The sequence below is a fragment of the Streptomyces sp. NPDC008163 genome, from assembly GCF_042956885.1.
GTDB lineage: Bacteria > Actinomycetota > Actinomycetes > Streptomycetales > Streptomycetaceae > Streptomyces > Streptomyces drozdowiczii_A.
In genome coordinates this window covers 54626-112296 of sequence record NZ_JBIBHG010000007.1, presented here as the reverse complement: position 1 = coordinate 112296, position 57671 = coordinate 54626, and the positions used below count along the sequence as shown (strand labels likewise).

Genomic DNA, 57671 nt, shown 5'->3' with positions numbered 1-57671 from the left:
GGGGACGGCGTCCCGCCGCTGGTCACCCGGGCCCGCAGGATCACCGCGATCGTCCTGGTGGGCGGGGGGATCGGGCTGTACGACGGGCTGTTCGGACCCGGTACGGGCACCTTCCTGGTGCTCGCCCTGACCGCCGTGCTCCACCTCGACCTGGTGACCGCGTCGGCCACCGCGAAGATCGTCAACGTCTGCACCAACGCCGGGGCGCTCGCGATGTTCGCCTACCAGGGCAATGTGCTGTGGCAGCTGGCGGCGGTGATGGCGGTGTTCAACCTGGCGGGCGGGCTGCTGGGCGCGCGGATGGCGCTGCGCAAGGGCAGCGAGTTCGTCCGCGGGGTGCTGCTGGTGGTGGTGTTCTCGCTGGTGGCGAAGCTGGGGTTCGACCAGTGGCAGAGCTGATGTCCCGTCCGGCGGGACTCAGCGCACGTCCGTGAGGTGGGCGTACGCCACCACGTTCCCCCGGTAGCCGGTCGCCTCGGAGTATCCGCCGCCGCAGGTGATCAGCCGCAGCGAGGCGTGTTCGGAGGCGCCGTAGACCCGCTGGTCCGGGAAGTCGTCGTTCTCGTACACCTCGATCGCGTCGAGCGTGAAGACGGCGGTGCGCCCGTCCTGCCGGTCCACCTCGACGGCGCTGCCCTTCTTCAGTGAGCCCAGGTCGTAGAAGACCGACGGGCCCTCCGCGTTGTCGACGTGGCCGGCGACGATCGCGGTGCCCTTGGCGCCGGGCGGCGTGCCGTCCTTGTACCAGCCGACGATGTCCGTGTTCCCGGCCGGCGGAACGTCCAGGCTGCCGTCCGCCCCGAGCCCGAGCCGCATCATCGGCGCGTCGACCCGGATGGCGGGAATCCGGATGCGTACGGGTGCGGAGGGGCGCAGCGGTTCGGCGACCGGGGAACCGGGCAGCAGGGCGGGCCCGGCGGCGAACGCCTGGGCCGCGGCCGGGCCCGGCGGGGTCAGCCGGGTGCCCGCGCCGTTCTGGATCAGCCAGACACCGGCGAGCGCCACGACGACGAGCAGCCAGCCCTTGGCCTTCTGGGACACGGTGGTCCTCCGGGGTACGGAAGCGGGAAACGGTCCCGTCCCGGTGGCTCGGGGGCCACCGGGACGGACACCGGGCGGTACGGAGGGGTGGATGCCTCCGTCAGCCGGCGTCCCGCGTGCCGCTCGCCCGGCGACGCAGGAGCCAGGCTCCGCCGACGGCGGCAGCGGCGAGTACGCCGGCTCCCGCCGCGATCTGGGTGGTGTCCGGGCCGACGCTGCCGCCGACTCCGGTCTTCACGTGCCCCGAGGGGGCGGTGGGCGCGGCCGAGGTCCGGTGCCCGGAGGGCGTCTCACGCCCCGACCCGGTCTCGTCCCAGTCGGACGACCCGGTCGGGCGGCCGGTGGGGGCGGGGCGCTCGGTGGGCGTGGAGCGGCCGGCCTCGGCGGGGGCGTCCGGGACGAGGCCGGAGCCGGCGGCCTCGGCATCGAGACCGTCGAGCCCGGCCGGGTCCTCCGTGTCCTCGTCGCCGCCGAGCCCCTCGATGCCGGAGAAGTCGTACGTGGGCGAGTCGGTGGCGCCCGCGGTGTCCCCGGCGTTCTCGTCGCGCGAGGAGCCCGCGGCCTTCACCTCGATCTCACCGGTCGCCTTCTTGCCGTTCGCGCAGTCCACGCCGATGCCGTACGACCCGGGCGCGACGCCGCCCGGCACCCGGAAGGAGCCGGCCAGGGCCTCTTCGAGGGAGACGGGCGCCAGCGGGAACTGCGGGGCGTCCAGCGCGCTCGCGTCGCCGGTGGCGGCGCTGTCTCCGCCGCAGGCGGTGGTGTCCACGGTGACTGTGGCCCCCGGTGCGGCGCTGGCGGGGGTGACCCTCAGTGGCGCCGCCTCGTCCCCGTACGCGGACGGGGCGGCGGCGCTGAGGCCGAGCGCGGCGGCGGCCAGGGCCGCGGCGGCGGTGCCGGTCACGAGTCGGGCAGGACGGCGCATGGGGGGTTCCTCCGAGCAAGGGGCGCTGGCGGGTGTGTCCTGGCTCCGAGCCAACAGCCGGACCGGCCCCCATGCCTGCTGACACCGAGTCAGCTCTCACCCGTACGGCCCGGCGCGCCCTCCTTGCCAACAGGTGTCGTCGCAGGTCACGACCGTGGTGGCGGGCAGGGGGTACGGTCCGTGTCGCCACGGTGCCGTTCGGGTGACGGGCCGGTCGGGCAATGTGGCGCACATCACATGCGTGAGGTGCGGCTGAGCGGGAAGACGCCTCACAACCCCCCACGGGACGGCACGCACCGCCGCCCCCGGCCTACGCCCCCTCCAGACCTCCCCCCCTGGGTCCGGAGGGGGCGGACTGCGTCAGGGGCGCCCGGGCGCGGAGGCCGACCACGCGACCACCGGCGGCCGGACGCGCGCGCAGAGCGGGCGTGCCCCGGAGTCCGAGAGCGGCAGCCGGGCGGTGAGATGCCCGGAGCGCACGGCCGCCGCCAGGACGGCCGGGTCGACGTCGGCGAACATCAGCTTGGCCCGCCGGAACATCGTGAACAGGCCGTCCGCGTCGACCGTTCCCCAGGACAGGTAGACGAAGCGCCCGCCCAGCCGGTTCTGCACGTACGGCCCCCGGACCGCGACCCCGTCCGCGTCCTCGGCCGCCGTGCACTCCAGCGTCCAGTGGGCGCCCGGTGCGTCCGCCGGGGTCGGGCCGAGGAGTTCGCCGGGGCGGTCCTTGCGCTGGACGCCCACGTGGATGTTCTCGTAGCCGGGGAAGCCGGGCCCGGCCGGGCAGGACCGCCCGGGCAGACGTGATCCCTCGATGTGGACCAGCAGGGGAGCCTCCATGGTCAGACCTTCTCGCCCGGTGCCGCCTCGTGCGCCGCCGCCAGCCGCCGCATCAGCTCCGCGTCGACCGTGAACGCGGTGTCGTCGATCCGGGCGACCGGGGCCATGCCCAGCGAGTTGGTGAGGAACGCCGAGCGGAACGCCCCGAGGCCGTCCAGGGTCACCGGGCGGCGCAGCGACTTCAGGCCCGCGCCCGGGAGTTCGCGTTCCAGGACGCCCATGGCCACGCCGGACAGGGCCGGGGCCTGCGGCCAGGTGACCGCCGTGCCGTCCCAGAAGCCGATGTTGGTGAACGCCCCCTCGGTCACCGAGCCGTCGGGCAGGGTCAGCAGCGCGTCGTCGTAACCGGCGCGGCGGGCCAGGTTCGCGTAGTACGTCTGGCCGAACTCGCCGGGCCGTTTGAGGTGCGGGGCGGTCCGGGCGAACGGGACGGACTTGAGGCTCTTCGGCCCGGGGTCCATCCCGCCCGGTTCCCGCACCGTCACCATCACGGTCGTCGCGGTGTTCCCCGGCGGCAGATACGCGTGCACCCGCACCGAGGCGTCCGCCGTGCCCGCGCTCTCCAGGGCGTGCCGGACCAGCCGGCGCACCAGTTCCCCGTCCAGGGGCAGTTCGAACAGCTCGCGGTTGGCCGCGTCCAGCCGGGCCAGGTGCAGATCCAGACCCCGCACCCGGCCCCCGCGTACCTGCATCGCCGTGAAGTGGCCGTAGTTGAAGAACAGCGCCCGGCCCAGATCGTCCTCGGTGGCGGGCCGGCCGTCGAACTCGGCGTGCGGGAGGGCCGCCGCTGCTGGAGTCGTCATGCGGCCACGGTATGCGGCCGCCGGCACCCGGCGGGAGGCCCGTTCCCGATCGCGCTTGACCTCAACCATGGTTGATGGTCGAACGTCTTCGCCATGGACCTCATCACCGCGGAATCCACCGCCACCGCCCTGCCCGAGACCGCCCCGCTGAAGGTGGCCGTCATCCTCTCCAGCAACCGCGAGGGACGGTTCGCCCCCGTCATCGCCGACTGGTTCCTCGCCCACGCCGACGCCCATCCCGCGATCACGACGGACGTGGTCGACGTCGCCGCCCTCGATCTGCCCACCGCCCTCTCCTACCGCCTGGAGGGCGACGCCCGGGAGGTGCTGGCCGGGGTCGCGGCCCGGCTGGCCGAGGCGGACGCCTTCGTCGTCGTCACCCCCGAGTACAACCACTCCTACCCGGCGCCCCTGAAGAACCTCATCGACTGGCACCGCGACGAGTGGCAGGCCAAGCCCGTCGCGTTCGTCTCCTACGGCGGGGTCTCCGGCGGACTGCGCGCGGTCGAGCACCTGCGCCAGGTCTTCGCCGAACTGCACTCCGTCTCGATCCGCGACACCGTCTCCTTCCACAACGCCGGCGCCCAGTTCGACGACGCGGGCCGGCACCGCGATCCGGCGGGCCCGGACGCCGCCGTGAAGACGCTGCTCGACCAGCTCGTCTGGTGGGGCCGCGCACTGCGGGACGCGAAGAGGGCCCACCCGTACGGCGGCTGATGGCGCGGCGGGAGGCGGGACCCCACAATCGGTGGGGAACCGCCCACCACCGCGAGGAGAGGCAGACGTGACGACGACACCCGCATGGCTGACCGTGCTGACCACGACGGACAGCGAGGAGAAGGCCAGGACGCTCGCACGGGGAGTGGTCGAGGCGCGGCTCGCCGCGTGCGTGCAGATCTCCGCGCCCGTCACCTCCGTCTACCGCTGGCAGAACGCCATCGAGGCCGCCGAGGAGTGGCAGCTGTTCATCAAGACGACGGCCGAGCGCTACGAGGAGCTGGAGGCCCACCTCCAGGAGGCGCACGACTACGAGACCCCGGAGGTCATCGCCCTGCCAATCCTCCGGGGCAGCGCCCGCTACCTCGGCTGGGTCTCCGCCGAGACGGCCCCGGTCACCTCCCTCTGAGGCCGGGCCCCGGTCGGCGGGAGGCCGCCGCCAGCGCGTCGTCCACGCCCCGTTCCCGGGGGCCCAGGAAGTGCGGGTCCGGCTCGAACAGGGCGTCGAGCGCCGCCTTCCCCGCCGCGAACACCTCCCGCGTCCCGCCGTAGTACCAGGTGACGTCGTGCTTGGCGTCCACCCCGACCCCGTAGGCGTCGATCCCCGCCGCCCGGCACAGCGCGACGGCCCGGCGGATGTGGAAGCCCTGGCTCACCAGCACCGCCCGGTCCACGCCGAAGATCTTCTTCGCCCGCACGCACGAGTCCCAGGTGTCGAAGCCCGCGAAGTCGCTGACGATCCGGTCGTCCGGCACGCCCTTGCCGACCAGGAACGCCCGCATCGCGTCCGGCTCGTCGTACTCCACGCGGCTGTTGTCCCCGGTCACCAGGACGACCTTCACCTTGCCCTCGCGGTAGAGCGCGGCCGCCGTCCGCAGCCGGTTCGCCAGGTACGGGGACGGCTTCCCGTCCCACAGCCCCGCCCCGAACACCACCGCGACCTGCCGCGCGGGCACGTCCTCGACGGTCCTGATCCGGGCATCGGCCACCACATGCAGCCAGGCCGCCGGTGCGAGGGCCAGCACGCACGCGGCCATCACCCCCTGCACCGCCCGCCGCCGCCCCCGCCGGGTCTTCGGCAGCCGGGGCCGCAGGGCTCTCAGCAGCCGGGCGCCCCGCCCCCGCTCGGCCCCCGGCGTCCGCCGCATCCGTACCCTCACTCGTCCGCCCCCTGTTTCCGGGGCCCAGCCGCCCCTGTCCTACTGGACGTTCCGGCGGCCGAAAGGGTTCTCGGACCGGCCCGGCGGTCCGCGTACCATCGGGCGATGTCGCTTCCACGGTTGATCGCCTCCGATCTCGACGGCACCCTTCTGCGCGGTGACGGCTCGCTCTCGCCCCGCACCCTGCGCGCCCTGCGCTCCGCCGAGGAGGCCGGGGCGGAGATCGTCATCGTGACCGCCCGGCCGCCCCGCTTCGTCGACCGGCTGGCCGAGGCGACCGGGCTCGCGGGCACCGCGGTGTGCAGCAACGGCGCCCTCGTCTACGACATGGCGAGCCGCAGCGTCGTCTCCTCGCAGATGCTGTCCCTGTCCGTCGCCCGGCAGGTCGCCACCGCGCTCGCCGCCGCCGTCCCCGGCGTCGGCTTCGCCCTGGAGACCGGCAACCAGGTCTTCTACGAACCCGCCTACCGGCTGCGCCTGTCCGAGGACGAGGGCGCCGAGCTCCCCGTGGCGTCCCTCGCCGAGCTGTGGCTCACCGAGGCCCCCGTCACCAAGCTCCTCGCCTGGACGGAACAGCTCGACGCGGACACCCTGCTCGCCGCCGCCCGCCAGGGGGCCGGCGACACCGTCCAGCTGACCCATTCCGGCGGGCGCGGGCTGCTGGAGATCAGCGCGCCCGGCGTCACCAAGGCCGGCGCGCTCGCGGTGCTCTGCGCGGAACGGGGCATCGAGGCGGCCGACGTCATCGCGTTCGGCGACATGCCCAACGACCTCACCGTCCTCGCCTGGGCCGGTACGGGGTACGCCATGGCCAACGCCCACCCGTCGGTGCTGGCCGCCGTGGAGACGCACGCCCGGTCCAACGAGGAGGACGGGGTGGCCCAGGTCATCGAGCACCTGTTCGCGGTACGGGGGAGGGGCTGAGAGCCCTCCCGGCCGTGGCGCTTCCCCCGTGAGGCGGCGGAAAACCCGCGTGACCGACATGCAACGCCCCGGCAACGTGCGTCCGTCACCATCGACCCCATGCACCGCATCCGGCACCTCCCCGCGCACCCCCCGGCGTCCGACGCCCCCGCCCTGGTCGCCGTCGCCCACGGCAGCCGGGACCCGCGCACCCCGCACGCCGTGGCCGCGCTCCTGGACCGGGTCCGCGAACTGCGCCCCGGGCTCGACGTGCGCCTCGGCCACATAGAGCTCAACGCGCCGCTCCTGCCGGACGCCCTGCACGCCCTCGGCGCCGGTGAGGCCGTCCTCGTACCGCTGCTGCTCGGGCGCGGGCACCACGTCAAGCACGACATCCCCGCGTCCGTCGCCGCCGCCCCCGCCCTGCGGGCCCGGGTCGCCGCGCCGCTCGGGCCGCACCCGCTGCTCGTGGAGGCGCTGCACGGCCGGCTCACCGAGGCCGGCTGGGACGGCTCGGGCCGGGGGGACCGCGGCACCGCCGTCGTCCTCGCCGCCGCCGGGTCGCGCGACCCCGAATCGGCCGCCGACGCCCGGCACACCGCACGGCTCCTCGGGGAACGGCTCGGCGGCGTGCCCGTCGTGCCCGCGTACGCGTCCGCCGCCTCGCCCACCGTGCCCGCCGCCGTGCGCGCGCTCGCCGCCCGGGGCCACCGCCGGATCGCCGTCGCCTCGTACTTCACCGCCCCCGGCCGCTTCGCCTCGGCCGCCGCCGCCCACGCGCCGTGGATCGCCGCGGCCCCGCTCGGCGCCCACCCCGCAATGGCCCGGCTGCTCCTGCACCGGTACGACGAGGCGCGCGCAGCCGGAGCGGGCCTGTGCGACATACCGATGAACACACGCTTCGCGGCCTCCGCCTGACCGGTCCTGTCGGTACGGCCGATTAATCTCGGACGTATGAACGGCACGGACGGCACACAGCACCCCGGCACGGCGCCCTACGGCGCGTTCGACGCCGAGCGCTGGGACCCCGAGCCGGACAAACGGCCCGGCCGCACCGCCTTCCAGCGCGACCGCGCCCGCGTGCTGCACTCCGCGGCGCTGCGCCGGCTCGCCGGGAAGACCCAGGTCGTCACGCCCGGCACCCGGGGCCCCGCCTGGGACGCCAGCCCGCGCACCCGGCTCACCCACTCCCTGGAGTGCGCCCAGGTCGGCCGAGAGCTCGGCGCCGCCCTCGGCTGCGACCCCGACCTGGTGGAGGCTGCCTGCCTCTCCCACGACATGGGACACCCTCCTTTCGGCCACAACGGCGAACAGGCCCTCAACGACTTCGCGTCCGACTGCGGCGGCTTCGAGGGCAACGCCCAGTCGCTGCGGCTGCTCACCCGCCTGGAACCCAAGCGCTTCGTCCCCGACCCCCGCACCGGCGACCTGGTCAGCGTCGGCCTCAACCTCACCCGCGCCGCCCTCGACGCCGCCACCAAGTACCCCTGGCCCCGGGGCGCCCACCCCACCGAACCCGGCTCGCCCAAATTCGGGGTCTACGAGGACGACCTGCCGGTCTTCCAGTGGTTCCGCGAGGGCGCGCCCCGCGACCGCAAGTGCTTCGAGGCCCAGGTCATGGACTGGTCCGACGACGTGGCGTACTCCGTGCACGACTTCGAGGACGGGCTGCACGCGGGCCACATCGACCCCGACTGCCTGGAGGCGGAGCCGGAGCGCCGCGGCATCTGGGACGTCGCCATCGGCCGCTACGTGCCCGCCGACACCGATCCGCAGGAGCTGGCCGACGCGCTCGACCGGCTCATCGCCCAGGAGTGGTGGCCGCACGGCTACGACGGGTCCGCCGTCGCCCAGGCCCGTCTGAAGGACGCCACCAGCCAGCTCATCGGCCGCTTCTGCCTCGCCGCCGAGACCGCCACCCGCCAGGGCTACGGCACCGGACGCCTCACCCGTTACGCCGCCGAGCTGGTCGTCCCGCGCGCCACCCGCAACGAGTGCGCGGTGCTCAAGGCCATCGCCGACCGTTACGTGATGCAGCGCGCCGAGCAGGAGGAGATCCGCGCCGGCCAGCGCATCGTCATCGCCGAACTGGCCGCCGCGCTCACCGCCCGCGCCCCCGAAGGGCTCGAACCGCAGCTGCGCGCGCTGTACGAGACGGCGCCCGACGACCGCGCCCGCAAGCGGGTCCTCGTGGACCAGATCGCCGCCCTCACCGACGCCTCCGCCCGCGCCCTCCACACCCACCTCACCCAGAGGGGCGCCCACCACCGGGAGTGACCTGATCGGGCCACACCCCCTTCCCCCACTACGCTGCGTGCGGGACGCTCGCAGTTGGCGCCGCGCAGCAAGCACCGAGGAGGCATCACGTGGTCGACGCACATCGGACGTTCGTCATCGTCGGCGGAGGGCTGGCCGGGGCGAAGGCAGCCCAGACGCTCCGGTCGGAGGGATTCAGCGGCCGGGTCATCCTGATCGGCGACGAGCGCGACCATCCGTACGAACGCCCGCCGCTGTCCAAGGGGTACCTGACCGGGAAGGAGGACCGCGACGGCGTCTTCGTCCACGAGACCGCCTGGTACGCGGGCGCCGAGATCGAGCTCCACCTCGGCCAGTCCGTCACCGGCCTGAACCGCGAGGCGCGCACCGTGGAGACGGGCGACGGCACCGTCATCCACTACGACAAGCTCCTCCTCGCCACCGGCGCCGAGCCCCGCCGGCTCGACGTCCCCGGCACCGGCCTGGCCGGCGTCCACCATCTGCGCCGCCTCGCCCACGCCGAACGGCTGCGCAACGTCCTCGCCGCCCTCGGCCGCGACAACGGCCACCTGGTCGTCGCCGGGGCGGGCTGGATCGGCCTGGAGGTCGCGGCGGCCGCCCGCGGCTACGGCGCGGAGGTCACCGTGGTCGAACCGGAGGCGACCCCGCTGCACCGGGTCATCGGCCCCGAGCTCGGGCAGATCTTCACCGAGCTCCACAGCGACCACGGCGTCCGCTTCCACTTCGGCGGCCGGCTCACCGAGATCGTCGGCCAGGACGGCATGGTCCTCGCGGTGCGCACCGACGACGGCGAGGAGCACCCCGCCCACGACGTCCTCGCCGCCATCGGCGCCGCCCCCCGCACCGCGCTCGCCGAGGCGGCCGGACTGGAGATCGCCCCGCGCGAGGAGGGCGGCGGCATCGCCGTCGACGCCTCCCTGCGCACCAGCGACCCGCACATCTACGCCGCCGGTGACGTGGCGAGCGCCGCCCATCCGCTGCTCGGGACCCGGCTGCGCGTCGAGCACTGGGCCAACGCGCTGAACGGCGGCCCGGCCGCGGCCCGCGCCATGCTCGGCCAGGACGTGGCCTACGACCGGGTGCCCTACTTCTTCTCCGACCAGTACGACCTGGGCCTGGAGTACTCCGGCTGGGCCCCGCCCGGCAGCTACGACCAGGTGGTCATCCGGGGTGACGCGGGCAAGCGCCAGTTCATCGCGTTCTGGCTGAAGGAGGGCACCGTGCTCGCCGGGATGAACGTCAACGTGTGGGACGTCACGGAGCACATCCAGAAGCTGATCCGGGCCGGCCGGCCCGTCGACCCGGACGCCCTGGCCGACCCCTCGGTGCCCCTGGAATCCCTGGTCTGAGCGGCCCCGGGCCGGTGCGCGGACATAGCCGTCGGTATCCCGCGCCGGCCCGGCACCGACCCCGCCCGCGCCGTCCTTGTCCGAGCTCCCCCGTAGACTTCGACGCGTGGCAGGCAGGATCAATGACGACGATGTGAAGGCGGTACGGGACGCGGTCCCGATCGACGCCGTCGTTTCCGAGTACCTCCAGCTGCGCAACGCGGGCGGGGGCAATCTCAAGGGCCTCTGCCCCTTCCACGACGAGAAGTCCCCCTCCTTCCAGGTCAGTCCGAGCAAGGGCCTCTTCCACTGCTTCGGCTGCCAGGAGGGCGGCGACACGATCGCCTTCGTGCAGAAGATCGACCACCTGACCTTCGCGGAGGTGGTCGAGCGGCTCGCCGCCAAGGCCGGCATCACCCTGCGCTACGAGGAGGGCGGCTACAACCCCTCCCACCAGCGCGGCGAGCGGATCAGGCTGGTCGAGGCGCACAAGGTGGCCGCCCAGTTCTACGTGGACCAGCTGAACGGCCCCGAGGCCGAGATCGGCCGCAAGTTCCTCGCGGACCGGGGCTTCGACCAGGCCGCCGCCGCCCACTTCGGCGTCGGATACAGCCCGGCCGGCTGGGACCACCTCACCCGCTTCCTGCGCGGCAAGGGCTTCAGCGACAAGGAGCTGATCACCTCCGGCCTCTCCCAGGACGGCCGGCGCGGCCCCATCGACCGCTTCCGGGGCCGCCTGATGTGGCCCATCCGCGACACCGCCGGGGACGTCGTCGGCTTCGGCGCCCGCAAGCTCCGCGACGACGACAACGGCCCGAAGTACCTCAACACCCCCGAGACCCCGATCTACAAGAAGTCCCAGGTGCTGTACGGCATCGACCTGGCGAAGAAGGACATCGCCAAGTCCAGCCGGGCCGTCGTGGTCGAGGGCTACACCGACGTGATGGCCTGCCACCTCGCCGGGGTCACCACCGCCATCGCCACCTGCGGCACCGCTTTCGGCGGCGACCACATCAAGATCCTCCGCCGCCTCCTCATGGACAACGGCAGCGCCCGCGTGATCTTCACCTTCGACGGCGACGCCGCCGGCCAGAAGGCCGCCCTGCGGGCCTTCGAGGACGACCAGAAGTTCGCCGCCGAGACGTACATCGCCATCGCCCCGGACAACATGGACCCGTGCGACCTGCGCCTGGTCAAGGGCGACGACGCCGTCCGCGACCTGGTCGAACCGCGCACCCCGCTCTTCGAGTTCGCGCTGCGCCAGATCGTCGGGCGGTACGACCTGGAGACCCCGGCAGGCCGCGCCGCCGCGCTGGACGAGGCCGCCCCCGTCGTCGCCAAGATCAAGACGGGCAGCGTCCAGCGCGAGGTCGCCGTCCAGCTGGCCGGCTTCATCGGCATCCTGGACCAGGAGTACGTCGTCCACCGGATCAACCAGCTCGCCCAGTGGGCCCGGGGCCGGGGCGGCGACCGGCGCGGACCGGCCCCCGCCGCCCGCGGTGGCGCCCGTCACCAGCAGGTCCAGGCACCGCCCGTCCCCTCGGGCCCCGCGCTCAACCTTCGCAGCCCCGCCCACCGCACCGAACGCGAACTGCTCAAGCTCGCCCTCCAGCGCCCCGAGCTCGTGGCGCCCGCCTTCGACGCCTACGGGTCCGACGAATTCACCGCGCCGCCCTACGCCGCCGTGCGCCAGTGCGTCGAGGAGGCGGGCGGCGCCGAGCAGGGTCTCGCCGACAGCCGCGAATACCTGGTCCGGGTGCTCGACGCCACGCCCAACGAGTCCGTCCGCAAGCTGATCACCGAGCTCGCGGTCGAGGTCTTCCACGGCAAGTCCATCGACGAGACCTACGCCGGGGAACACCTGGTCAAGGTCCGCCTGCGCGCCGTCGACCGCCGGATCAACGACGTCCAGAGCAGCCTGGCCCGCCTCGGCAGCAATGTGGCCCCCGACCACCTCGCCGCCGCGCAGAACGAGGTCTGGGTCCTCCAGCAGTACGCCCAGACCCTGCGCAACCACGGAGCCGACGCGCTCTGACGGGGCCTGTCGTCCGGGTCAGGCCCTCACCTCCGCGTCACGGAACGGATTCAGAAAGTCACCGCACGCCCCTCGTGGGAGCTGTGTGTCGTACCCCACACTGAGGGCGGTGCCCTGAGTCATCGGAGCGCGGCCCCACCCCCGCGGTCCGGCAGCGATCACCTGGAGGTCGCCCCCGTGCAGACCCGGACCGTCACCGAAGCCGAGCGCGCCCCCGCCGTCCCCGTACAGGCCATGGCGGCCGACCACCCCTACGGGGTCATGGAGGAGCCGGACGAGCCCCCGGAGCCGCGTGGCAGACCGGAGGCCGGGCCCACCTCGGACCTGTTCCGCCAGTACCTCCGCGAGATCGGGCGCATCCCGCTGCTCACCGCCGCCGACGAGGTGGAGCTCGCCCGGCGCATCGAGGCCGGGCTGTTCGCCGAGGAACGCCTCGCCCGCACCCCGGACCCCGACACCCGCCTCGCCGGCGACCTGGACCGGCTCGTCGTCATGGGCCGCATGGCCAAGCGCCGCCTCATCGAGGCCAATCTGCGCCTCGTCGTCTCCGTCGCCAAGCGCTATGTGGGCCGCGGCCTGACCATGCTCGACCTCGTCCAGGAGGGGAACCTCGGGCTGATCCGGGCCGTCGAGAAGTTCGACTACGCCCGCGGCTACAAGTTCTCCACGTACGCGACCTGGTGGATCCGGCAGGCCATGTCCCGCGCCCTCGCCGACCAGGCGCGCACCATAAGGGTCCCGGTCCACGTCGTGGAGCTGATCAACCGCGTCGTCCGGGTCCAGCGCCGCATGCTCCAGGAACGCGGCTACGAACCCACGCCCGAAGAGGTCGCCGGCCACCTCGACCTGACGCCCGAACGGGTCGGCGAGATCCTGCGCCTCGCCCAGGAGCCCATCTCGCTGCACGCCCCGGTCGGCGAGGAGGAGGACGTCTCGCTCGGCGACCTCATCGAGGACGGCGACGCCGCGTCCCCCGTGGAGTCCGCGGCCTTCCTGCTGCTGCGCCAGCACCTGGAGGCCGTGCTCTCCACCCTGGGCGAGCGCGAACGCAAGGTGGTCCAGCTGCGCTACGGGCTGGTCGACGGGCGGCCCCGCACCCTGGAGGAGATCGGCCGCATCTTCGGCGTGACCCGCGAACGCATACGCCAGATCGAGTCCAGGACCCTCACCCGGCTCCGCGACCACGCCTCCGCCGACCAGCTCCGCGGCTACCTCGACTGACGCGCGGACGCGTGCACCCGGGGCAGCCGCGAAGCGGCCGTACCGCTCAGTCGACCTCGGCGACCGCCTGGGCGAACTGCGCCGCGTACAGCCGGGCGTAGGCGCCCTTCGCGTCCAGCAGTTCGTCGTGCGTGCCCTGCTCCACGATCGAGCCGTTCTCCATGACCAGGATGATGTCGGCGTCCCGGATGGTGGAGAGCCGGTGCGCGATCACGAAGCTGGTACGGCCGTGCGCCAGGCCCGCCATCGCCTTCTGGATCAGCACCTCGGTCCGGGTGTCGACGGAGCTGGTCGCCTCGTCCAGCACGAGTATCACCGGGTCGGACAGGAACGCCCGCGCGATGGTGATCAGCTGCTTCTCGCCCGCGCTGACCCCGGAGCCCTCGTCGTCGATCACCGTGTCGTAACCGTCCGGCAGGGTCCGGATGAAGCGGTCGGCGTGGGCCGCCCTCGCCGCCTCCTCGATCCGCTCCCGGCCGACGTCGCCGGAGGCCCCGTAGGCGATGTTCTCCGCGATGGTCCCGCCGAACAGCCAGGTGTCCTGGAGGACCATGCCGATGCCCGTGCGCAGGTCCGCCCGGGACATCTTCGCGATGTCCACGCCGTCCAGCGTGATCCGGCCGCCCGTCACCTCGTAGAACCGCATCAGCAGGTTGACCAGCGTCGTCTTGCCGGCGCCCGTCGGGCCGACGATCGCGACCGTGTGGCCCGGCTCGACGTTCAGCGACAGGTCCTCGATGAGCGGCTTCTCCGGGTCGTAGCGGAACGACACGTGCTCCAGCGCGACGCTGCCGCGCAGGATGCCGGGGTGCTCGCCCTCGCCCTTCGCCGGGTCGGCCTCCTGCTCCTCGGCGTCCAGCAGTTCGAAGATGCGCTCCGCCGAGGCGACCCCGGACTGCACCAGGTTGGCCATCGAGGCGACCTGGGTCAGCGGCATCGAGAACTGCCGCGAGTACTGGATGAACGCCTGCACATCGCCGATCGACAGGGAGCCGGACGCGACCCGGAGCCCGCCGACCACGGCGATCAGCACGTAGTTCAGGTTCGACACGAACATCATCAGCGGCTGCATGATCCCGCTGTTGAACTGCGCCTTGAACCCGGCCTCGTACAGCGCCTCGTTCTGCTCGGCGAAGTCCTTCGCGGACTCCGCCTGCCGGCCGAAGACCTTGACCAGGGTGTGGCCGGTGTACATCTCCTCGATGTGGGCGTTGAGCTTGCCCGTCACCTTCCACTGCTGCACGAACTGCGGCTGCGAGCGCTTGCCGACCTTCGTCGCCACGACCACCGACAGCGGCACGGTCACCAGCGCGACCAGCGCCAGCAGCGGCGAGATCCAGAACATCATCACCAGCACGCCGATAATCGTCAGCAGGGAGTTGATGAGCTGGCCCATCGTCTGCTGCATCGTCTGCGAGATGTTGTCGATGTCGTTGGTCGCCCGGCTCAGCACCTCGCCGCGCTTGGCACGGTCGAAGTACGAGAGCGGCAGCCGCGACAGCTTGGTCTGGATGTCCTCGCGCAGCTGGAACACGACCCGGTTGATGATCCGGATCGACAGCCGCGTCGACACCAGCATCAGCAGCCCCGCGCCGACGTACACCGCGAGCGCCATCAGCAGGACGTCGCCCACCGCGCCGAAGTCGATGCCCTGCCCCGGCGTGAAGTCCACCCCGGACAGCATGTCGGCCAGGCCGCTGTTGCTCCTGCGCAGGCCCTCGACGGCCTGCTCCTTGGTCGTCCCCGCGTCCATGGACCGGCCGATGACCCCGGCGAAGACCAGGTCGGTCGCCTTGCCGAGGATCTTCGGGCCGACCACGGAGAGCCCGACGCTGCACGCGACCGCGACGAGCATCACGTACAGCGTGTTCTTCTCGACGGCGAAGCGCTTCAGCAGCCGCTTCGAGGACCCCTTGAAGTCCATGGACCGCTCGGTCGGCGCCCCGCCCGCCATCATGCGTCCGCCAGGCCCGGCCATTACGCGGCCTCCGCTTCCGTCAGCTGGGAGAGCACGATCTCCCGGTACGTGTCATTGCCGTCCATCAGCTCGTGATGGGTGCCGGTCCCGACGACCCGCCCCTCGTCCAGCACGATGATCCGGTCGGCCTCCCGGATGGTGGAGACCCGCTGGGCCACGATCACCACGGTCGCCTCGGCGGTCTCCCTCCCGAGCGCCGCCCGCAGCGCCGCGTCGGTCGCGTAGTCCAGTGCCGAGAACGAGTCGTCGAAGAGGTAGATCTCCGGGCGCTGCACCAGCGTCCGGGCGATCGAGAGCCGCTGGCGCTGACCGCCGGAGACATTGGTGCCGCCCTGCGCGATCGGCGCGTCGAGCCCGTGCTCCAGCGCCTCGACGAACTCCTTCGCCTGGGCCACCTCCAGCGCGTGCCACAGCTCCTCGTCGGTCGCGTCCGGATTCCCGTACCGCAGGTTCGTCGCGACCGTCCCCGAGAAGAGGTACGGCTTCTGCGGGACCAGACTCACCGTCTTCGCCAGCAGCACCGGGTCCAGCGTCCGCACATCGGTCCCGTCGACCAGCACCTGGCCGTCCGTCACGTCGAACAGCCGGGGTACGAGCCCGAGCAGCGTCGACTTCCCGCTGCCCGTCGACCCGATGATCGCGGTCGTCTCGCCCGGCCGCGCCACCAGGTCCACCGACCGCAGCACCGGCTCCTCGGCGCCCGGGTAACGGAAGTCCGCGCCGCGCACCTCCAGATGCCCGTGGGCGCGCAGCTCGCGCACCGGCTCGACGGGCGGGACGACGCTCGACTCCGTCTCCAGGACCTCCTGGATGCGCTCGGCGCACACCTCGGCGCGCGGCACCATCATGAACATGAAGGTCGCCATCATCACCGACATCACGATCTGCATCAGATAGGCGAGGAACGCGGTCAGCGCGCCGATCTCCATTCCGCCGCTGTCGATGCGGTGCGCCCCGAACCAGACCACGGCGATGGACGACACGTTCACGACGGTCATCACCGTCGGGAACATCAGCGCCATCAGCCGGCCCGTGGACAGCGCCACGTCCGTCAGCTCGGTGTTGGCACCCCGGAAGCGCCCCTCCTCGTAGCCGTCGCGCACGAACGCGCGGATGACGCGGTTGCCGGTGATCTGCTCGCGCAGCACCCGGTTCACCGTGTCGAGCCGCTTCTGCATCTGCCGGAACAGCGGGCGCATCTTCCGCACGATCAGGCTGACCGAGATGCCCAGGACCGGCACCACCGCGAGCAGTACCGCAGAGAGCGGCACGTCCTGGCCCAGCGCCATGATGATGCCGCCGACACACATGATCGGCGCCGACACCATCAGCGTGAACGTCATCAGGACCAGCATCTGTATCTGCTGGACGTCATTGGTCGTACGGGTGATCAGCGAGGGTGCGCCGAACCGCCCGACCTCGCGCGAGGAGAAGGACTGCACCCGGTCGAAGACCGACGCCCGCACGTCCCGCCCGAGCGCGGAGGCGGTGCGCGCGCCGATGTAGACGGCCCCGATGTTGCAGACCACCTGGGCGATGCTGACGACGATCATCACGCCGCCGTACTGGAGGATGTAGCCCGTGTCCCCCCCCACGACACCGTTGTCGATGATGTCGGCGTTGAGGGTCGGCAGGTAGAGCGTGGCGCAGGTCTGCAACAGCTGGAAGACGACCAGCACCGCGATCGGTTTCTTGTACGGACCGAGATAGGCCCGCAGGAGTTTTATGAGCACGCGTGTCTCTCGGAGTCGGCGTAGATCGGGGGAGCCGACCCATCTTCCGGCACCGCTCGCCGGGACCGCGAACGTTTTTATTCAAGTCCAGGTCAAAAAACAGACCCGGTCCATAATTTTGCGGTCCCTCCGCACTCACCGTGGCGGGTCGAACGCTCCCGGGTGAATCTGATCCCGCGTCGCGATGTACTGCTGGCGCACCGCCTGCCCCACGGCCAGCTCCTCGCCGGGCTCCAGCACCTGCGCCGCCGCACCCTGCCAGGCCGGGGGAGTGCGCCCGTCGAGCGCCCCCTGCGAGACCCCGAGCGCCCACGCCGCCTGCCGGGCCGCGCCCAGCGCCGCGTACTGGGCGGGCTGCGGTACGACCACCTGCGTCCCGAGCAGCGCGGGCGCCAGCTGCTGCACCGCGGGCAGCTCGGCCGCCGCGCCCAGCAGGAACACCCGCCGCACCTCCACGCCCCGGCCGCGCAGCACGTCGAGCGCGTCCGCGAGCGAGCAGAGCATCCCCTCGAAGGCGGCCCGCGCCAGGTGCTCCGGCTTCATCGACTCGCGCCGCAGCCCGCACAGCGTTCCGGCGGTGTGCGGCAGTTGCGGGGTGCGCTCGCCCTCCAGATACGGCAGGAGTACGAGCCCCGAGGAGCCGGGCGTCGACTTCAGGGCCAGCGCGGACAGCGCCTCAAGGCCCTCCGCGTCCAGCATCTCGGCGGTCCCGCGCAGCGCGCGTACGGCATTCGACGTGTGCACCACCGGCAGATGCATGCCCGTCGCGTCGGCGAACGACGTGATCATCCCGGTCGGATCGGCCAGCGCCTCGTGGTGCACGGCCATCACGGAGCCCGAGGCCCCCAGCGACACGACCGCGTCCCCGACCCCGACGCCCAGCCCGAAGGCCGCCGCCATGGTCTCGCCGGTCCCCGCGGAGATCAGCAGCCCCTCCGGCGTCATCCCGGCGGCATCGGACGGACCGAGCACCTCCGGCAGCGCGGCCTGGTGCCCGAGCGCCAGCTCCACCAGATCCGGCCGGTAGGACTCCGTCCCCGCCGACCAGTACCCGGTCCCGGAGGCGGCGCCCCGGTCGGTGGTCCGCCGGGCCGGCCGCCCCAGCAGCTGCCACACCAGCCAGTCGTGCGGCTGGAGCACCGCCGCCACCCGCTGCGCCTGCTCCGGCTCGGTCCGGGCCAGCCAGCGCAACTTCGCCACCGGCTGAGCGGACTGCGGCACCGCGCCGACCGCCTCGGCCCACGCCTGCCGCCCGCCCAGCCCGTCGATCAGATCGGCCGCGGCGGCCTGCGCGCGCTTGTCGTTGCCGAGCAGCGCGGGGCGGACGAGGTTGCCCTGGTGGTCCAGGGGGACGAGTCCGTGCTGCTGTGCGGAGACGCCGATGGCCTGCACCCCTTCGAGCAGCCCGCCCGTGGCGGCCTCACCGAGGGAGAGCAGCCACGCCTGCGGGTCCGCCTCGGTGGCCTTGGCCTCGACGGGGTGCGGGGCGTACCCCTCGCGCAGTACGGCGCCCGTGTCCGTATCGCAGACCACGATGTGTGTGAACGCGGAAGAACTGTCCAAGCCGGCGACTATGCCCATACACAGATTCTGCCGCACCCCCGGAGGTTTCCCGTACCGGTGGTGCGGCAGAAGCGACGGCGAGGCCGGCTAGGTGTTGGTGGTCCCCCAGTCGTCCTCGACGCCGTTGCCGTTCCCGCGTCCCCGGAAGGACCGCACCCGGTCCGTCACGGACGCCGGCACCTTGTCGCCGACCTTCTCGCCCACGGCGTGGTACGCCTTCCCGGCGAACTCCCGGCCGCTCTGGGCCGCGGTCTCGCAGGTGTTGCGCACGGCCGGGTTCTGGGCGAACTGGCGCGCGGACTTCTTCAGCTGCTCGTAACGCTCGCGCCCGGCCCGCGTGCCGAGCACGTATCCGAGGGCCACTCCGGCGATGAACGTGAGCCGGTACCGCATGGCTGCCACCCTTCCTTCGCTCCGTGCGACGTGTGCTGCCCGCCTACCCGCAGACGCCCGAGATCACCCCGGCCGATACCGATTGGCAAAGCACCCCCCTGCTTGCGCTAATGTATGTGTCGCAGCGAGCGCGCGCCGCCCGGCATCCGCCAGGCAGGTACGTTCGAGGCACCGCAGCAATCCCCTGTAGCTCAATTGGCAGAGCAGCCGGCTGTTAACCGGCAGGTTACTGGTTCGAGTCCAGTCGGGGGAGCGCGATCCCCTGTAGCTCAATTGGCAGAGCATTCGGCTGTTAACCGGAGGGTTACTGGTTCGAGTCCAGTCGGGGGAGCGATCGGAAGAGGACCCCCTTCGGGGTCCTTTTTCGTGTGCCCGGAACCGGTCGGCGAGCAGCGCCGTCTTCATGGTCATCAGGAGCCGGGCAGCCGCAGCGGGAGATCGTATGACCGGCTATGCTGCGGCAGACGGTGCGCACACTTGTACGCGCCACGCCGAGACGGGGCGGTAGCTCAGCCGGTTAGAGCAGCGGACTCATAATCCGTCGGCCGTGGGTTCGAGTCCCACCCGCCCCACCATCCGCAGGTCAGAGAAACGTTCTGACCTGCGGAAACGTATTTTTTTGGGTGCGTTTCGCGTGTGGCGGTCGCCTCACGGCGGGCAGCAGTGAGTAACGAAAGCCGCCGGATGCGGGCCGAGGACTCCGACAGCGCGTCCGATCCGGCATCCGCGTCCGTCTCACCCTCGGCCTCGAAGAGACCGGCGAAGCCGGATGAGTCGGAGAAGCGGAAGCCGAAGGCGAGCCCGAGTGGTGCCTCCTCCGCCTTCGCTTCGCATTCCGAATCGAGGGCGCCCTCCGACGGCAATCCGGCCAAGTCTGCCGCCACTGGGCCGGCATCTTCCTTCACGTCAACGGCTCGGGTGCGATCGGCTGACGGCCCGAGGTCGGAGACCCGGGCGCCCGGCCCCTTCCCCTTCCTCCGCGCAGCGTCCAGCCAGACGCACAGCTCCCTCAAAGGTTGTACGGCCTTCGTCAATTGGTCGTGTGAGAAGCGACATGTGCGTGACGTGTGATGCTGACGTGGCGTCGTGCGCTGGGCCACGCGGGGAGCCGCGCAGGCCGCTCCTCGTACCGGATGAGGGGCGGATGTTATGGGACCTGGTCACAAACCTGAGGCGAGCGCAGTGGACATGCGGCGGTACGCCGCGGGATTCGTCGCGTACGCCACCGCGCGCAACCGGCTCCCTCTCGACTACACCGTCGCCAGCCTCCGTGTCGCGGATTTCCTCATCGACGGCCTGCGCAAGGGGACTTCGGACCGTGCTTCGGTCGCGGGTATCCTGTTCGGCGTCGGCGCTTACGTGGGAGAGGTGCTCGTGCGGCGGGCCGGCGCCGTGTGGGTCGACTTCGACGACGCCCAACGGGCCTACTTCGGCCGGCCCGTCGGCGTCCGGATGCCCGACGGGCGTACGTGGAACCCCCTCGGCAAAGTGGACAACCGCTTCGCACTCGGCGGTGAGGAATCACTCCTGACCTTTTACCTGACCCTCCCCGGACGGGGCGGCGATCGGGGAAGGGACACGACCTGTGCGACTCGGTGACGTGTGTGCCCCGGGACTTATGCGGCGAGCGGCCTTTCAGCGGGCAGGGACGCCGGCGACCGTAAGGACATGGACTCGATGATCCGCGCCGCGACGGATCCGTGCGCGGACGTGCGAAGGGGCCACCTGCGGGGCCAGGGCGGGGAGACGCGTTCCACGCCCGCGCGCGACGAAGAGCTGAGCAGGGCTGTGGCGCGGGCGCAGGAGGGGGACGAGTCCTCCTTCGCGATCGTCTACCGGCTCGTGCAGCCCGGCCTCCTCGGATACCTGCGCGGCCTCGTCGGGGACGAGGCCGAGGACGTGGCTTCCGACGCCTGGCTGGAGATAGCCCGCGACCTCGGGCGTTTCCGCGGCGATGGTGACGGGTTCCGCGGCTGGACTGCCACCATCGCCCGGCACCGCGCCATCGACCTGCTGCGCCGCCAGAAGGCGCGGCCACGCTCTTCCGGATTTGAGTACGACATGCTCGAACTCCCCAGTGCCCACAACACGTCCGCCCAGGCCTTGGAGACGATCTCCACGGAAGAGGCGCTGAGCCTGGTCATCGGCCTCCCGCGGGACCAGGCCGAGGCAGTGCTTCTGCGGGTCTTCGTCGGGCTCGACGGACCGTCCGCCGCTCGTGTCCTCGGCAAGCGTCCCGGCGCCGTGCGGACCGCCGCGTACCGGGGCCTCAGGAAGCTCGCGGCGCAACTGGGCGCGCGAGGTGCGACGGATGAAGGCACCGCGACGCTGGGGGAGTCGAGATGACTGGCAACCCACTCAAGGACGAAGGGCCGGCCGGAACGGAAGGAGCCGGAGACTTCAGGAGACTGCCTGCCGCCACCCCACGCGCGGCGGAACAGCGGGACCGTGCCGAGGAACGAGCTGTCGCAGCGTTCCGCGAGGCCCGTGACCGGGGCGCCCACTCGGCCAGGACGCGGCGCCGCGACGACTGGCGTCCGCGCTCCCGCGGCTTCGCCCGGTGGTCGCTGGGGGCCGGCGTGGGCACGCTGGTCGCAGCTGTCACGCTGGGCGGCGTCGCGATGGCCGGGATCGGCACGGTCAGGGACGCCCCGGGCCACGACACCGAGCGACAGCCGATGCCAGAGCTCAGTGCCTCCAGCCCGCCCGCGCTGCCCACGCCGGAGCGGGTCCGGCCGTCCGCCGGGTCGTCCACCCCGTCCCGCGCGCCCGGCCGCCCCGCGGATCACCCGGACCAAGCAGGCGACACCCTCGCCAAGTGCCATGCGTTCGCATCCGTACGCAGCCGGGGCAAAGCGCTGGACTCGCCCGCCTGGCAGCGTTTCCTCGCGCAGGCGGGCGGAGAGTCGTCCGTGGACGCGTACTGCGCGGCGGAACGGGCCCGCCACGAGGGCGGCGACGGCAAGGGCAGTAGCGGCAGCCAGGGCGGCGCCTCCGACGGCACCGCGACGCACGGGAGATCCGACGCACACCGCAAAGGGGCCCCGAGCCCGAAGCCGGGCAAAGGCAAGCACCCCCAATAGGGACGAGAGTTCCTTACTGCCTCCTCCGCACCGTCACCGCCGCACGACAGCCGTCGGCCACTTGGTCAGTTCACCGCCGATACCGGCACTGGCGGTTGCTCCGAGGGCGGTCGGCCCGTACGAGGCGCCCTTCGCGCCGCTCAGGGTCATGACGGTCCCGTCGCCCTCGTTCTCGCCCTCGGCCCCGATCGCGAGGTCGGAGACGCCGTCCCCGGTGAGATCGGCGACGGTGACGGAGGAACCGAACCGGTCACCGGCCTCGGCCGTGCCCGGCACCGGGCCCGTCCCCTGCGTATACGTGACGGCGCCCGCCACACCCATACCGTCCGCGCCACCGTGCAGGAGAAACACGCGGCCCGCTCCGGAGGCGTCCCCGGGCGCACCGGCGAGCACGTCGGCGTATCCGTCGCCGTCCGTGTCGCTCACGGCCGCGGAGGCGCCCAGCTCACTGCCGGTCTCCGCTCCCTCCAGCTCACTTCGCGCCACGACAGCGGCCCCGGCCGTCGTGAGCCCGTCCGCCGAGCCGTGGTACGTGGCGATGTCGCCGCCGACCGCCGCGGAGGGCCGCCCCACGGCCAGGTCGCTGAAGCCGTCACCGTTCAGGTCGCCGGAGGCCAGGGACCGACCGCCCGCCTTGGCGAGAACGGTGGGCTCGGATGTGCGCAGTCCACTCGACGAACCGCGCACCACGACAAGGGCGCTGTCGCCGCCTGTTGTGGCAAACGTGATTGCCACGTCGTCGAATCCGTCGTGGTCGAAGTCCCCGGTGGCCACGGAGGCGTCCCGCACCGGGCCTTCGGACAGGGTGATGACGGGGGAGAAGGCCCGGTCGGCTCCGTCGACAGCCCAGGCGCGCCCGGCGCCGGGCGCCACGGCGAGGATGTCGTCGCCGCCGTCCCCGTCGAAGTCCCCGGCGGCGAGCGCGGCCCCGAACTCCGCGCCACTCGCGCGCACCGACGCCGGTTCGTTGATCATTCCGGCCTGACCGGTGAGCCCGTTCGGTCCGCCGCTGAGTATGCTCACGCCGCCCTCGTCGCTCGCCCCCGCGGTGACCTCCTCGCCGGGTGCGGCGACCACCAGGTCCGTGTATCCGTCGTGGTCGAGGTCGCCGTACGCCGTTGCGGCTCCGAAGCCGTCACCGGCCTCGGAGCCGCCGGGCACGCCCTCGGACTCCTGCGTGACGACGGTCCTGTTCGCCGCGTAGGGAGAGGTGGGGGCGCCGGGCACGACGCTGACCTGGCCGGCTCCGGCCCGGGTGTTCGCGGTGGCTTCGGGGATGCCGGCGGCCAGGTCGGCGCGGCCGTCCCCGTTGACGTCGGCACCCATGGCGGAGGTGTTCTTCGACGTGGCGAGCGTGCGGATGGCGGGCAGGTCATCGTAGAGGCGGGTGCCAGGGCACTCGGTCGGGTAGCCGTCGCGGTGCCCGGAGATCCGGTTCATCGTCACCAACTGGCCCAGCGTGAACTTCCCGTTGTCCGCTCCGGCCGCCATGACCACCGTGCCCGCCGGATTGATCCCGTACAGGCCGAGCTTCCAGGCGGCGAGAGCGGCGATCGAATCCCGTACCGCGGGAGTGGACGTCGCGGTGTTGAAGTCGCCGAGGACGGCGACACCGCTCGTGTCGGTGTTGAAGCCGTAGGTGTGAGCGCCGTACACGGGTTTGTCGACCCCGCCCGCGCGGCCCTCGAAGATCGTGCCGCACTTGTCGACGAGGAAGTTGTAGCCGATGTCGTTCCAGCCGTTGGACTTCACGTGGTACGTGAGGATGCCGCGGATGACCGAGGCGGACTCGGCGCACGTGTAGTCGTTCGTCCCGGCCGTATGGTGCACGAACACGGCCTTCGTATCGGTCGTGTACGTCGGAGGGTCGTCGACGATCGACTCGTCGGCGCCCCAGTCGGCGCGGGAAGCGATCGGCGGCTGTCCGGCGACGGACGCCGTCGGCTCCTCTGCCGTACGGGCGGTGGCGGGGGTTCCGGCGTCGGGGTCGACCAGGTCGACGCGGAGCCCGGCGGGCAGCCCCTTTCCGCTCGCCCGCATCTGCACGCCGTCGGACGGGCCGACCCACAGCGGCTGGGTGCCGCAGCGGACGCCGGATGTCCGATGGTCGGCGCCCGACTCCGGTGCGTGGACGTCGAGTTCGAGCGCCTGCCAGCCGGTCCAGGCGCCGGTCACGCGGTCCCGGGTCCGGACCCGGACGGTGCCGTCGAGCACCGCTTCCGGGTCGGACCAGGTGACGCCGAGCATCCGGAACGGCCGTGTGGAGTGGGCGCCGAGTGTGCGATGGTCCGGGTCGGTGCCCACAGGCACGGGGACGGTGTGCACGACCCCGGTCGGCCGGGTCGTCGTGGCGGCGGGGGAGGGAGCCGGGGCGGAGGGACGCGACAGCGCGACGCTGCTGAGCACAACCGCTGTGGCCAGCGCCGTGCGCGCCGCTTGGCGACGGAAGGGGCTGGAAATCATTCGGCACTCTCCGCCGCTGACTCGGTCGGCTCGGGCGAGGGCAGTTCGCCCTGGCACGTGGCGCGGCCGTACGTGCCGTAGGCGGTCGCCGTCTGGACATGAACTCCGCGTACGGCCAGTTGGCAACTGGCCCGGCCCCCCTTGGCGTCCAGGGCGACGGTCACGACGGGCGGCTTGCCGAGCGGTACGCGCACGGTCTTGCGCCACGGCAGTTCCGCGCCGCGCACCGTGACCGCCTTCCCGGACTCGTCCCGTGCTTGATACGTGAGGTCGGCCGTGCCGTCGCCCGTCACCTCGTATGTGACGGACGCGGTGGGCACGTGCCGTTCCGGGGTCTCGTTCGTGTCGAGGACCCCGTACACGACCAGTCCCGCACAGGCGGCGAACAGCGCTGCGGCTGCGGCGATGCCACGCCGGTCGACGCGTTCGGTCTTCGGGGAGGACGACTCGGCGGCGGTCGGCTCGTCCGCCGCAGGCTCGGCGGCCATTGGCTTTTCGGGGTCTGGCATGGAAAAGGGCCTGGCTTTCGTGAGGTGTGCGAATGCGGCGGTGGAAAACTGAGGGGTTATACCGCAGAAGGTCTCGTGAATTCCACTGGGCGGAGAAAGCCGGGCGAACCGGTCGTGCCCTCTTCATGGTGTTTCAGGATGAAATGGCTTTTGGGTTTCGCCGGATGCGTCAGGTGCTGTATGGCGGGCATCGCCGCAGCGCAGCGACCAGTTACCCCTTTTGTGTGATCGATTGACATGCCCCTCTCCGTGTGATTAGAAACTTGACCGCAATTGGTAGGTGTGACGCCGGCCGGGAGCCTCCCGCCCGGTTTATTCGGCATGCCGTAATCGAAAGGGAAACTGGACGTGAAAGTCCGATACGGGAGAATAATCTCCTGTCTGGTTGTGTCGGCGGTGGTGAGTACGGCCATGCCACAGCTGGCGTACGCCACCACCCGGTCCGGAAGGGGAGACGACGGCCCGGGCGTCGTCGACGCCATCAAGGGGTGGTTCAGCGACGACGACGATGACACCGGCCTGACACCGCCCACCGGTGGAAAGCTCGAGATCCCCAGCCGCGAGAAGCTGCCGAAGGGCAAGGAGCGGGCCCCGGCCGAGCGGGTCCGCGAGCTGACTTCACGCCGCACCGAGCACGCCCGGTTCTGGGAGCTGTCCGACGGGCGAGTCCAGGCCGAGGTGTCCGCGATGCCGACGGCGTACGGCGTCGGCAAGGGCACGAAGAAGACCTGGAAGGCCATCGACACCGGCGTCGAGAAGACGTTGGCGAAGGGCTACGACTTCGCCAACACCACGAACTCCGGCAGAAGCTGGTTCGGCGGTGACACCGGCCACCTGCTGAAGTTCCAGGCCGGCACGGAAGGCCCGGCCGTCACTCTCGGTCTCGACGGCGCGGCCGCGAAGGCCGTCGACCCGCAGGCCAAGGGCGCGACCGTCACGTACAAGGGCGTGGCGGAGGGCGGCGCCGACCTTCAGTACGAGGTGGGCCAGGGCCGGGTCAAGGAGAACATTCTCCTGTCCGAGGCCCCTGGGGGTCCGGTCTCCTACACCTTCACGCTGGACAGTGGCGGCCTGACGCCGAAGGCGCGCAAGGACGGCTCGATCGCCCTGTACGGCGAACTGCCGCACACACCGGTCATGACGATCCCGGCCGCGTACATGACGGACACCCGCAAGGACGCCGACTCGCCGTACGGGCTCGCCTACAGCTCGAAGGTGCGGCAGCGCCTCGTCCGTGACGGCAAGCAGTGGAAGATCGTCGTCACGCCGGACGCCGCGTGGCTGGCCTCGCCGAAGCGCCAGTACCCGGTCACGATCGACCCGACGATCACGATCACCCCGTCAGCGGCCCAGTCGCAGGACACCATGGTCCTGTCCGACCAGCCCTCGGCGAACTTCAACAACACCTGGAAGCTGTCGGTCGGCAAGACGGACACGGGCATCGCCCGCTCCCTGATCAAGTTCCCGCTGAACGAGATCCCGGCGGGCACGAAGATCGACACGGCGCGGCTGGAGATGTACTACGACCAGACGCACACGACCAATGCCAACGATGTCACCATGGAGGTCCACCGGGCGACCGGAGCCTGGGACGAGTCGACGGCGACATGGTCCAACACCTCCTCCCTGTCGGGCGAGTTGTCGGGTACGACGTACCAGATCGACGACGGTGACGCGGGCACGGCCGCCGTCGGCGAGTGGCCCAAGGGCACGACGACCGGCGGCGCCGCCACGAACGACGACTTCGCCTACAACAAGAACACCGCGACGGGTGAGACCTACACCTGGCAGCCGGTGATCCCGGAGACGGCGTCGTACCGGATCGAGGCCCATTACCCGCCCGCGACCGACGCGGCGACGGCGGCCCCCTACACGATCAGCCACCGTGACGGCACCGCCACTGCGACGGTCAACCAGACTGGTTCGGCCGCCGCGTGGAAGGCGCTGAGCAGCACGCAGTACTACTTCAGCCGCGGCAACACCGGCAAGGTGGTCCTGGGCGATACGGGCTCGTCCACCACGCGCAACATCGCCGACTCGATCCGCCTGGTGAACCCGGCGCAGATCGTCAAGAACACCGGCGAGTACAACGCCTGGCACAAGTTCGCGGTGACTGACACCGTCCAGAAGTGGGTCTCCGGCACGGCCACCAACAACGGCTTCGTGCTCCAGGCCAAGGACGACACCGTAGCCTCGACGCTCACCGGTGGCCCCCGGTATGAGGCCGGGGACGGCATCTCGTACGGGGGTGAGGAGTCCAGCTACCCGCGCCTGACGATCACGTACGGCAAGGTGGGCTCGGCCCTCGACTCCCCGACGGTCGTGCACGACACAGGACCGGAGTTGTCCTGGTCGGCGTACTCGAACAAGACCGGCGACAGCGGGCTCGACATCACCGAGTACCAGCTGCACCGCTCCACGCAGCAAACGTTCACGCCGAGCGCGGCCACCCTCGTGGCGCCCGTCGACAAGGGCACCACTGCCTACACGGACACCACCGCGAAGCCGACCCCGGACTCCTCGTCGACCGAGATCGGGCGGTCGTACTACTACCAGATCGCGGTGAAGACCAAGGACGGCTCCCTCATCGGGTCCCCGACCCGAGTCGTGGGCGTCCCCAAGGCCGGCCGCACGATGAAGATCGTGCAGGGCACCGCGGGAGGCGTCACCGACACCACGCTCTCCTCCCAGCAGCCCACCACCAACCAGGACGCGATCCAGTCCTTCGGTGTGGGCCAGAAGTGGCTGAGCATCGGCAACAACTCGGGCACGTACGGCAAGACCCGCACCACGCTGAAATTCCCGACGTCCTCGATCCCCTCGACGGCCACGGTCCTCGACTCGAAGCTCTATATGTGGGGCGCGGAGACCACGACCGACACCGACGGCGCGATCTACGAGCTCCACGGCCTGAACAAGGACTTCACGGAAACCACCGCCACCTGGAACAGTGCCGCCTCCGGCACCGCGTGGACGACGGCGGGCGGCGACTTCGGCGCCACCGTCTCCGACACCGTCGCCCAGGTCTCCGAGGTCGGCCGCCACTGGTGGGACGCCACATCCATGACGCAGGGCTGGGTGAAGACCCCGTCCAGCAACAAGGGCGCCCTGCTCAAGCTCAAGGACGAGACCACCACCGGCCCGCAGGAGCGCACCCTGTTCCTCTCCTCCGAGGGCGAGGACCAGCAGCTCGGCCCGATGCTGCGCGTCATCTACGTCGACTCCACCACGGAGAACACGTACTACGCGCCGCAGACGCCGGCCCGGATGACTCCCAACTCCACCTACACGGTGGACATGACGGTCACCAACACCACGAACGCCGCATGGGCGGCCGGCGAGCGCGTCCTGTCGTACACGTGGAAGCTCCCCGACGGCACCGACATGACGACTGGTGGCAACCAGGTCAAGACCGCGATTCCGGCCCTGCTGCCGGGCCAGTCGGCTACGGTCCGGGCCAAGGTCAACACGCCGATCAACTCGGACTCCGGCAGCCACCGCACCGAATATGTCCTCGGCTGGGACACCCAGAAGGTCTCCGACGGCAGCTGGCTGTCCGCGGGCACCGGCGGTATCCCGTCCCTGAAGCAGAACGTGGCGGTGGAGGACCCGACCTCCAACACGCTCGGTCTGGAGAAGTTCTACACGTACACGGGCAAGAACACCGGCGCCGGTTCGACGGTCATGACGAACCTGGCATCCGGCAACGCGGTGTGGTCCTACAACGCGTTCAACAACCCTGGCCGCGGCCTGTCCACTTTCGCCCGCTTCTCCTACAACTCGCTCGACACCTCGGACACGGTCTCCGGGCCCGGCTGGTCGGCGCAGCTGGCGGGACCGGTCCGGCTCGGCGCCCCGGTGGACTTCCACCCGAACCCGAGCGCCAACACCACCGAGATCCGGCTGCCGGACGGCGACGGCACCACGCACGTCTTCCGCAAGCAGGACGACGGCACGTGGAAGGCCCCGGCGGGCGTCCATTACAAGATCACGATGAAGTCGGGCCTGGACTGCACCCCGGACAAGGACCCGGTCCCTGACGCCTGGACGTTCACGCGCCCGGACGGCACGCGCTTCCTCTTCGGCTGCGACGGCTACCTGACGTCGGCGGTCGACAAGAACGGCAACACGCAGACGTTCACGTACGAGGAGCGCAAGTCCAACAACAAGCCGACCAAGTTCCTCAAGTACATCACCGACCCGGCGGGCCGTAAGTCCCTCACGGTCGACTACTACGCGAAGTCCGACGCCACCAGCGTCAAGAGCGTCGACCACGTCAAGTCGATGTCGGACATCTCGGGCCGCACCCTGACCTTCGGGTACTCCACCGAGGGCCTGCTGACGAAGCTGACCGACGGAGCTGGCTCGGGCAAGGAGAAGGTCTTCTCCTTCACCTACGACGCCACGCAGGGCAACAAGAACGTCAAGCTCGTCGACGTCCACGATCCGCGTCAGCACAGCACCAAGCTCGTCTACAACGAGCCGAAGACCGGCGACGACCCGGCCTACCACTGGTGGACGAAGACGATCACCGACCGCCTCGGCGGCGACACCGGCTTCACGTACGCGGCCGACAGCACGAACGCCAAGTTCGTGGACACGTCGGTGAAGGACGCCGAGTCGCACACCACGGCGTACACGACGGACGACTTCGGCCGTCCGGTACAGACGATCAACGCCCAGTCCCACAGCGCCAAGATGAGTTGGGACGCGGACAACAACGTCACCTACCTGGAGGAGGCCAACGGCGCCAAGACCGCGTACTGCTACGACCAGAAGACGGGCTACCCGCTGTGGTCGCGCGACGCCGAGCACAACAAGTCCGGGGTGCCGGACCAGTCAGCGTGCGCGCCGGGTTCCTTCCCGGCGGACTCGCAGCAGTACACGTACCAGACCCGGCTCGACGGGTTCAGCGCCGACCTGTTCTCGAAGACGTCCCCCGAGGGCCGCACGTGGCAGTTCGGGTACGACTCGTTCGGCAACCTGAAGACGGTCACGGACCCGAAGGGCGTCGCGACATCGACGGCGGGTGACTACACCACCTCCTACGAGTACGACGCCTACGGTCAACTCACCAGGGCCACCGACGCCAACGGTCACCCGGCCGCCTACAGCGACTTCGGACCCACGGGCTACCCGAACACCATTACTGACGCTCTGAACAAGTCCGCGACATACGTCTACGACGAGCGCGGCCAGGTGAGGTCGGTCACGGATGCCTTGGGCAAGAAGACGACGCAGGACTACGACGTCTTCGGCCGGCCCACGGTCAACACCGTACCCAAGAGCGCAACCGTGACCATCACGACGCCGGAGCCGGTGTACGACGCGAACGACAACATCACCACGTCGACCGCCCCGAACGGTGCCGTGTCCACGGCGGTGTACGACGAGGCCGACCAGGTCACGTCCGCCACGGCCCCGGCGAACAACAACACAAAGCCGCGTACGTCGGCGTACACCTACGACAAGGCCGGAAACCTGCGGACGACGACCGAGCCCAAGGGCACGGACTCGACGTCGGTCGCCGGTGACTACCTCACGACGAACACGTACGACTCGATCTACCAGTTGACCGACGTGACGAACGCGGACGGTGACAAGGTCTCCTACGCCTACGACAACGTCGGCAACGTCACCACAGTCGTCGACCCCAAGAAGAACGCGTCTCCCGACACGAGCGACTTCACCACGAAGACGGACTACGACCTGGACCACCGTCCGATCAAGGTCACGGACGCGGCGGGCAAGTTCACGCTGCAGTCCTACGACAGGGACGGCCTGACGGTGTCGACCACGGACAAGGAGAACAACACCACCACCGTCACCTACGACGAGCGCGGCAAGCAGACCGAGGTCAAGGCCCCGTACGACGGAACGAGGACCCGCTCGACGAAGTACGAGTACGACCAAGTCGGTAACACCACCAAGACGATCACTCCACGCGCGACGGCGGCCGGGACAACGACGGCGTTCACCGCGCGCACCGACTACGACGAACTGAACCGACCGGTCAGGCAGTACCAGCTCTACGACCCGGCAGACGCCCGGTACAACAAGTCCGATGTCTACACGCGCACCGACTATGACGCGGTGGGCCGGGTCAGGACGACGTCACTGCCGCCTTCGGACGGTGAGACGGTCCGCAACGACACCAGCTACGAGTACTACGACAACGGGTGGACGAAGAAGTCCACCGACCCGTGGTCGATCGTCACGGAGTACGACTACACCGAGACGGGCCAGCAGAAGGCACGCACCATCTCTGCCGCAGACGGCTCGTCCAACCGCACCATGACGTGGTCGTACTACCCGGACGGCTCACTCAAGTCCAGGGCGGACAACGGTGTCCCGGTAGGCCAGAACGTCGTACTGGTCGACAACTCCGACACCCAGAACACGTCGGCGACGGGCACCTGGCCCAAAGCTGACGTCACCGGTCAGCAGGGCTACAACCACCAGGCGCACGCGTCGGCTTCGGGCACGGACACGTTCACGTGGACGCTGAATGTCCCGGCCGACGGCACCTACACGGCCTATGCGAAGTATCCGAAGGTGACCGGCGCCACGACGAGTGCGAAGTACACGCTCAGCCATGGCACCACCACCGAGACGACCGTCACCAAGGACCAGACCGCGAACACCGGCACTTGGGTCAGCCTGGGCTCCTACCCCCTCAAGCAGGGCGAGGACACCAAGCTCAAACTGGATCAGTCCAATGCCGGCATCACGGTCGCCGACGGAGTCAAGCTGGTGCGCGACAACTCCGGCGACACGGACAACGAAGAGAAGGACTTCTCCTACGCCTACGACCTCAACGGCAATCTGACCTCCGTCGGCGATACCTCGTCAGGGACGAAGGTCGATGCCTACACGGTCACCTATACCGGGCTCAACCAGGTCCAGAAGGTGGTCGAGGCGCTCGCCGGCCAAGAGAAGAAGGCGACGTCATACACCTACGACGCCAATGGTCAGGTGGAGACGGTCACGCACCCTGACCAGTACTCCAAGTACATCTACGACCTGCGCGAGCTGGTCAAGACGGTCTCGGTCGGCAAGAACGCGGATGACGCCGCTCCGAAGGTCACGTCGTACACGTACACCGACCGCGGCATGAAGCTCAAGGAGACCAAGGGCAACAAGAACACCGTCGACTACACCTATTACCCCGACGCGTCACTGAAGACGTCGACGGAGAAGAAGCCGGACGACACGACGCTCGTCGCTTCGCACACCTACGCCTACGACCCCAACGGGAACAAGGCGCAAGACGTGACGAAGAAGATGAACGCCGACAACCACGGCGCCTACCTCTCCTCGACCACGGACTACACCTACGACCCCGTCGACCGGCTCGCCAGGAGCGTCAAGACCGGCAACGGCGCGGGTACCGAGACGTACGTCCATGACGACAACGCAAACGTCATCAGCCAGGCCGTCAAGGGCGCCACGACCACCTACAACTACGACCGCAACCGTCTGCTGTCCGCCACTACCGGCGGTACAACGGCGAACTACAACTACGATCCCTTCGGCCGTATGGAGTCTACGACCAGCGGCGGCAAGGTCATCGAGCGCAGTGTGTACGACGGCTTCGACCACGTCGTGGAGTCCCAGAAGGCGGACGACACAGGTGCGCTGAAGTCCACGAAGTACACGTTCGACCCACTGGACCGCACGGCGTCGAAGACGGCGGCCGGCAAGACGACGGATTACGAATACCTGGGTCTGTCCGGGGAGGTTCTGGACGAGAAGGTCGGCAGCGAGCTGACCAAGTCGTACCAGTACAGCCCGTGGGGTGAACGCCTCTCCCAGATCAAGCACAACACCGACGGGACGAGCGAGGACGGCTACTACGGCTATAACAGCCACACGGACGTCGAAACGCTGACCGACAAGAACGGTGACACCAAGGCCACTTACGGCTACAGCTCCTACGGCGGCAACGACGAATCCGAGTTCACCGGCATCGACAAGCCCGCCGCCACCGACCCGACCAAGGAGGAGTACAACCCCTACCGCTTCAACGCCAAGCGGTGGGACGCCCAGGCCGGCACCTACGACATGGGCTTCCGCGACTACGACCCGGGCCTCAACCGCTTCACCACCCGGGACATGTACACCGGTGCTCTTGCCGACATGAACCTCGGTGCCGACCCCTACACCGGCAACCGCTACGCGTTCGCCGGAGGTAACCCGGTGTCCGCAGTGGAGGTCGACGGCCACTTCGCGATCGCACTGGGTATAGCGGTGGTGGCCTTGGCCACGGCCCTGTACGCCGCAACCCCGCAGGGCCAACAGAATCTGAAGGACGCCAGCGAGGCATTCGGCGACCTGCTGATGCCGTCGGCCGACGAGGCGAGTTCGTCCGACTCGAACGACGAGCCGGACACGGGGCCGACCCCGGCACCCACTCCGGGGCCCATGCCGAGGCCTCAGCCTCGGACTGGCGGCGACGACGGGCACTCCTGCAACATGATGCCTCTGTTCGACGGGGGTCGGATCTACGGCGGCATGGAGGAGTACACCGATCACCAAGGGCAGAAGGGCTGTCGGGCCACAGGCGCGATGGCATTTCTCACGAAGGGTGACCGCAGGTCACGAACCGGGGCCCAGGGGCTACCGAAGTGCCCTGAATGTGAGCCTTCGGTCGAGCCGGAAGGGATGGGAGAGATTGCCGCCGGCGGCGGGGAGCCTCAGGCCGGGCACCTGATAGGTTATTGGGGCAAGGGTACCGGTGCGGATACCCGAAATCTGGTGGCCTTGCACCGTCGGGCGAATGCGCGAATGGCCAGCAAGGTGGAACGCTACGGCTGGACGGCATTGAACGCAGGCAATCAACTGTTCATGTCGGTCACTCCTGTTTACGGGGACCCGCATTCGGCCGTGCCTACATCGGTTCAGGTCGGGATGACTGTCTACAGGGGCGGGCAGGTCACAGGCTCGTATTCCTGCACGGCAGTCAACTCGAGGACCGGCTTCGGGTCGACGTGCTAGAAGGGATCTGAGTTGTCCACGCTTGCGGAGATCTCGGCTTTGCTGGGGGATCCCCAGTTCAACTGGTCGGATCCCACTCCATGGAATGAGCTCGAACAGGAAATCGGCATGGTTTTCCCGGATGACTTCCGGGAGATCGTGGATGCCTACGGTTCGATCTCGATCAACGGGCAGCTGTACCTGAGGCACCCGGCAAGACACCTTCTCCACAATCTCGGGGAAGAGATCAGAGGTGATCTCGAACTCTGGCGCGAGGAGGACATGGTCGAGTACCTGCCCAGTCCGGTGGGTGCAAAGCCCGGGGAGTTGATGCCGGTGGCAGCCGCCATGACGGGTGAGACGATCTTTCTTCGCCTTCCCGATGCGGTGTCGTCTCCCTGGCGCGTGCTGGTGCAGGAATTCGACAGCTTTTCCTGGGTTCTCCACGAGATGACGTTCAGTGAGTGGCTGCTGGCGTATCTCAGGGGCGAAGACGTGACCGTTTGCTCTCGGAACTTCACGTCCGGTGAGCCTTCATGGGAATTCCTCCCATAAGAGCTGCATTCCCCCTCTGATGAGAGATGCTGGACGCGGCCTCTGCCCGGCCGGGAGAATTGATCTCCTGGTGCGAGTGGGGGCCGCGTCTGTGTTGAGTCTGTGCCGCGAACCTTCACGAACCCCTCCAGTGCGTCCGAAAGGTGAGTCATGTACACAGGGAAGGTCAACTACAGTCACGCCACGGGCTGTGCGGACAGCGTATTGGCGGGGAACAGCCCGGAATGGCAGACGACATGGTGAGGCTCCAAGAGCTGGAGGCCGTGCTTCCGGCGATGACGCGGTGGCGGGTGCCCGGAGGGCGAAGCGTGGATTGGGCCGTGCTTGAGGGAAGCCTTGGGACGGCGCTGCCTTCGGACTTCCGCTCCTTGGCGGAGGCGTATCCGATCCTCGTCGTCGGCGACTTCCTGAGTGTGTCCGTTCCCCTCCCCGGGGCCGAGGTGTATTGGGCGTCCGGGGCCAGGGACGACGAGATCCTGCAGGACTGGTACGAGATGGGGGACATGCAGGACTACGTTCCCTTCCCTCGGCCAGGAGGCCTGATTTCCTGGGGGGAATCCAATCGCGGGGACGTCTTCCACTGGAAGACGAGCCCCTCGGACCCGGACGTGTGGCCGGTTGTCGTCCGTACGGACAACGGGGACTGGAACGAGTTCCCCGTCGGCGTCGTCGAGTTCCTGGCCGGCGTGTACGGGCACACGATCGACGTACTGGGCATGCCAGGGAGCTTCCCCGGTGACAGTCCGGAGGTCCTGGGCCTGAGCGACAGCGTCGACTGACTCCGGCAGTCGCCGGATGCCCGTGCACAGCGAGCGACCCCAGCGTTTCTGGGGGCGCCCGTCACTGGGTGGACGAGAACCTGTTCACTCGCCGTCCGTGCGAGCCGGATCGAGTGGGATGCAGCCGGATGGAGTCGGGTGGCTATGCCCATTCTGACCTGCGGAAACGTGTTCACGCCGATCGGTTCGGCCCCGGTGCCCGCACCGTCGGCGGAACAAACGGGCCGGCCACGGTCTTCAGGGTGCGGTGGAGGGCGCGATCGCGCGGAAGCACCGGCACCCCAGGGCCTTTCGCCCGCGTGTTTCACGGTAGATACCATTCCGCGTGACCGAATCCCTGACCGAATCCGCCGAGGGCGCCGATGAACCGGCGCCGCGAGGGCGGATATTCGCCGATCTGACCCCCTTGCGTATATCGCCCGACTATCGGCGGCTCTGGTTCGGGAACACCGTGTCCTGGATCGGGCAGGGGATGACCGCGCTCGCGGTCTCGTTGCAGGTGTACGACCTGACCGGGTCGGCGTTCTCCGTGGGGCTCATCGGGGCGTGTTCGCTGGTGCCGCTCGTGGTGTTCGGGCTGTACGGCGGGGCCATCGCGGACACCGTGGACCGGCGGAAGCTGGGGCTGGTCAGCGCGTTCGGGTCGTTCCTGCTGTCGGTGGCGCTCGTCGGGGTCACCGTGGCCGGTGTCGAGCAGGTGGGGGTGCTGTACGCGGTCGTCGCGCTCCAGGCCGTCTGCTTCGCGCTCAACTCACCCGCCCGCAGCTCCATGATCGCCCGGCTGCTTCCGGCCGGGCAGCTGCCCGCCGCCAACGCGCTGAACTCGATGACCAGCACCACCGGCACGCTCGTCGGGCCCATGCTCGGCGGCCTGATCGTCGGCTGGTGGGGCTACCGCGCCGCGTACGGCGTCGACGCCGTCACCTTCACGGCCTCCCTCTACGCGATGTGGCGGCTGCCCGCCATGCTGCCCGAGCGGGACGACGCGGCGGACCGGAAGCGGGCCTCCGTGATGGACGGGCTGCGGTTCCTCGGGACCCGGCCCAATCTGCGGATGACGTTCCTCAGCGACCTGTGCGCCATGGTGCTCGCCCAGCCCCGCGCGCTCTTCCCCGTCGTCGCCGTCCTCTGGTACGGGGGCGACGCGAAGACCACCGGGCTGCTCGTCGCCGCACCGGCGCTGGGGGCGCTCCTCGGCGGGGTGTTCTCCGGGTGGCTCGGGAGCGTCCGGCGGCACGGTCTCGCGGTCCTGGTCGCCGTCGCCTGCTGGGGCGCCGCCGTCGCCGTCTTCGGGCTGACCCGGCAGCTCTGGCTGGGGATCCTGTTCCTCGCGCTCGCCGGGGCCGCCGACACCACGTCCATGGTCTTCCGCAACACCATGCTCCAGGCGGCCGTGCCGGACGAGCTGCGCGGCCGGCTCCAGGGCGTCTTCATCGTGGTGGTGGCCGGCGGGCCCCGGCTGGGGGACTTCCTCGCCGGGTCCGCCGCCGACCTCACCTCGCCCGGTCTCGCCGTGACCGGGGGCGGGATCGCGTGTGCCGTCGCCGTGGGGCTGCTCGCGCTGCGGTGGCCCGGGTTCGCCCGGTACGACGCGCGTCACCCCGAGGCGTAGCGGGGCGGCCCTACGCCTCCCTCTCCAGCTTCGGCATCTCGCCGCCCGTCGTGCCGCTGTCGAACAGCGAGAACGGCGCGCCCTGCGGGTCCGTGAGCGCGGCGAACCTGCCGAACGGGATGGTCATCGGGCCGAACCGCAGCGTGGCGCCCAGTGACTTCGCCTGCTCCACCGCCGCGTCGCAGTCGGACACCGCGAAGTACACGTTCATGTACGGCGGCACCTCCGGCGGGAAGTCGTCCGTCATCCTCATGCGGCCCAGGACGGGGTCGGCGCCCAGGTCGTAGAGCGTGAAGTCGGCCCCGTCGTCCGCCATGCGCTGCACGCCGTACCCGAAGACCGCCGGGAAGAAGGTGTCCGCCATCTCCGGGGCGCGGGTGAAGACCTCGGCCCAGGTGAACGCGCCGGGGACCATATCGGTCTCGAACCCCTGGTGGCTGCCGGGCTGCCATACACCGAAGGTCACCCCGCCCGGGTCGGTGGCCAGCACCATCGTGCCGAAGTCGCCCACCCGCATGGGCTCCACCAGGACGGTGCCGCCGTTGGCGCGGATCTTCGACGCGGTGGCCGCCGCGTCCGCCGAGGCCAGGTACAGGCACCAGCCCGTCGGCATCCCGCCCGGGCCCGGCGGCATCAGCGCGGCGACCGCCTTGCCGTCCACGTGGGCCTGGGTGTAATTGCCGTACTCCGGCTGCGACTCACCGAATGTCCAGCCCAGCAGCTCACCGTAGAAGCGTTTGGCGCCCTCCAGATCGGTGAACGTCGCGTCGGCCCAGCACGGTGTGCCCTCGGTCGCTTCTGCGGGCATCGTGGTCATCTCCTCGTACGGGTGAATGCCCCCTTGTTCACGCTAGCCAGCCTTCACGCCCGCCGCCCGTCGGCTCGCGGACCGGCCACCGAGCGGGCCACGCCCAGCTCCACCAGGTCCTGCGGGCGCAGCCGCAACTGGCCGGCCGTTTCCCGGGCCCGGTCCGGGGAGCGCTTCAGGATCGCGGCGGCGAGCTCCGGCGCGATGACCGAGAAGTAGCTGTCCGGCGTGACGTGGGTGTGGTCCGGCGCCGCAAGCGCCAGCGCCCCGCCCGAGCCGCCCTCGCCGATCACCAGCGTCGTGACCGGGACCCGGGCCGCCGCCACCGCCGCGAAGGCGTCCGCGATGGCCGCCCCGGCACCGGCCCGCTCCGCCTCCGCGTCGTTGGCCGCGCCCGGCGTGTCGATCAGCGTGAGGACCGGCACGCCCAGCCGGTCCGCGAGCCGGATCACCCGGGCCGCAGTGCGGTATCCGGCCGGGCGCGTCGCCGTACCGCACTGCGCCACGTACGCCACCGCATGCCCCGCGCGCATCCCGAATCCGCAGAGCAGCCCCGGGTCCGTGCCGCCGCAGCGGTCGCCGCTCAGCGGCAGGCGCGCGTCGAAGTAGGCGTCCAGATAGGCCCCGGCGCGCGGCCGGTCCGCAGCCCGTGCGCGCAGCACCGCGTCCCAGCCGGTCTCCGGCGGGTCCGCCGCCGCGAGCGCCGCCGGGACCGGGGCGGGGGAGGGCGGGGCGTCCCGGTGGGCGAGCAGGCCGAGCCAGCCGCCGACCACGGCGGACAGCTCCCCGGGCGCCACGACCGCGTCGACCGAACCGGCCGCGAGCTGGCCCTCGGCGGTGTACGCGGCGGGGTCGGCGCCGGGCGGACGCACCCGCGATCCGGCGAACCCGATCTGCGCCCCGGGCACCGCCAGGATCACGTCCGCGCCCGCGCCCAGGGTGGCCCAGCCGCCGCCGGTCGTCGGGTCGCGCAGGACGGCGAGCTGCGCCGGGCCCGCCGCCCGCAGCCGGGCCGAGGCACGTGCCACCCGCTGGAGCTGGGTCAGCGCGATCATGCCCTCCTGCATCCGGCTGCCGCCCGTGGCGATGAGCGAGACGAGAGGCAGCCGCCGCGCGATCGCCTCCTCGTACGCCGCTTCGAGCCGGTCCCCGGTGCGCTGCCCGAGCGAGCCGCCCAGGAACCCGAACTCGAAGGAGATCAGCACGCAGGGGTGCCCGCCGACCGTGGCGGTGCCGTGCACGACGGACTCCTGCTCGCCGGTACGGGCGACGGCCCGGGCCCGCGATTCGGCGTAGCCGGTCCAGCCGAGCGGGCCGTCGCCGTCGGTGTCCCCGGCGGGGGCGGGCAGCTCCGTGAAGCCGTCGGTGAGCGCGGCGACGGCCTCGCGTGCCGTCAGCCGCTCAGCCATGGAGCGCCCGCTTCATGATCTTGCCCAGGTCGTTGCGCGGCAGCCCGTCCAGGTAGCGGACGGTGCGCGGCCGCTTGTGCGGGGCCAGCTGGGCGGCGACATGGTCCGCCAGCTGCTCGGCGGTGGGCGGGGCGGCCGGGTCGGCGGGCACCACCCAGGCCACGATCCGCTCGCCGAGGTCCGCGTCGGGTTCGCCGGTGACCGCGGCCTCCCGCACGCCGGGGTGGTCGAGCAGGGCGTTCTCGATCTCGCCGGCGCCGATCTTGTAGCCGCCGCTCTTGATGAGGTCCGTCGCCTTGCGGCCGACGATGCGCACATAGCCGTCCGGGTCGAGCGTGGCCATGTCGCCGGTCCGGAACCAGCCGTCGGCGGTGAGCGCGGCGGCCGTCGCGTCCGGGCGGTTGAGATAGCCGGTGAACAGGTTCGGGCCGCGCACCTGGATCTCGCCGATCGCCTCCGCGCCGGTGAGCGGGGTGCCGTCCTCCTCGACCAGGCGCAGCTCGACCCCGCGCAGGGGCGGGCCGACCGTGCCGGGGCGCGGAGCCCCGTCGGCCCGGACGCCCGTGTTCATCAGGGTCTCCGTCATGCCGTACCGCTCGATGACCCGGCGCCCGGTCGCCGCCGCGATGCGCTCGTGGTCGTGGACCGGCAGCGCGGCCGACCCGGAGACCAGCAGCCGGGCGCCGGCGAGGGCCTTCGCGAGCCCGGCCGACGCGTCCGGGTCCGCCAGCGCCTCCGCCAGCCGGTGGTACATCGTCGGGACGCCGAACAGCATCGTGCCGCCCGCGCCCAACTCCCGGGCCACGCCCTCCGGCGAGAACCGGCCCAGATGGCGCACGGAGCCGCCCCGGCGCAGCGGGCCCAGCACGCCGAGGATCAGCCCGTGCACATGGAACAGGGGGAGTGCGTGCACCAGGACGTCGTCGGCGGTCCACCCCCAGGCGTCCTCCAGCGCGTCCAGCGAGGCGGCGAGCGCCCGGCGGGGGAGGACGGCGCCCTTCGGCGGGCCGGTCGTCCCGGAGGTGTACACGACGAGCGCGGGGGACTCCGGGTCCGGTTCGGGGAGGCCGGTGACGGGCGCGGGGTCCGGGGGTGCGGGGGTGACGTCCAGGCGTTCCGGGCCGGCCAGGGCGGGCGGGAGCACGTCGCCGGGCGCGGCGAGCACCAGGGAGGGGGCGCTGTCCGCCGCGATGTGCGCCAGCTCCCGTTCCCCGGTCCTCGGGTTCAGCGGGACGGCCGGGACCCCGGCCCGGAGCGCGGCGACCACCGCGACGACGGTGTGCGCGGTCGGGGTGGCCCAGACCGCGACCCGGCCCGCCCCGGTGAGGCGGGCCGCCAGGGCGTTCGTGACCCGGGCCAGCCCGGAGTAGGTGAGGGTGACGTCGTCGAACCGGACGGCCTCGCGGGCGGCCGCCGGTCCGGACACGTCCTGGAGTGCGGGCAGAAGTGGCATCACCCTGCGCACCCTAGATCGGCACGCCCACCCCGGCCCCCGGACCGTCACGAATGAGGCCCGCCTCACGCCCCGGCGCGCACCGCCCGCCTCACACCCCGGCGCGCGCCCGCGCCCCTCACCCGTCCCGCTGTACGTTCCGCATGCGCCCGTACGCGTACACACAGCCGGCCAGCGCCAGGTCGGACAGGAGCATGAAGCCGATCGAGTACGAGTCCTTCGCGCTGTAGATCGCGCCCATCACCAGCGGCGGCACGAACCCGCCGAGCCCGCCCATCGCGCCGACGATGCCGGTCACGCTGCCCACCTTCGCCTGCGGGGTGACCTGCGAGACCAGGGCGAAGACGCTGCCGCTCGCGGTGCCCAGGCCCGCCGCCATGACCAGCAGCGCGATCGTGCCGGTCGGGGTGAGGCGCGGGTCGAAGGCCTGGACGATCGCCATCAGGGCGGCCACCCCCAGCGCCACCGAGGTGACCAGTGCCGGGTGGATCCGGTCCGAGAGCCAGCCGCCGATCGGCCGGAAGATGACCGTGACCAGAGCGAACCCGGCCGCCTTCGTACCGGCGTCGGTCGGCGTCAGCTCGTACCACGTCTTGAGGTACGTCGGCAGGTACACGCCGAACGCCACGATGCCGCCGAAGCCGATCGCGTACAGCGCGGACAGCTCCCAGGTGACCCGCAGCCGGCCCGCCGAGCCCAGCCGGTGCGCCAGTGAATCGGTCGGCACCTTGCGGCCCGGGTGGTCGTTGATGAGCAGCCCGGAGATCGCCGCGTACACCACGAGAGCACCCGCGACCACGAGGAACGGCAGGTTGTCGCCGTGCTTGGCGATGCGCGGCGTGAAGTAGCCGGACAGCGCGACGCCGCCCATGCCCATGCCGAAGACGCCGAGCGCGAGGCCGCGTTTGGCGGGCGGGAACCATGAGTTGACCAGCGGGATGCCGATCGCGAACGTCGTGCCGCCGACCCCCAGCAGGAACCCCACGGCGAGCATCGCCCCGTACGAGTTCTTCGCCGGGATCAGCAGCAGCACCGGCAGGATGGTCAGCGCCGAGGTCAGCGGGAACATCAGCCGCGCCCCGAACTTGTCGGTCAGCGCACCCACCGGGATCCGGCCCAGCGAGCCGACCAGCACCGGCACCGCCACCAGCAGAGACTGCTGGAACGAGCTCAGGCCGAGGCGGTCCTTGTAGTCCCCCGACATCGGCGCGATCAGGTTCCACGCCCAGAAGGTGAGCGTGAAGCCGATCGTGGCCATGATCAGATTCCGGTACGCGGCGGAGCCCGGGGCGTCCACGGGTACGGGTGACTGCTTCGCGGCTGTGTCCACACGGCCAGTCAAGGACGGCCACGGGCCGTGGGCCCGTCGGCCTGGTCCGTACGGGGGACACCTCCTCGCTCTTCGGATATGCGGCGAAACTGCGACAATAGGGACCATGGATCGTCTGGACAGGGAAATCCTCGGTGTTCTCCAGGAGGACGCCCGGATCTCGTACCGCGACCTGGGCGTACGGGTCGGACTCAGCGCCAACGCGGCGGCCGACCGGGTCCGGCGGCTGCGCAAGGACGGCGTCATCCGCGGCTTCACGGTGATCGTGGACCCGGCCGCCGACACCCGTACCGGGCTCGTCGTCTTCATCGACGTGACGCTGCGGATGGACACCACCAACGAGACCTTCGAACGGGCGGTGCTGACCCTGCCCGGCATCACCGAGGTGGTGCACGTGACGGGCGGCCACGACTATCTCGTACGCGCCACCGCCGCCGACACCGCCGCCCTCGACACCCTCCTGCGCCGCCTCAAGCGGGAGGCGGGCGTCGCGCACTCCAACACTCGGGTCGCCCTGCGCGCCGCCCCGGGCCCCTGACGTCCCGCGCCCTCACAGCGGCGCCTGCCAGGTCACCGTCTCCGCCCGCGAACCGTCCGGCTCGTGCCCGTCGTCCGCCACCGTGAGGCGGACCGCGCCCCGGCCGTCCGGCAGGGTGGCCGTCGCGTCCACCTCCACCTCGATCGCGGAGACCCCGGCCCGCCGGTGCGCCGCCGCCAGGGCGCCCCGCAGCGCCGCGAGCAGCCGCTTGCCGACCGGCTCCGCGACCAGCGCGTCCACCGCCCCGGCGAACCGCACCGACGGCTGGAAGCCGAGCACCGCCGCCGCGCCCCCGGTCTCCCGGAGCACCTGGCCCCGGAAGGTGGCGGGGGCCTCGGCGGGCGGCTGCTGGAGCGCGAAGATGGCCGTCCGCACCTCCTGGATCGTGGAGTCCAGCTCGTCCACGGCCGTCCCGAGCAGCTCGCCCGTCTCCCCGGCACCGGCCCTGCGGCGGGTCGACTCCAGCATCATCTCGGTGGCGAACAGCCGCTGGACGACCAGATCGTGCAGGTCCCGCGCGATCCGGTCGCGGTCCTCGTACACCGCCAGCCGCGCCCGGTCCTGCTGCGAGTCGGCCAGCACCAGCGCCAGTGCGGCCTGCGAGGCGAACTGGGCGGCGAGCAGCCGGTCCAGAGCGGTGTACGGGCGCGCTCCGCGCCGCCGGGGCAGGGCGAGCGTCCCGATGAGCCGGCCCCCGCTCTGCAGCGGCAGCATCATGCTCGGCCCGAACCGCGACCGCACCGCCGTCGTCATCCGGGGATCGGTCGCCGAGTCCTCGATGAACACGGGCTCGCCGCCGAGCAGCTGTTCCAGGACGGGCGAGCCGGGGGCGATCGCCGTGCCCACGAGACCGGCCGGGTCCTCGTGCGTCGAGGCGACCACGATCTCCATCCCGCCCGCGTCGGTGGGCTGGAGGATCACCCCGGCCGCCGCGTCACTGAGCAGCCGCGCCCGCTCCGCCACCGTCGTCAGCGCGTCGGACAGGTTCTCACCGGTCAGCAGGGTGTTGGTGACGGCCGCCGCGCCCTCGATCCAGCGTTCCCGCTGGCGGGCGCTCTCGTACAGCCGGGCGTTGCCGATCGCGATGCCCGCCTGCGCGGAGAGGACCTTCAGCAGCCCCGCGTCCGTCTCGGTGAAGTGCCCGGTGTGCTTCTCGGCGAGATAGATGTTGCCGAAGACCTCGTGGCGCACCCGGATCGGGGCGCCGAGGAACGAGCGCATCGGGGGATGCCCGGGCGGGATGCCGGTGGCGCGCGGATCGGCCGTCAGGTCGTCGGAGCGCAGCGGCCCCGGCGCGTCCACGAGCGCGCCGAGCATGCCGGAGTGCCCGTCCGGGAAGTCGCCGATCGCCGCCTGCTCCTCCTCGGTCATCCCGCATACGTACAGCTCGCGGATGGTGCCGCGCGCGGGGTCCAGTACGCCCAGCGCTCCGTACCGGGCGTCGGTCAGGGCGGTCGCGGTGTCGATGATCTGCTGGAGCGTGGCCCGGAGTCCGAGGTCCGAGCCGACGCTCAGCACGGCTTCCAGGAGCCGGGGCAGCAGCGGCGACCGGGGCAGGCCGCGGTCCGTCATCCCACCGCTCCCGCCGGGCTCAGCTCGCCAGCGGGTCGAGCACCAGGGGGCTGATCTCGCCCTCCATCATGGCGCCCAGGCCGAGGATCGAGCAGGTGTCGGGCCGCTCCGCGATGTGCACCGGGACGCCCGTCGCGTCGCGCAGCATCTGGTCGAGGCCGGGCAGCAGGGCGCTTCCGCCGACCATCATGATCCCGCAGTCCGCGAGGTCGGCCACCAGGTCGGGCGGGCAGTCCCGCAGCACCTTGCCGACGCCGTCCAGGACGGCGGTGAGCGGGCGGTGGATCGCCTGCCGGATCGCGGCGGTGTCGACCTGGACGGACCGGGCGAGGCCGGTGGCGACGTCGCGGCCGTGGATCTCGGTAACCGAGGGGCCCTGCGTGGTCAGCCCGTTGCCGTGCAGGGCGAGCTGGAGGGGGCGCACGGACTGGCTCGGCAGCATCAGTTCGTGGTGCTGGCGCAGGTGCTGGATGACCGCGTGGTCGATGGCGTCGCCGCCGACCGGGAGGCGCACCGCGGTCACGATCGAGCCGAGCGAGAGCACCGCGATCTGCGTCGTCGCCGCCCCGCACACCATGATCATGGTCGCGGTCGGCTGCTCGACCGGCAGCCCGCAGCCGACGGCCGCCGCGATCAGGGTGTCGACCAGCTCCACCCGCCGGGCGCCGAGGCCGACCAGGGTCTCCACGGAGGCGCGCCGCGCCAGCGGGTCGCTGTCGTGCGGAGTGCAGGCCGCGGCGCGCAGCCAGGGCTTGCGGCGCAGCTGGCGCCGGAGCTTCTCGCCGAGCAGGTGGCGCAGCATGCGCTGGGCCATCTCGATGTCCACGACGGTCCCGCCGGACACGGGCCGGGCCACCCGGATGTAGTCCGGAGTGCGGCCCGTCATCTGCTCGGCGAGCGCGCCCACGGCGATCAGTGAGCCGGTACGGGTGTTGACGGCGGCCACACTCGGCTCGTCCACGACGAGGCCGGGCCCCTTGACGTACACCCGGGTGCGGGCGGCCCCCAGGTCGACGGCGACATGGCAACGGCGCAACTGCTCAAGGCTGACGGTCACGGCGGATTCCTCCCGAGAGCGTTGAGGACGACCGACGGACAGCCGGCTCACCTGAAAGCCTGCGCCGTTCGGGGACGCGCCGCCCGCTGGGCTGAGCCGTAGGAGGGACCGCCCGACGGCGTGTCGAGCGCGTTGCGCGCGCGGAGTCGTGCGAACCGTCCACGCGCCCGGAGCGCGCCCACCCGTACGAACGCGCCGCGTTGCCGGCCCCCGCGCGGCGAATCCCGGCCCGGCCGCACCATCCGGCCCGTCCGGCGTGTGAGGCCCCCTCAGCCCCCCGGAACCACCCTCTGCAACAACCCCCACGTGAACTCCGCGACACACGCGTGCGCCCCGGACCCCACCCCCAGCGCGAACCGCGTCGGCGCGCTCCCCTCCATCGGCCGGGCCGGCGCGAAGGCACGGGCGACCTCGTCCACCGTGCACGACCACGGCACCAGGTCGTCCACCGTCCGCAGCACCGGCGCGACAGCGCCCCGCGCCCGTACCAGCCACTCGTTCCACACCGCCCCGCCCGGCGCCACCATCACCTCGAACCGCAGGCCGGGCCAGAGCGGCACAGGCCACAGCAGCACGTCGCACTCCAGGTCACCGACGACCCGGCGCCCCGTCGACTCCGGCTCACCGAGCACCGACCGGTAGCGCCGCAGCGCGCCCCGCCCGCGCGGCGCCCGGACCATGGCCTGCCACCGCCGGTTCGCCTCCCGCATCTCCGCGAGCGTCGCGCTCAACTCGTGCCGGGCGTCCTCGACCAGATCCGGCCGGTGGTCCGCCATCCGGCGCAACAGGACGAGCTGGAACTCACGGGGCCCGAAGGGGGCGGAAGTGCTCATGCCCCCCATCGTGCCCGCCCGCCGCTCAGGCGCCCGCGCCGAGCATCCGCCGCAGCAGATCCCGCAGCACCGTCCGGTCCGCCGCGGACAGCCCCGCCAGCGGCTCCCGCGCGAAGTCCAGCGCGTCCCGCAGCTGCGCGGCCGTCGCCGTGCCCCGCTGGGTCGGCGCGGCCAGCTTCACCCGGCGGTCGGCCGGGTCCGGACGCCGCTCCACCAGGCCGCGCGCCTCCAGCCGGTCCACGATCCCGGTCACATTGGACGGCTCGCACTTCAGCTTCTGGGCGATCCGCCGCATGGGCAGCGGCTCGACGGACAGCAGTCCCAGTACCCGGGCCTGTGCGCCCGTGAGGCTGTGCGCGGCGGCGGCCTGCTCGTACTCCTCGTAATAACGCGCGACGACGCTGCCGATGAGCTCGATGACTTCGAGAGTCAGGGGATCTGTGCGCGAGGTGGCCATGACACCCAGGATACCCAGTTGCTTGACAACATGAAATATCCAGGAGCATGGTTGTTTCAGGTAGTGAAGCTTTTCGCTGCCGACACCGAGACACCCGCACCCCCACACCGAGGAGACCCCGAGCCCATGTCTGCAGCTCTTCCCGCGTCCGGCCGCGAATGGCACCTCACGGCCCGCCCGCACGGCTGGCCGAAGGCCGAGGACTTCGCGCTGCGTGAGGCCCCGGTCGCCGCCCCCGCCGAGGGCCGGGTCCTCGTGCGCAACCTGCACTTCTCCGTGGACCCGTACATGCGCGGCCGGATGAACGACGTGAAGTCGTACACCCCGCCCTTCAAGCTGGACCACCCGATGGACGGCGGCGCCGTCGGCGAGGTCGTCGCCTCGAACGCCGAGGGCTTCCAGGTCGGCGACCACGTCCTGCACGGCCTCGGCTGGCGCGAGTACGCGAGCGTCCCGGCCCAGCACGCGGTGAAGGTCGACGGATCGCTCGCCCCGCTCTCCGCCTACCTCGGCGTGCTCGGCATGCCCGGACTCACCGCCTACGCCGGCCTGTTCGACGTGGCGTCCTTCAAGGAGGGCGACGCGGTCTTCGTCTCCGGCGCCGCCGGTGCGGTCGGCAGCCAGGTCGGCCAGATGGCGAAGATCAAGGGCGCCTCCCGGGTCATCGGCTCCGCGGGCTCCGACGAGAAGGTCAAGCTCCTCACCGAGGAGTACGGCTTCGACGCCGCGTTCAACTACAAGAACGGCCCCGTCGCCGAGCAGCTGCGCGAGGCCGCCCCCGACGGCATCGACGTCTACTTCGACAACGTCGGCGGCGAGCACCTGGAGGCCGCGCTCTCCTCGTTCAACGTGCACGGCCGCGCCACCATCTGCGGCATGATCGCCCAGTACAACGCCACCGAGCCCACCCCCGCCCCGCGCAACCTCGCGCTGGTCATCGGCAAGCGGCTGCGCCTCCAGGGCATGCTCGTCGGCGACCACGCCGGCCTCCAGCAGCAGTTCGTCCAGGACGTGGCCGGCTGGCTGGCCTCGGGCGAGCTGAAGTACCGCGAGACGGTGGTCGAGGGCATCGAGAACGGCGTCGACGCCTTCCTCGGCCTGCTGCGCGGCGAGAACACCGGGAAGATGATCGTCTCCCTCGGCTGAACCGCCCTTCCCCGCACCCGTTAGGCTCAACCCAGGCCGTCGCGATCGTGGGCGCGAGTCGCGGCGCATCAGCAGGAGGAATCCTCAGCATGACCATTCAGAACATTGCCGTCGCGTACACCGCCGTCGCCACCGCCGAGAACGGCCGTGACGGCCGCGTCGCCTCGGACGACGGCAAGCTCGACGTCGTCGTCAACCCGCCGAAGGAGATGGGCGGCAGCGGCGCCGGCACCAACCCGGAGCAGCTCTTCGCCGCCGGTTACAGCGCCTGCTTCCAGGGCGCGCTGGGCGTCGTCGCCCGCCAGGAGAAGGCCGACATCTCCGGCTCCACGGTGACCGCGGCGGTCTCCATCGGCAAGACCGAGGCCGGCGGCTTCGGCCTGGAGGTCGCCATCACCGCGACCATCCCGAACGTCGACAGGGCGACCGCGCAGGCGCTCATCGAGAAGGCCCACCAGGTCTGCCCGTACTCGAACGCCACGCGCGGCAACATCAAGGTGGAGCTCGCGGTCGCCTGACCGCCCGGCACCACTGAACCGAGCCCCGTCCCGGACCCCGCTAGGCTGACGCCATGCGTGATCTCGGGGCGGGGCTCGGTTTTCTGATCAGGGGCCAGCGCTGGGTCCTCGGGCACGGCAAGTGGTTCGGGATAGGACTGCTGCCCGGCCTGATCACCCTGGTGCTGTACGCGGGGGCCCTCGTCGGCCTCGGCTACGGCGCCGACGACCTGGTGGAGTGGGCGACGCCGTTCGCCGACGACTGGTCGTCGCCCTGGCTCGGCCTGTTCCGCAACGCGCTGACCGCACTGGTCTTCGTCCTCGGCCTCTTCCTGGCCGTGATCACCTTCACCGCCGTGACCCTGCTGGTCGGGCAGCCCTTCTACGAGTCGCTGTCCGAGGAGGTCGAGCGCACCGAGGGCGGCACGGTCCCCGAATCCGGGCTTCCGCTCTGGCGGGAGCTGTGGATCTCCGCCCGCGACAGCGTGCGCATCATGGTGCGGGTCGGGCTGTACGCGATCCTGCTCTTCGCCCTCGGATTCGTGCCCGTCGTCGGGCAGACCGTCGTCCCCGTCCTCGGCTTCTGCGTCACCGGATACTTCCTGGCCGAGGAGCTGACCGCCGTCGCGCTCCAGCGGCGCGGCATGGTGCTGAAGGACCGCCTCGCCCTGCTGCGCGGCCACCGCATGCGCACCCTCGGCTTCGGCGTACCGCTCGGGCTGGCGTTCATGGTGCCGTTCGTCGCCGTGTTCCTCATGCCCGGGGCCGTCGCGGGGGCCACCCTGCTGGCGCGGGGCCTGGTGGGCGACGCGGACGCGGACGACGCGGGCAAGGGCGAGACGGCCGCCGAGGACTGAGCGGGCTCAGCGCACCGAGAACCCGTACACCGTGGTGGACGTGAACTCCTCGCCCGGCCGCAGCACCGTGCTCGGGAACTCCGGGCGGTTCGGCGAGTCCGGGAAGTGCTGCGTCTCCAGGGCGATCCCGGCGCACGGGCCGAACGGCCGCCCGTCGAAGTGGTCCGCCGTGTACAGCTGGAGCCCGGGCTCCGTCGTCGTCACCGTCAGCACGCGCCCGGACCCCTCGTCGTACAGCTCCGCCGCCGGTCCCGTGCCGTCGAGCACGAAATTGTGGTCGTACTCCTTGGACACCGGCCGGGGCTCGCGGAAGTCGAAGCGCGTGCCCTCCACCGGCAGGAACGCACCGGTCGGCAGCGACTCCGCGTCCACCGGGGTGACCGCCTCCGCCGCGATGCGCAGCCGCTGACCGAGCGCGCTGCCGCTGTCGGCACCCGCGAGGTTCCAGTAGGTGTGGTTCGTCAGGTTCAGCACGGTCGGCGCGTCCGTCACCGCCCGGTACGCGATGCGCAGGGCCCCGCCCTCGTCCAGCGTGTACGCCGCCGTCAGCTCCACGCGCCCCGGGAAACCCTCCTCACCGTCCGCCGAGACGAGCGACAGCTCCACCCCGTCCGGGACCGCCCGCGCGTCCCACACCCGCTCGGCGAAGCCGCAGACCCCGCCGTGCAGGTGGTTGCGGCCCTCGTTGCGCGTGAGGTGGTGCGTACGGCCGTCCAGCTCGAAGGAGGCCCCGCCGATCCGGTTCGCGTACCGGCCGACGAGCGCACCGAAGTGCGGCCCGGCGTACTCCTGGTACGACGCCAGGTCCGGCAGCCCGAGCGCGATCCCGGCCGGTACGCCGTCCCGGTCCGGCACCTCGGCCGACTGCACGATGCCGCCGTACGTCAGGACGCGCACCCGCGTGCCGTCACGCTCCAGCGTCCAGCGGCGCACCGCGGTGCCGTCCGCGAGGGTGCCGAAGTGCTCCGTACCGATCACCGTGCCCGAACCCGTCTGCATGATCAGCGACTCTACGCGGGCGGCCGCACCGCCGTGACGTTGCGGTAGGCGATCTCGGCGAGCCTCGCCTGGCCGTTGCGGCCCGGGTGGAACCAGTCCCACTGGCTGAGCTGCTTGCCGGTGAACCGGTAGTCGAACACCGCCCCGCCGTCGTACCGGCAGCGGCGGTCCTTCGCGCACACCTCGCGCAGCACCTCGTTGTACGCCACGACCCGCTCCTGGACGGCGGTGCGCCGGGCCACCGCCGCCGCGCCCATGTCGTCCGCGTCGGACAGCATCGACTTGCAGATGCCCAGCTTCCAGATCTGCTTGCCCAGCGGATTGCCGCGCCCCTGGGACCACAGCCGCTTCAGGTCCGGCACGCTCGACACGTACACCTGCGCCTTCGGCGCCCCGGCGCGCAGCTCGCGCAGCGACGTCTCGAACGACCTCCGGAAGTCCGCCACCGGGGTCATCGACCGCACCGAGTCCCGGCAGGCGTCGTTGGCGCCGATCATCACGGTCACCAGATCCGGGTCCTCGTCCGCCGCCAGCGCCATCTGCTCCGGCAGTTGCGCCATCCGGGCGCCCGTCACCGCGTGGTTCCAGCTGTGGTCCACCGCGCCGGATGCGCCCAGGAGCCGCACCGCCAGGCTGCGGACGGAGCTGTCGGTGCCGGTCGACCAGGAGACCTCCGGGCAGTCGGCCAGCACCGAGCACGCGTCGAAACCGCGTGTGATGGAGTCCCCGACCGCCGCGATCGACTTCGGGCGCGGGTCCCAGACCGGGCCCGCCGCCGGGGACGGACGGCGTTCGGCCGTTGAGCCCTTCGTCGTCCCGTCCGAACCCGAGTCGCAGCCCGCGAGCGCCGCCGAGCCGAGGCAGGCGAGAGCGGCCAGCCCCGCCATCGCGGTGCGCGAGCGGTGCCGTACGGACCGATCCGGCATTGCCTGGTCTCCTCCTGTTCGTGCCCCGCCGCTCCGCCGGGTGAAGACTGAGCGAAGAAGGGCCCCGGGACCGACGGTACGTCACACCCATGACACCGGGGCGCGGTAGCTTTTCCCCGTCGAACCTGTGGCTTTCACGGCGCCCGGCTCCACTCGGGTGGCATCCGAACATCACACCGCGTCACATACTGTCGCTTTTCCGGAGAATAACTCCCGATGCTGTTTACTGATGACAGGCCGCTGGGGAAGGCGAACCTCGTCCCACACTGGAGGTCCCGGTGACGACACGTGGAGTTCTGTACGTTCACTCCGCACCGCGCGCGCTCTGCCCACACGTCGAGTGGGCGGTGGCGGGAGTCCTCGGCGGGCGGGTGCAGCTCGACTGGATCAGACAGCCGGCCGCGCCGGGCACCTGGCGCTCCGAATTCTCCTGGCAGGCACGGCCCGGCACGGCGTCCAAGCTGGCGTCCGCGCTGCGCGGCTGGGACCTGCTGCGCTTCGAGGTGACGGCGGAGCCGTCGCCCACCGCGGAGGGCGAGCGCTACAGTTCGACGCCCGCGCTCGGCATCTTCCACGCCGTCACCGGCATGCACGGCGACATCCTGGTCCCCGAGGACCGCCTCCGCGCCGCGCTGGCCCGCTCCGCGGGCGGTGAGACCGACCTGGCGGCGGAGATCGCCAAGCTCCTGGGCAAGCCCTGGGACGACGAGCTGGAGTCCTTCCGCCACGCGGGCGAGGGAGCCCCGGTCCGCTGGCTCCACCAGGTCGTGTAACCGGGGCTCCGCCCCGGACCCCGCCCAGCCGGGCACATCAAGCCCCTGCGGCGACTGAGGAGCGGGGAACGACGAAGCCCGCACCCTCACACGGAGGGCACGGGCTTCAAAGCTGCGCGGACGTGCAAGCGCGTCAGACGCTACGGAACGCCAGCACCACGTTGTGGCCGCCGAAGCCGAACGAGTTGTTGATCGCCGCGATCGGCCCCTCCGGGAGCGCCCGCGGCGCGTCCCGGACGATGTCCGCCTCGATCTCCTCGTCCAGGTTGTCCACGTTGATCGTCGGCGGAGCCATCCGGTGGTGCAGCGCCAGGACCGTCGCCACGGTCTCGATGCCGCCCGCACCGCCGAGCAGGTGCCCCGTCATCGACTTCGTCGCGGAGATCGCGACGTGGTCCAGATCGTCGCCCAGCACCGCACGCAGCGCCTTGACCTCCGCGAGGTCACCCTGCGGGGTGGACGTCGCGTGGGCGTTCAGGTGGGCGATCTCCGACGGCTTCAGGTCCGTCTGGTCCAGCAGGTTCTGCATCGCCGCGGCGATACCGCGACCCGTGGGCTCCGGCTGCGCGATGTGGTGGGCGTCGGCCGAGAGGCCCTGGCCCAGCACCTCGCAGTAGACCCGGGCGCCACGCTTCGCCGCGTGCTCCGCGGACTCCAGGACGACGACACCGGCACCCTCGCCGAGGACGAAGCCGTCGCGGCCCACGTCGTACGGGCGGGAAGCCTTCTCCGGCTCGTCGTTGTTCTTGGACATCGCCATCATGTTGGCGAACGCGGCGATCGGCAGCGGGTGGATCGCCGCCTCGGTGCCGCCGGCGAGGACCACGTCGGCGCGGCCGGTGCGGATCATCTCGACGGCGTACCCGATGGCCTCGGCACCCGAGGCGCAGGCGGAGACCGGGGTGTGGACGCCCGCCTGGGCGTTCACCTCGATACCCACGTTCGCGGCCGGGCCGTTGGGCATGAGCATGGGCACGGTGTGCGGGGAGACGCGGCGTACGCCCTTCTCCTTCAGCACGTCGTACTGGTCGAGCAGGGTGATCACGCCGCCGATGCCGGAGGCGATCACCGAACCCAGCCGCTCGGGCTGGATCGTTTCGTCCTCACCGGCCTTGCCGGTGAAACCCGCGTCCGCCCACGCCTCACGGGCCGCGATCAGCGCGAACTGCGCCGAGCGGTCCAGCCGGCGGGCGAGCGGACGGGGCAGGACCTCAGCGGGATCGACGGCCGCCAGGGCCGCGATCCGGACAGGCAGTTCGGCGAAACGTTCGCCCTCGAGAGGCTTGACGCCGGAACGCCCGGCCATCAGACCTTCCCAGGTCGATGCGGAATCGCCACCCAGCGGAGTGGTTGCGCCGATACCGGTGACGACCACGGTGCGATTGGTCGAGTTCACTGGAAAATCTTCTCCACGTGTAGAGGGTCGTGAATCAGCGGCGCCACCGCCGGGTGGCGACACACGAACCGGCTGGATCAGGCCTGGTGCTTGAGGATGTAGTCCGCGGCGTCGCCGACGGTCTTGAGGTTCTTGACGTCCTCGTCGGGGATCTTCACGTCGAAGCGCTCCTCGGCGGCGACGACGACCTCGACCATGGACAGCGAGTCGACGTCCAGGTCGTCCGTGAACGACTTGTCGAGCTCGACGTCCTCGGTCGGGATCCCGGCGATCTCGTTGACGATCTCGGCGAGACCTTCGACGATCTCTTCCTGCGTGGCGGCCATTTCGGCGCTCCTTCGATGTATTTCTGCTGGGTTCGGACGTCCGGGCGAAAAGCCCGGTGTGCCTAGGGGAGAGTAACGACCGTCGCGGCGTAGACGAGACCCGCCCCGAAGCCGATGACGAGCGCGGTGTCCCCGCTCTTGGCCTGACCGGTCGCCAGGAGCCGCTCCATGGCGAGCGGGATCGAGGCGGCGGAGGTGTTGCCGGTGGTCTCCACGTCACGGGCGACCGTGACGCTCTCCGGCAGCTTCAGCGTCTTCACCATCGAGTCGATGATCCGCATGTTGGCCTGGTGCGGGATGAAGACGTCCAGGTCTTCCGCGGAGATCCCGGCCGCGTCCAGCGCCTGCTGGGCGACCTTCGCCATCTCGAAGACGGCCCAGCGGAACACCGCCTGGCCCTCCTGGGTGATGGCGGGGAACTTGACCTCGCCGCGGTCGTTGAGGGGCAGCTTCGTGACGTCGCCGAGCTGGAAGTCGTTCCACGCCACGGTCTGCTTGATCGTCTCGGACTTGTCGCCCTCGGAGCCCCAGACGGTCGGGCCTATGGCGGGCACCTTGGAGGGGCCGACGATGACCGCTCCGGCGCCGTCGCCGAACAGGAAGGCCGTGGCCCGGTCCGTCAGGTCGGTGAGGTCGCTCAGCCGCTCGACACCGATGACGAGCACGTACTCCGCGGAGCCCTCGACGATCATGCCCTTGGCCAGGGTCAGCCCGTAGCCGAAGCCCGCGCAGCCGGCCGAGATGTCGAAGGCCGCGGGCTTGCCGGCGCCGACCTTGTGGGCGATCTCGGTCGCGATGGCCGGGGTCTGCTTGAAGTGCGAGACGGTGGAGACGATGACCGCGCCGATCTGCTCCGGGGCGATCCCGGCATCCGCGATGGCCTTGCCGGACGCCTCGACGGACATCGCGGCCACGGTCTCCTCCTCGGAGGCCCAGTGGCGGGTCGCGATGCCGGAGCGGGAGCGGATCCATTCGTCGGACGAGTCGATCGTCTCCAGGATGACCTCGTTGGGCACCACCCGGGTCGGACGGTAGCCGCCGACCCCCATGATCCGCGCGTACGGAGCGCCCTGGCTGGGCTTGATCTTCGACATGCTCTCGGGCTCCTTAGGCGCCCGCGTGCTCAGCGATGAGCGCGCGGGCCGCGTCGAGGTCGTCGGGGGTCTTGAGCGCGAGGGTCGGGACGCCGGGCAGCGCCCGCTTGGCCAGGCCGGTGAGCGTTCCGCCGGGGCAGACCTCGATCAGGGCGGTGACGCCCATCGCCTTGAAGGTCTCCATGCACAGGTCCCAGCGGACCGGGTTGGCGACCTGGCCGACGAGCCGGGTGATGACCTCGTGGCCGGTGGCGACGGTCTTGCCGTCGGCGTTCGAGACGTACGTCACCGAGGGGTCGGAGACGTCCAGGTCCCCGGCCGCCGCTCGCAGCCGCTCGACGGCGGGCGCCATGTGGTGCGTGTGGAAGGCGCCGGCCACCTTCAGGGGCACCACGCGGCGCACACCCTCCGGCTTGTCCTCGGTCAGCGCGGCGATCTGCGCGGCAGTGCCCGCGGCGACGATCTGGCCGCCGCCGTTGACGTTCGCCGGGGTCAGCCCGAGCTTCTCCAGGTGGACCACCGTGACCTCGGGGTCGCCGCCGAGCAGCGCCGCCATCCCGGTCTCGGTGACCGCCGCGGCCTCGGCCATGGCGAGCCCGCGCGTACGGACGAAGCGGAGCGCGGCCTCCTCGCCGATGACACCGGCGAACGAGGCGGCGGTGATCTCACCGACGCTGTGGCCGGCGACGGCGTCCGGCGAGGCGTCGAGCGCGGCGGCCGACAGCAGGCCGGCGGCGACCAGCAGCGGCTGGGCCACCGCCGTGTCGCGGATCTCCTCCGCGTCCGCCTCGGTGCCGTAGCGCAGGAGGTCGAGCCCGATGGCGTCGGACCAGGCCGCGATGCGGTCGGTGGCACCGGGGAGGTCGAGCCAGGGAGTCAGGAAGCCGGGCGTCTGAGCGCCTTGGCCGGGAGCGACGAGTACGAGCACCCTCACACTCTCTCTTGTGAACGGTCCGGAACACCCGTGGGGACAGGGACGAAGAACCGTAGGGGGAATTGTTGATGTCCGACAAAAGTCTAGGACTGCGTATCCCGGTCGGCCAGACGCCCCAGGATCAGGGCGATTCGCAGAGTGAACGCCGAGCGCACATCGGAAGGTGACCAGCCGGTGACGTCTGTCACACGTCGAAGCCGGTAGCGCACGGTGTTGGGATGCACGAAGAGCATCCTGGCCGCGCCCTCCAGGCTGCTCGCCTGTTCCAGATACACACTCAGCGTCTCCAGGAGTGCGGAGCCCGCCTCTTCCAGCGGTCTGTAGATCTCCTCCACCAATTGCTCGCGCGCGGCAGGGTCGCCCGCCATCGCGCGCTCCGGCAGCAGATCGTCCGCGAGCACCGGCCTCGGCGCGTCCTGCCAGGCCCCGCACGCCTTCAGTCCGGCGGCGGCTGCCTGCGCGGACCGGGTCGCGGCCAGCAGGTCCGCCACCACGGGGCCGGCCACCACGGGGCCCGCCGCGTACGGCCCGATCAGGGCCTTCGCGACCTGGAGCGGGTTGTCGCTGCCGCCCGCGATGACGACCAGGCGGTTGCCGAGCACCCCCGTGAGGACCTGGAGCTTGGCGTGCCGGGCGGCGCGCCGGATCGCCTCCACGGTCAGCTCGCTGTCCCCGTCCGGGGCGGTGCCGAGCAGCACGCAGACGTGCTCGGGGGAGTTCCAGCCGAGGGCGGCGGCCCGGGAGACGGCGCCCTCGTCGGCCTCGCCGGACAGCACCGCGTTCACCACGAGCGATTCGAGGCGGGCGTCCCAGGCACCCCGGGCCTCGGCCGCCTGCGCGTACACCTGGGCGGTCGCGAACGCGATCTCGCGGGCGTAGACGAGCAGCGCCTCCCGGAGCACCGACTCGTCGCCGGGCGCGGCGACCTCGTCGATCGCGGCCTCCATGACCTCGATCGTGGTCCGCACCATCTCGACGGTCTGCCGCAGCGTGATCGCCCGGGTCAGCTCGCGCGGGGCGGTCCCGAAGACGTCGGTCGAGATCGCCTGCGGGGTCTCCGGATGCCGGAACCACTCGGTGAACGCGGCGATACCGGCCTGGGCGACCAGGCCGATCCAGGACCGGTTCTCCGGGGGCATCGCCCGGTACCACGGCAGCGACTCGTCCATGCGGGCGATCGCGTTCGCGGCCAGCCGGCCGGAGGACTGCTCTAGCCGCTTCAGGGTCGCGGCATGGAGGTGGGCGTCGTTCGCAGCGGGCTGCTCAGGATCGGGTCGGGGCACGGACACAAGACTGCCTTATCGGGACGGACGGGCGGAGGGCCGGGGCCGTCGGCAAGCCGGTTCGGTGTCCGGCGAGGGCTCCGCGCGGGCCGGCGGGCTACCGTGGACGGGTGATTTCCGTACACCGCGCGGGCGACCGGTTCGAGGGCGGGGACGCGAAGGCCGGCATCGCGTCCCGGCACGCGTTCTCCTTCGGCACCTTCTACGACCCCGACAACCTCCGCTTCGGGCCGGTCCTGGCCTGCAACGAGGAGCGCCTCGCGCCCGGCGCGGGCTTCGAGGAGCACCCGCACAGCCACACGGAGATCGTCACCTGGGTCGTCGAGGGCGAGCTGACGCACCGCGACTCGGCCGGTCACGCCACGGTGGTCCGGGCCGGTGACGTACAGCACCTCAGTGCCGCCTCCGGCGTCCGCCACGTCGAACGCAACGACGAGGAAAGCCCGTTGACGTTCCTTCAGATGTGGCTCGCGCCCCTGGAGCCCGGCGGCGAACCCGCGTACACGACCGTCCCGGGCATCGCCGACTCCACGCCGTACGCCCTCCCCGAGGCGGGCGCGATGCTGCATGTGCGCCGTCTCGCGGAGGGCGAGCGTGCGGCGGTCCCCGACGCCCCCCGGGCGTACGTCCACGTGGTGCGCGGCACGATACGCATCGGCGCCGAGGAGCTGGGGGCGGGCGACGCGGCCCGTATCACGGGGGAGACGGGTCTCGAACTGGTCGCGGCGGAGGCGGCCGAGGCGCTGGTCTGGGAGCTGGGTCACTGACCGGGCGCCCCGGCCGTGCGTCAGCGGGCGTGGTGCCGGTGGATCTGCTGCTGCGGGATCTCGCTCAGCCGCATCGGCGCCGGGCGCCGGCGGTTCCGGTGGGTACTCCGGCCGGGGAACGCGTTGCGCCGCGCGGGGACCTTCGGGGCCAGGGCCACGAAGGCGAGCGGGGCGAGGACCGCGACGAGGATCAGCACGATGACGACGTTCATGTTCCTGCCTTTCGTCCGGTACTGATGGTCTGTCACTACATTTCGTAACCGGAAATCGGCCGCGTAAACACGATGGGTGACGAATATTCTTTTGTCCGGGTGGACTACCG

Annotated in this window: 50 protein-coding genes and 3 tRNA genes (2 of these 53 running past the window's edge); 25 read left to right on the top strand and 28 right to left on the bottom strand. The window is 71.2% G+C overall.

The window, feature by feature from the left end:
- Positions 1–399 carry the 3' portion of a TSUP family transporter gene (locus ACFZAT_RS17490; RefSeq protein ID WP_391265119.1) on the top strand. It extends 390 nt beyond the left edge of the window, so 399 of the gene's 789 nt are visible here — the last part of the coding sequence; its start codon lies off the left edge, out of view; its stop codon occupies positions 397–399.
- Positions 400–417: 18 nt separating this feature from the next.
- On the opposite strand, the gene ACFZAT_RS17485 is transcribed toward ACFZAT_RS17490, so the two are convergent.
- From ACFZAT_RS17485 to ACFZAT_RS17470, 4 genes are all read right to left on the bottom strand, one after another.
- Positions 418–1041, bottom strand: a complete 624-nt coding sequence (locus ACFZAT_RS17485; RefSeq protein ID WP_391265118.1) for a class F sortase — start codon at positions 1039–1041, stop codon at positions 418–420.
- A 100-nt stretch (positions 1042–1141) separates the two neighbouring features.
- Positions 1142–1966 (bottom strand): hypothetical protein, encoded by an 825-nt coding sequence (locus tag ACFZAT_RS17480; protein WP_391265117.1) that lies wholly within the window; start codon positions 1964–1966, stop codon positions 1142–1144.
- 360 nt (positions 1967–2326) lie between these two features.
- Positions 2327–2806, bottom strand: coding sequence for a DUF5990 family protein (locus ACFZAT_RS17475; RefSeq protein WP_391265116.1), 480 nt, complete (start codon positions 2804–2806; stop codon positions 2327–2329).
- A gap of 2 nt (positions 2807–2808) precedes the next feature.
- Positions 2809–3609 (bottom strand): aminotransferase class IV, encoded by an 801-nt coding sequence (locus tag ACFZAT_RS17470; protein WP_391265115.1) that lies wholly within the window; start codon positions 3607–3609, stop codon positions 2809–2811.
- A 93-nt stretch (positions 3610–3702) separates the two neighbouring features.
- Between ACFZAT_RS17470 and ACFZAT_RS17465 the strand changes: the two genes are divergently transcribed.
- Together ACFZAT_RS17465 and cutA are read left to right on the top strand one after the other, a co-directional pair.
- Positions 3703–4326: an NAD(P)H-dependent oxidoreductase gene (locus ACFZAT_RS17465; protein ID WP_391265114.1), complete on the top strand. Its 624-nt coding sequence runs from the start codon at positions 3703–3705 to the stop codon at positions 4324–4326.
- Positions 4327–4393: 67 nt separating this feature from the next.
- On the top strand, positions 4394–4735 hold the full coding sequence (cutA, locus tag ACFZAT_RS17460; protein WP_391265113.1) for a divalent cation tolerance protein CutA: 342 nt from the start codon (positions 4394–4396) through the stop codon (positions 4733–4735).
- On the opposite strand, the gene ACFZAT_RS17455 is transcribed toward cutA, so the two are convergent.
- Positions 4722–5474, bottom strand: a complete 753-nt coding sequence (locus ACFZAT_RS17455) for an ElyC/SanA/YdcF family protein (protein ID WP_391265112.1) — start codon at positions 5472–5474, stop codon at positions 4722–4724. The two genes, cutA and ACFZAT_RS17455, sit on opposite strands and share 14 nt — an antisense overlap.
- Before the next feature lie 132 nt (positions 5475–5606).
- On the opposite strand from ACFZAT_RS17455, the gene ACFZAT_RS17450 reads away from it, so the two are divergent.
- The 6 genes from ACFZAT_RS17450 to ACFZAT_RS17425 all read left to right on the top strand — a co-directional run bounded on the left by ACFZAT_RS17450 (position 5607) and on the right by ACFZAT_RS17425 (position 13250).
- On the top strand, positions 5607–6410 hold the full coding sequence (locus tag ACFZAT_RS17450; RefSeq protein ID WP_391265297.1) for a Cof-type HAD-IIB family hydrolase: 804 nt from the start codon (positions 5607–5609) through the stop codon (positions 6408–6410).
- A 99-nt stretch (positions 6411–6509) separates the two neighbouring features.
- On the top strand, positions 6510–7307 hold the full coding sequence (locus ACFZAT_RS17445; RefSeq protein WP_391265111.1) for a CbiX/SirB N-terminal domain-containing protein: 798 nt from the start codon (positions 6510–6512) through the stop codon (positions 7305–7307).
- A gap of 36 nt (positions 7308–7343) precedes the next feature.
- A complete protein-coding gene (locus ACFZAT_RS17440) occupies positions 7344–8666 on the top strand; it encodes a deoxyguanosinetriphosphate triphosphohydrolase (RefSeq protein WP_391265110.1) in 1323 nt (440 codons plus the stop codon).
- An 89-nt stretch (positions 8667–8755) separates the two neighbouring features.
- Complete coding sequence (locus ACFZAT_RS17435) at positions 8756–10015, top strand: FAD-dependent oxidoreductase (RefSeq protein WP_391265109.1); 1260 nt, start codon at positions 8756–8758, stop codon at positions 10013–10015.
- 106 nt (positions 10016–10121) lie between these two features.
- On the top strand, positions 10122–12029 hold the full coding sequence (gene dnaG / locus ACFZAT_RS17430) for a DNA primase (protein ID WP_391265108.1): 1908 nt from the start codon (positions 10122–10124) through the stop codon (positions 12027–12029).
- A 177-nt stretch (positions 12030–12206) separates the two neighbouring features.
- The gene (locus tag ACFZAT_RS17425; RefSeq protein ID WP_391265107.1) at positions 12207–13250 is read left to right on the top strand and encodes a sigma-70 family RNA polymerase sigma factor; all 1044 of its coding nucleotides are present in this window, start codon (positions 12207–12209) and stop codon (positions 13248–13250) included.
- Between the two features lie 46 nt (positions 13251–13296).
- Here the strand turns inward: ACFZAT_RS17425 and ACFZAT_RS17420 are convergent, their stop codons facing one another.
- The 4 genes from ACFZAT_RS17420 to ACFZAT_RS17405 all read right to left on the bottom strand — a co-directional run bounded on the left by ACFZAT_RS17420 (position 13297) and on the right by ACFZAT_RS17405 (position 18917).
- Positions 13297–15228 (bottom strand): ABC transporter transmembrane domain-containing protein, encoded by a 1932-nt coding sequence (locus ACFZAT_RS17420; protein WP_391265106.1) that lies wholly within the window; start codon positions 15226–15228, stop codon positions 13297–13299.
- The gene (locus ACFZAT_RS17415) at positions 15228–16961 is read right to left on the bottom strand and encodes an ABC transporter transmembrane domain-containing protein (protein ID WP_391265105.1); all 1734 of its coding nucleotides are present in this window, start codon (positions 16959–16961) and stop codon (positions 15228–15230) included. The genes ACFZAT_RS17420 and ACFZAT_RS17415 overlap by 1 nt, the downstream gene beginning before the upstream one ends.
- A gap of 135 nt (positions 16962–17096) precedes the next feature.
- Positions 17097–18542 carry an FGGY family carbohydrate kinase gene (locus ACFZAT_RS17410; RefSeq protein WP_391265104.1) on the bottom strand — a complete coding sequence of 482 codons (1446 nt, stop codon included), beginning with the start codon at positions 18540–18542 and terminating at the stop codon, positions 17097–17099.
- A gap of 69 nt (positions 18543–18611) precedes the next feature.
- A complete protein-coding gene (locus ACFZAT_RS17405) occupies positions 18612–18917 on the bottom strand; it encodes a hypothetical protein (RefSeq protein ID WP_018103307.1) in 306 nt (101 codons plus the stop codon).
- A 180-nt stretch (positions 18918–19097) separates the two neighbouring features.
- On the opposite strand from ACFZAT_RS17405, the gene ACFZAT_RS17400 reads away from it, so the two are divergent.
- The 6 genes from ACFZAT_RS17400 to ACFZAT_RS17375 all read left to right on the top strand — a co-directional run bounded on the left by ACFZAT_RS17400 (position 19098) and on the right by ACFZAT_RS17375 (position 22000).
- Positions 19098–19170 (top strand) — tRNA-Asn (locus tag ACFZAT_RS17400).
- A 5-nt stretch (positions 19171–19175) separates the two neighbouring features.
- Positions 19176–19248: transfer RNA gene (locus ACFZAT_RS17395), tRNA-Asn, on the top strand.
- A gap of 167 nt (positions 19249–19415) precedes the next feature.
- Positions 19416–19492: transfer RNA gene (locus tag ACFZAT_RS17390), tRNA-Ile, on the top strand.
- Positions 19493–20105: 613 nt separating this feature from the next.
- Complete coding sequence (locus tag ACFZAT_RS17385) at positions 20106–20516, top strand: hypothetical protein (protein ID WP_391265103.1); 411 nt, start codon at positions 20106–20108, stop codon at positions 20514–20516.
- 78 nt (positions 20517–20594) lie between these two features.
- On the top strand, positions 20595–21263 hold the full coding sequence (locus ACFZAT_RS17380) for a sigma-70 family RNA polymerase sigma factor (RefSeq protein WP_391265296.1): 669 nt from the start codon (positions 20595–20597) through the stop codon (positions 21261–21263).
- Positions 21260–22000 (top strand): hypothetical protein, encoded by a 741-nt coding sequence (locus tag ACFZAT_RS17375; protein ID WP_391265102.1) that lies wholly within the window; start codon positions 21260–21262, stop codon positions 21998–22000. Before ACFZAT_RS17380 ends, ACFZAT_RS17375 begins: the two co-directional genes overlap by 4 nt.
- A 33-nt stretch (positions 22001–22033) precedes the next feature.
- Here the strand turns inward: ACFZAT_RS17375 and ACFZAT_RS17370 are convergent, their stop codons facing one another.
- Together ACFZAT_RS17370 and ACFZAT_RS17365 are read right to left on the bottom strand one after the other, a co-directional pair.
- Positions 22034–24463, bottom strand: coding sequence for an FG-GAP-like repeat-containing protein (locus ACFZAT_RS17370; RefSeq protein ID WP_391265101.1), 2430 nt, complete (start codon positions 24461–24463; stop codon positions 22034–22036).
- Positions 24460–24972 carry an MmpS family transport accessory protein gene (locus tag ACFZAT_RS17365; RefSeq protein WP_391265100.1) on the bottom strand — a complete coding sequence of 171 codons (513 nt, stop codon included), beginning with the start codon at positions 24970–24972 and terminating at the stop codon, positions 24460–24462. Before ACFZAT_RS17365 ends, ACFZAT_RS17370 begins: the two co-directional genes overlap by 4 nt.
- A gap of 411 nt (positions 24973–25383) precedes the next feature.
- Between ACFZAT_RS17365 and ACFZAT_RS17360 the strand changes: the two genes are divergently transcribed.
- The 4 genes from ACFZAT_RS17360 to ACFZAT_RS17345 all read left to right on the top strand — a co-directional run bounded on the left by ACFZAT_RS17360 (position 25384) and on the right by ACFZAT_RS17345 (position 36894).
- Positions 25384–33969 (top strand): DNRLRE domain-containing protein, encoded by an 8586-nt coding sequence (locus ACFZAT_RS17360; protein WP_391265099.1) that lies wholly within the window; start codon positions 25384–25386, stop codon positions 33967–33969.
- Between the two features lie 12 nt (positions 33970–33981).
- Positions 33982–34503 carry an SMI1/KNR4 family protein gene (locus ACFZAT_RS17355; protein WP_391265098.1) on the top strand — a complete coding sequence of 174 codons (522 nt, stop codon included), beginning with the start codon at positions 33982–33984 and terminating at the stop codon, positions 34501–34503.
- A gap of 224 nt (positions 34504–34727) precedes the next feature.
- Positions 34728–35282, top strand: coding sequence for an SMI1/KNR4 family protein (locus ACFZAT_RS17350; RefSeq protein WP_391265097.1), 555 nt, complete (start codon positions 34728–34730; stop codon positions 35280–35282).
- Positions 35283–35607: 325 nt separating this feature from the next.
- Positions 35608–36894: an MFS transporter gene (locus ACFZAT_RS17345; RefSeq protein WP_391265096.1), complete on the top strand. Its 1287-nt coding sequence runs from the start codon at positions 35608–35610 to the stop codon at positions 36892–36894.
- Positions 36895–36904: 10 nt separating this feature from the next.
- Here ACFZAT_RS17345 and ACFZAT_RS17340 read toward each other — a convergent pair whose 3' ends face one another.
- The 4 genes from ACFZAT_RS17340 to ACFZAT_RS17325 form a co-directional block, all read right to left on the bottom strand.
- Positions 36905–37711: a VOC family protein gene (locus tag ACFZAT_RS17340; protein ID WP_391265095.1), complete on the bottom strand. Its 807-nt coding sequence runs from the start codon at positions 37709–37711 to the stop codon at positions 36905–36907.
- 44 nt (positions 37712–37755) lie between these two features.
- The gene (locus ACFZAT_RS17335) at positions 37756–39111 is read right to left on the bottom strand and encodes a carboxyl transferase domain-containing protein (protein ID WP_391265094.1); all 1356 of its coding nucleotides are present in this window, start codon (positions 39109–39111) and stop codon (positions 37756–37758) included.
- On the bottom strand, positions 39104–40564 hold the full coding sequence (locus tag ACFZAT_RS17330) for an AMP-binding protein (protein WP_391265295.1): 1461 nt from the start codon (positions 40562–40564) through the stop codon (positions 39104–39106). The genes ACFZAT_RS17335 and ACFZAT_RS17330 overlap by 8 nt, the downstream gene beginning before the upstream one ends.
- A gap of 118 nt (positions 40565–40682) precedes the next feature.
- On the bottom strand, positions 40683–41894 hold the full coding sequence (locus ACFZAT_RS17325; protein WP_391265093.1) for an MFS transporter: 1212 nt from the start codon (positions 41892–41894) through the stop codon (positions 40683–40685).
- Positions 41895–42000: 106 nt separating this feature from the next.
- On the opposite strand from ACFZAT_RS17325, the gene ACFZAT_RS17320 reads away from it, so the two are divergent.
- Entirely contained in the window at positions 42001–42432 is a 432-nt protein-coding gene (locus ACFZAT_RS17320; RefSeq protein WP_026171549.1) for an Lrp/AsnC family transcriptional regulator, read from the top strand.
- A gap of 12 nt (positions 42433–42444) precedes the next feature.
- Here ACFZAT_RS17320 and ACFZAT_RS17315 read toward each other — a convergent pair whose 3' ends face one another.
- The 4 genes from ACFZAT_RS17315 to ACFZAT_RS17300 form a co-directional block, all read right to left on the bottom strand.
- Positions 42445–44004, bottom strand: a complete 1560-nt coding sequence (locus ACFZAT_RS17315) for a GAF domain-containing protein (protein WP_391265092.1) — start codon at positions 44002–44004, stop codon at positions 42445–42447.
- A gap of 19 nt (positions 44005–44023) precedes the next feature.
- Entirely contained in the window at positions 44024–45061 is a 1038-nt protein-coding gene (locus ACFZAT_RS17310; protein ID WP_391265091.1) for a rod shape-determining protein, read from the bottom strand.
- A 269-nt stretch (positions 45062–45330) separates the two neighbouring features.
- A complete protein-coding gene (locus ACFZAT_RS17305; RefSeq protein WP_391265090.1) occupies positions 45331–45903 on the bottom strand; it encodes a hypothetical protein in 573 nt (190 codons plus the stop codon).
- A 16-nt stretch (positions 45904–45919) separates the two neighbouring features.
- Positions 45920–46351 (bottom strand): MarR family transcriptional regulator, encoded by a 432-nt coding sequence (locus ACFZAT_RS17300; protein ID WP_391265089.1) that lies wholly within the window; start codon positions 46349–46351, stop codon positions 45920–45922.
- A gap of 126 nt (positions 46352–46477) precedes the next feature.
- On the opposite strand from ACFZAT_RS17300, the gene ACFZAT_RS17295 reads away from it, so the two are divergent.
- The 3 genes from ACFZAT_RS17295 (at position 46478) to ACFZAT_RS17285 (ending at position 48851) form a co-directional block, all read left to right on the top strand.
- Positions 46478–47497 (top strand): zinc-binding dehydrogenase, encoded by a 1020-nt coding sequence (locus ACFZAT_RS17295; RefSeq protein WP_391265088.1) that lies wholly within the window; start codon positions 46478–46480, stop codon positions 47495–47497.
- Between the two features lie 89 nt (positions 47498–47586).
- Positions 47587–48015 (top strand): organic hydroperoxide resistance protein, encoded by a 429-nt coding sequence (locus ACFZAT_RS17290; protein ID WP_073965309.1) that lies wholly within the window; start codon positions 47587–47589, stop codon positions 48013–48015.
- 53 nt (positions 48016–48068) lie between these two features.
- Positions 48069–48851, top strand: coding sequence for an EI24 domain-containing protein (locus ACFZAT_RS17285; RefSeq protein ID WP_391265087.1), 783 nt, complete (start codon positions 48069–48071; stop codon positions 48849–48851).
- A gap of 6 nt (positions 48852–48857) precedes the next feature.
- Here ACFZAT_RS17285 and ACFZAT_RS17280 read toward each other — a convergent pair whose 3' ends face one another.
- Both ACFZAT_RS17280 and ACFZAT_RS17275 read right to left on the bottom strand, forming a co-directional pair.
- Positions 48858–49850, bottom strand: coding sequence for a galactose-1-epimerase (locus ACFZAT_RS17280; RefSeq protein WP_391265086.1), 993 nt, complete (start codon positions 49848–49850; stop codon positions 48858–48860).
- Positions 49851–49861: 11 nt separating this feature from the next.
- Positions 49862–50776, bottom strand: a complete 915-nt coding sequence (locus ACFZAT_RS17275; RefSeq protein ID WP_391265085.1) for a GDSL-type esterase/lipase family protein — start codon at positions 50774–50776, stop codon at positions 49862–49864.
- A 278-nt stretch (positions 50777–51054) separates the two neighbouring features.
- Between ACFZAT_RS17275 and ACFZAT_RS17270 the strand changes: the two genes are divergently transcribed.
- The gene (locus tag ACFZAT_RS17270) at positions 51055–51549 is read left to right on the top strand and encodes a DUF3145 domain-containing protein (RefSeq protein WP_073965313.1); all 495 of its coding nucleotides are present in this window, start codon (positions 51055–51057) and stop codon (positions 51547–51549) included.
- Positions 51550–51682: 133 nt separating this feature from the next.
- Here the strand turns inward: ACFZAT_RS17270 and fabF are convergent, their stop codons facing one another.
- The 5 genes from fabF to ACFZAT_RS17245 form a co-directional block, all read right to left on the bottom strand.
- Entirely contained in the window at positions 51683–52945 is a 1263-nt protein-coding gene (gene fabF / locus ACFZAT_RS17265; RefSeq protein ID WP_391265084.1) for a beta-ketoacyl-ACP synthase II, read from the bottom strand.
- A gap of 77 nt (positions 52946–53022) precedes the next feature.
- A complete protein-coding gene (locus ACFZAT_RS17260; RefSeq protein ID WP_391265083.1) occupies positions 53023–53271 on the bottom strand; it encodes an acyl carrier protein in 249 nt (82 codons plus the stop codon).
- Positions 53272–53333: 62 nt separating this feature from the next.
- A complete protein-coding gene (locus ACFZAT_RS17255) occupies positions 53334–54365 on the bottom strand; it encodes a ketoacyl-ACP synthase III (protein ID WP_073965316.1) in 1032 nt (343 codons plus the stop codon).
- Between the two features lie 13 nt (positions 54366–54378).
- The gene (locus ACFZAT_RS17250) at positions 54379–55293 is read right to left on the bottom strand and encodes an acyltransferase domain-containing protein (RefSeq protein WP_391265294.1); all 915 of its coding nucleotides are present in this window, start codon (positions 55291–55293) and stop codon (positions 54379–54381) included.
- 89 nt (positions 55294–55382) lie between these two features.
- On the bottom strand, positions 55383–56582 hold the full coding sequence (locus ACFZAT_RS17245; protein ID WP_026171552.1) for a CdaR family transcriptional regulator: 1200 nt from the start codon (positions 56580–56582) through the stop codon (positions 55383–55385).
- 110 nt (positions 56583–56692) lie between these two features.
- On the opposite strand from ACFZAT_RS17245, the gene ACFZAT_RS17240 reads away from it, so the two are divergent.
- Positions 56693–57349 (top strand): pirin family protein, encoded by a 657-nt coding sequence (locus ACFZAT_RS17240; RefSeq protein WP_391265082.1) that lies wholly within the window; start codon positions 56693–56695, stop codon positions 57347–57349.
- A gap of 20 nt (positions 57350–57369) precedes the next feature.
- On the opposite strand, the gene ACFZAT_RS17235 is transcribed toward ACFZAT_RS17240, so the two are convergent.
- Complete coding sequence (locus ACFZAT_RS17235) at positions 57370–57561, bottom strand: hypothetical protein (RefSeq protein WP_391265081.1); 192 nt, start codon at positions 57559–57561, stop codon at positions 57370–57372.
- Positions 57562–57665: 104 nt separating this feature from the next.
- A protein-coding gene (locus ACFZAT_RS17230) for a GNAT family N-acetyltransferase (RefSeq protein WP_391265080.1) crosses the window boundary here: on the bottom strand, positions 57666–57671 show its final stretch. The gene runs 576 nt beyond the window's last position; 6 of the gene's 582 nt are visible here — the last part of the coding sequence; its start codon lies off the right edge, out of view — the gene reads right to left on this strand; the stop codon is at positions 57666–57668.

Coding starts and splice junctions, on each gene's coding strand:
- ACFZAT_RS17365 (WP_391265100.1), bottom strand. CDS start 24,972: ATGCCAGACCCCGAAAAGCCAATGGCCGCCGAGCCTGCGGCGGACGAG.
- ACFZAT_RS17320 (WP_026171549.1), top strand. CDS start 42,001: ATGGATCGTCTGGACAGGGAAATCCTCGGTGTTCTCCAGGAGGACGCC.
- ACFZAT_RS17445 (WP_391265111.1), top strand. CDS start 6,510: ATGCACCGCATCCGGCACCTCCCCGCGCACCCCCCGGCGTCCGACGCC.
- ACFZAT_RS17470 (WP_391265115.1), bottom strand. CDS start 3,609: ATGACGACTCCAGCAGCGGCGGCCCTCCCGCACGCCGAGTTCGACGGC.
- ACFZAT_RS17350 (WP_391265097.1), top strand. CDS start 34,728: ATGGCAGACGACATGGTGAGGCTCCAAGAGCTGGAGGCCGTGCTTCCG.
- ACFZAT_RS17280 (WP_391265086.1), bottom strand. CDS start 49,850: ATGCAGACGGGTTCGGGCACGGTGATCGGTACGGAGCACTTCGGCACC.
- ACFZAT_RS17340 (WP_391265095.1), bottom strand. CDS start 37,711: ATGACCACGATGCCCGCAGAAGCGACCGAGGGCACACCGTGCTGGGCC.
- ACFZAT_RS17380 (WP_391265296.1), top strand. CDS start 20,595: ATGATCCGCGCCGCGACGGATCCGTGCGCGGACGTGCGAAGGGGCCAC.
- ACFZAT_RS17255 (WP_073965316.1), bottom strand. CDS start 54,365: ATGTCGAAGATCAAGCCCAGCCAGGGCGCTCCGTACGCGCGGATCATG.
- ACFZAT_RS17305 (WP_391265090.1), bottom strand. CDS start 45,903: ATGGGGGGCATGAGCACTTCCGCCCCCTTCGGGCCCCGTGAGTTCCAG.
- ACFZAT_RS17475 (WP_391265116.1), bottom strand. CDS start 2,806: ATGGAGGCTCCCCTGCTGGTCCACATCGAGGGATCACGTCTGCCCGGG.
- ACFZAT_RS17360 (WP_391265099.1), top strand. CDS start 25,384: ATGCCACAGCTGGCGTACGCCACCACCCGGTCCGGAAGGGGAGACGAC.
- ACFZAT_RS17295 (WP_391265088.1), top strand. CDS start 46,478: ATGTCTGCAGCTCTTCCCGCGTCCGGCCGCGAATGGCACCTCACGGCC.
- ACFZAT_RS17275 (WP_391265085.1), bottom strand. CDS start 50,776: ATGCCGGATCGGTCCGTACGGCACCGCTCGCGCACCGCGATGGCGGGG.
- ACFZAT_RS17385 (WP_391265103.1), top strand. CDS start 20,106: ATGCGGCGGTACGCCGCGGGATTCGTCGCGTACGCCACCGCGCGCAAC.
- ACFZAT_RS17335 (WP_391265094.1), bottom strand. CDS start 39,111: ATGGCTGAGCGGCTGACGGCACGCGAGGCCGTCGCCGCGCTCACCGAC.
- ACFZAT_RS17290 (WP_073965309.1), top strand. CDS start 47,587: ATGACCATTCAGAACATTGCCGTCGCGTACACCGCCGTCGCCACCGCC.
- ACFZAT_RS17330 (WP_391265295.1), bottom strand. CDS start 40,564: ATGCCACTTCTGCCCGCACTCCAGGACGTGTCCGGACCGGCGGCCGCC.
- ACFZAT_RS17455 (WP_391265112.1), bottom strand. CDS start 5,474: ATGCGGCGGACGCCGGGGGCCGAGCGGGGGCGGGGCGCCCGGCTGCTG.
- ACFZAT_RS17440 (WP_391265110.1), top strand. CDS start 7,344: ATGAACGGCACGGACGGCACACAGCACCCCGGCACGGCGCCCTACGGC.
- ACFZAT_RS17315 (WP_391265092.1), bottom strand. CDS start 44,004: ATGACGGACCGCGGCCTGCCCCGGTCGCCGCTGCTGCCCCGGCTCCTG.
- ACFZAT_RS17260 (WP_391265083.1), bottom strand. CDS start 53,271: ATGGCCGCCACGCAGGAAGAGATCGTCGAAGGTCTCGCCGAGATCGTC.
- ACFZAT_RS17370 (WP_391265101.1), bottom strand. CDS start 24,463: ATGATTTCCAGCCCCTTCCGTCGCCAAGCGGCGCGCACGGCGCTGGCC.
- ACFZAT_RS17480 (WP_391265117.1), bottom strand. CDS start 1,966: ATGCGCCGTCCTGCCCGACTCGTGACCGGCACCGCCGCCGCGGCCCTG.
- ACFZAT_RS17300 (WP_391265089.1), bottom strand. CDS start 46,351: ATGGCCACCTCGCGCACAGATCCCCTGACTCTCGAAGTCATCGAGCTC.
- ACFZAT_RS17405 (WP_018103307.1), bottom strand. CDS start 18,917: ATGCGGTACCGGCTCACGTTCATCGCCGGAGTGGCCCTCGGATACGTG.
- ACFZAT_RS17410 (WP_391265104.1), bottom strand. CDS start 18,542: ATGGGCATAGTCGCCGGCTTGGACAGTTCTTCCGCGTTCACACACATC.
- ACFZAT_RS17465 (WP_391265114.1), top strand. CDS start 3,703: ATGGACCTCATCACCGCGGAATCCACCGCCACCGCCCTGCCCGAGACC.
- ACFZAT_RS17420 (WP_391265106.1), bottom strand. CDS start 15,228: ATGGCCGGGCCTGGCGGACGCATGATGGCGGGCGGGGCGCCGACCGAG.
- ACFZAT_RS17235 (WP_391265081.1), bottom strand. CDS start 57,561: ATGAACGTCGTCATCGTGCTGATCCTCGTCGCGGTCCTCGCCCCGCTC.
- ACFZAT_RS17285 (WP_391265087.1), top strand. CDS start 48,069: ATGCGTGATCTCGGGGCGGGGCTCGGTTTTCTGATCAGGGGCCAGCGC.
- ACFZAT_RS17375 (WP_391265102.1), top strand. CDS start 21,260: ATGACTGGCAACCCACTCAAGGACGAAGGGCCGGCCGGAACGGAAGGA.